The 57,671-nt window shown below is 37.8% G+C and carries 61 protein-coding genes, 1 rRNA gene and 2 riboswitches (1 of these 64 running past the window's edge); of the genes, 46 read left to right on the top strand and 16 right to left on the bottom strand.

Features of this window, described 5'->3' with window-relative positions; translation table 11 throughout:
- The 19 genes from BN986_RS23860 to BN986_RS23770 all read left to right on the top strand — a co-directional run.
- Positions 1–298, top strand: the final stretch of a protein-coding gene (locus BN986_RS23860; protein WP_040984977.1) for an L-fuculose-phosphate aldolase. The gene continues 356 nt to the left of window position 1, outside the view; only the last 298 of its 654 coding nucleotides appear in the window; its start codon lies off the left edge, out of view; it ends in the stop codon at positions 296–298.
- 308 nt (positions 299–606) lie between these two features.
- Positions 607–2,673 carry a bifunctional rhamnulose-1-phosphate aldolase/short-chain dehydrogenase gene (locus tag BN986_RS23855; RefSeq protein ID WP_040984976.1) on the top strand — a complete coding sequence of 689 codons (2,067 nt, stop codon included), beginning with the start codon at positions 607–609 and terminating at the stop codon, positions 2,671–2,673.
- Between the two features lie 88 nt (positions 2,674–2,761).
- Positions 2,762–3,535 carry a DeoR/GlpR family DNA-binding transcription regulator gene (locus BN986_RS23850; protein ID WP_040984973.1) on the top strand — a complete coding sequence of 258 codons (774 nt, stop codon included), beginning with the start codon at positions 2,762–2,764 and terminating at the stop codon, positions 3,533–3,535.
- Positions 3,536–4,423: 888 nt separating this feature from the next.
- Positions 4,424–4,993, top strand: a complete 570-nt coding sequence (locus BN986_RS23845) for a helix-turn-helix domain-containing protein (RefSeq protein ID WP_040984971.1) — start codon at positions 4,424–4,426, stop codon at positions 4,991–4,993.
- A gap of 493 nt (positions 4,994–5,486) precedes the next feature.
- The gene (locus BN986_RS23840; RefSeq protein WP_081922322.1) at positions 5,487–6,473 is read left to right on the top strand and encodes an ABC transporter substrate-binding protein; all 987 of its coding nucleotides are present in this window, start codon (positions 5,487–5,489) and stop codon (positions 6,471–6,473) included.
- Between the two features lies 1 nt (position 6,474).
- Positions 6,475–7,524, top strand: a complete 1,050-nt coding sequence (locus BN986_RS23835; RefSeq protein ID WP_040984969.1) for a FecCD family ABC transporter permease — start codon at positions 6,475–6,477, stop codon at positions 7,522–7,524.
- Complete coding sequence (locus tag BN986_RS23830) at positions 7,511–8,281, top strand: ABC transporter ATP-binding protein (RefSeq protein WP_040984967.1); 771 nt, start codon at positions 7,511–7,513, stop codon at positions 8,279–8,281. Before BN986_RS23835 ends, BN986_RS23830 begins: the two co-directional genes overlap by 14 nt.
- An 11-nt stretch (positions 8,282–8,292) precedes the next feature.
- Entirely contained in the window at positions 8,293–8,715 is a 423-nt protein-coding gene (locus BN986_RS23825) for a Tim44 domain-containing protein (protein WP_040984965.1), read from the top strand.
- The gene (locus BN986_RS23820; RefSeq protein ID WP_244445084.1) at positions 8,705–9,028 is read left to right on the top strand and encodes an antibiotic biosynthesis monooxygenase; all 324 of its coding nucleotides are present in this window, start codon (positions 8,705–8,707) and stop codon (positions 9,026–9,028) included. Before BN986_RS23825 ends, BN986_RS23820 begins: the two co-directional genes overlap by 11 nt.
- Before the next feature lie 336 nt (positions 9,029–9,364).
- A complete protein-coding gene (locus BN986_RS23815; protein ID WP_040984963.1) occupies positions 9,365–9,763 on the top strand; it encodes a hypothetical protein in 399 nt (132 codons plus the stop codon).
- Between the two features lie 158 nt (positions 9,764–9,921).
- A complete protein-coding gene (locus BN986_RS23810) occupies positions 9,922–11,007 on the top strand; it encodes a sensor histidine kinase (RefSeq protein ID WP_040984961.1) in 1,086 nt (361 codons plus the stop codon).
- Positions 11,008–11,694 carry a response regulator transcription factor gene (locus BN986_RS23805; RefSeq protein ID WP_040984959.1) on the top strand — a complete coding sequence of 229 codons (687 nt, stop codon included), beginning with the start codon at positions 11,008–11,010 and terminating at the stop codon, positions 11,692–11,694.
- A 283-nt stretch (positions 11,695–11,977) separates the two neighbouring features.
- Entirely contained in the window at positions 11,978–12,838 is an 861-nt protein-coding gene (locus BN986_RS23800; RefSeq protein ID WP_040984957.1) for a DMT family transporter, read from the top strand.
- Between the two features lie 152 nt (positions 12,839–12,990).
- Positions 12,991–13,608 carry a pyroglutamyl-peptidase I gene (locus BN986_RS23795; RefSeq protein WP_040984955.1) on the top strand — a complete coding sequence of 206 codons (618 nt, stop codon included), beginning with the start codon at positions 12,991–12,993 and terminating at the stop codon, positions 13,606–13,608.
- An 87-nt stretch (positions 13,609–13,695) separates the two neighbouring features.
- Complete coding sequence (locus BN986_RS23790; RefSeq protein ID WP_040984953.1) at positions 13,696–14,268, top strand: histidine phosphatase family protein; 573 nt, start codon at positions 13,696–13,698, stop codon at positions 14,266–14,268.
- 27 nt (positions 14,269–14,295) lie between these two features.
- Positions 14,296–14,802, top strand: coding sequence for an NUDIX domain-containing protein (locus tag BN986_RS23785; RefSeq protein WP_040984951.1), 507 nt, complete (start codon positions 14,296–14,298; stop codon positions 14,800–14,802).
- 92 nt (positions 14,803–14,894) lie between these two features.
- On the top strand, positions 14,895–15,458 hold the full coding sequence (locus tag BN986_RS23780; RefSeq protein ID WP_040984949.1) for a cysteine hydrolase family protein: 564 nt from the start codon (positions 14,895–14,897) through the stop codon (positions 15,456–15,458).
- 308 nt (positions 15,459–15,766) lie between these two features.
- Entirely contained in the window at positions 15,767–16,669 is a 903-nt protein-coding gene (locus BN986_RS23775) for a DUF6612 family protein (protein ID WP_040984947.1), read from the top strand.
- A complete protein-coding gene (locus tag BN986_RS23770) occupies positions 16,666–16,878 on the top strand; it encodes a hypothetical protein (protein ID WP_040984945.1) in 213 nt (70 codons plus the stop codon). Before BN986_RS23775 ends, BN986_RS23770 begins: the two co-directional genes overlap by 4 nt.
- On the opposite strand, the gene BN986_RS23765 is transcribed toward BN986_RS23770, so the two are convergent.
- Both BN986_RS23765 and BN986_RS23760 read right to left on the bottom strand, forming a co-directional pair.
- Positions 16,854–17,273, bottom strand: a complete 420-nt coding sequence (locus tag BN986_RS23765; protein ID WP_040984943.1) for a VOC family protein — start codon at positions 17,271–17,273, stop codon at positions 16,854–16,856. The genes BN986_RS23770 and BN986_RS23765 overlap by 25 nt on opposite strands.
- Before the next feature lie 74 nt (positions 17,274–17,347).
- Positions 17,348–17,773 carry a hypothetical protein gene (locus BN986_RS23760; RefSeq protein WP_040984941.1) on the bottom strand — a complete coding sequence of 142 codons (426 nt, stop codon included), beginning with the start codon at positions 17,771–17,773 and terminating at the stop codon, positions 17,348–17,350.
- 279 nt (positions 17,774–18,052) lie between these two features.
- Here BN986_RS23760 and BN986_RS23755 point away from each other — a divergent pair, with 279 nt between their 5' ends.
- The 3 genes from BN986_RS23755 to BN986_RS27965 all read left to right on the top strand — a co-directional run bounded on the left by BN986_RS23755 (position 18,053) and on the right by BN986_RS27965 (position 19,449).
- Positions 18,053–18,700 (top strand): DUF4352 domain-containing protein, encoded by a 648-nt coding sequence (locus tag BN986_RS23755; protein WP_040984939.1) that lies wholly within the window; start codon positions 18,053–18,055, stop codon positions 18,698–18,700.
- A 109-nt stretch (positions 18,701–18,809) separates the two neighbouring features.
- Positions 18,810–19,262 (top strand): MarR family winged helix-turn-helix transcriptional regulator, encoded by a 453-nt coding sequence (locus BN986_RS23750; protein ID WP_040984937.1) that lies wholly within the window; start codon positions 18,810–18,812, stop codon positions 19,260–19,262.
- A 55-nt stretch (positions 19,263–19,317) separates the two neighbouring features.
- Complete coding sequence (locus BN986_RS27965) at positions 19,318–19,449, top strand: hypothetical protein (protein WP_262362496.1); 132 nt, start codon at positions 19,318–19,320, stop codon at positions 19,447–19,449.
- 155 nt (positions 19,450–19,604) lie between these two features.
- Here the strand turns inward: BN986_RS27965 and BN986_RS23740 are convergent, their stop codons facing one another.
- The 7 genes from BN986_RS23740 to BN986_RS23710 all read right to left on the bottom strand — a co-directional run bounded on the left by BN986_RS23740 (position 19,605) and on the right by BN986_RS23710 (position 25,262).
- On the bottom strand, positions 19,605–20,390 hold the full coding sequence (locus BN986_RS23740) for a hypothetical protein (RefSeq protein ID WP_040984935.1): 786 nt from the start codon (positions 20,388–20,390) through the stop codon (positions 19,605–19,607).
- On the bottom strand, positions 20,380–20,718 hold the full coding sequence (locus tag BN986_RS23735) for a PadR family transcriptional regulator (RefSeq protein ID WP_040984933.1): 339 nt from the start codon (positions 20,716–20,718) through the stop codon (positions 20,380–20,382). Before BN986_RS23735 ends, BN986_RS23740 begins: the two co-directional genes overlap by 11 nt.
- Positions 20,719–20,966: 248 nt before the next feature.
- A complete protein-coding gene (locus BN986_RS23730) occupies positions 20,967–21,434 on the bottom strand; it encodes an S-ribosylhomocysteine lyase (RefSeq protein WP_040984931.1) in 468 nt (155 codons plus the stop codon).
- A 50-nt stretch (positions 21,435–21,484) separates the two neighbouring features.
- Complete coding sequence (locus BN986_RS23725) at positions 21,485–22,789, bottom strand: Na+/H+ antiporter NhaC family protein (protein ID WP_040984929.1); 1,305 nt, start codon at positions 22,787–22,789, stop codon at positions 21,485–21,487.
- A gap of 55 nt (positions 22,790–22,844) precedes the next feature.
- Complete coding sequence (locus tag BN986_RS23720; RefSeq protein ID WP_040984927.1) at positions 22,845–23,609, bottom strand: SDR family NAD(P)-dependent oxidoreductase; 765 nt, start codon at positions 23,607–23,609, stop codon at positions 22,845–22,847.
- A 99-nt stretch (positions 23,610–23,708) separates the two neighbouring features.
- Positions 23,709–23,810: riboswitch (SAM riboswitch) on the bottom strand.
- A gap of 260 nt (positions 23,811–24,070) precedes the next feature.
- Positions 24,071–24,538 carry a zinc ribbon domain-containing protein gene (locus tag BN986_RS23715; protein WP_040984925.1) on the bottom strand — a complete coding sequence of 156 codons (468 nt, stop codon included), beginning with the start codon at positions 24,536–24,538 and terminating at the stop codon, positions 24,071–24,073.
- A gap of 166 nt (positions 24,539–24,704) precedes the next feature.
- Positions 24,705–25,262 (bottom strand): TetR/AcrR family transcriptional regulator, encoded by a 558-nt coding sequence (locus BN986_RS23710; RefSeq protein ID WP_052401137.1) that lies wholly within the window; start codon positions 25,260–25,262, stop codon positions 24,705–24,707.
- Positions 25,263–25,593: 331 nt separating this feature from the next.
- Here BN986_RS23710 and BN986_RS23705 point away from each other — a divergent pair, with 331 nt between their 5' ends.
- The 8 genes from BN986_RS23705 (at position 25,594) to BN986_RS23670 (ending at position 32,778) form a co-directional block, all read left to right on the top strand.
- A complete protein-coding gene (locus BN986_RS23705) occupies positions 25,594–26,034 on the top strand; it encodes a carboxymuconolactone decarboxylase family protein (RefSeq protein ID WP_040985163.1) in 441 nt (146 codons plus the stop codon).
- Positions 26,035–26,290: 256 nt separating this feature from the next.
- A riboswitch (SAM riboswitch) is annotated at positions 26,291–26,402 on the top strand.
- Between the two features lie 296 nt (positions 26,403–26,698).
- Complete coding sequence (locus BN986_RS23700) at positions 26,699–27,505, top strand: VOC family protein (RefSeq protein ID WP_040984923.1); 807 nt, start codon at positions 26,699–26,701, stop codon at positions 27,503–27,505.
- Positions 27,506–27,610: 105 nt separating this feature from the next.
- The gene (locus BN986_RS23695; protein WP_040984921.1) at positions 27,611–28,390 is read left to right on the top strand and encodes an ABC transporter permease subunit; all 780 of its coding nucleotides are present in this window, start codon (positions 27,611–27,613) and stop codon (positions 28,388–28,390) included.
- A 27-nt stretch (positions 28,391–28,417) separates the two neighbouring features.
- Positions 28,418–29,113 carry an ABC transporter ATP-binding protein gene (locus BN986_RS23690; RefSeq protein ID WP_040984919.1) on the top strand — a complete coding sequence of 232 codons (696 nt, stop codon included), beginning with the start codon at positions 28,418–28,420 and terminating at the stop codon, positions 29,111–29,113.
- Positions 29,114–29,115: 2 nt separating this feature from the next.
- Entirely contained in the window at positions 29,116–30,117 is a 1,002-nt protein-coding gene (locus BN986_RS23685) for an aliphatic sulfonate ABC transporter substrate-binding protein (protein WP_052401136.1), read from the top strand.
- A 76-nt stretch (positions 30,118–30,193) separates the two neighbouring features.
- The gene (locus BN986_RS23680; protein WP_040984915.1) at positions 30,194–30,715 is read left to right on the top strand and encodes a thioredoxin domain-containing protein; all 522 of its coding nucleotides are present in this window, start codon (positions 30,194–30,196) and stop codon (positions 30,713–30,715) included.
- A 516-nt stretch (positions 30,716–31,231) separates the two neighbouring features.
- Positions 31,232–32,224: an aliphatic sulfonate ABC transporter substrate-binding protein gene (locus BN986_RS23675; protein ID WP_052401135.1), complete on the top strand. Its 993-nt coding sequence runs from the start codon at positions 31,232–31,234 to the stop codon at positions 32,222–32,224.
- Between the two features lie 170 nt (positions 32,225–32,394).
- Complete coding sequence (locus BN986_RS23670; RefSeq protein ID WP_040984913.1) at positions 32,395–32,778, top strand: hypothetical protein; 384 nt, start codon at positions 32,395–32,397, stop codon at positions 32,776–32,778.
- Between the two features lie 519 nt (positions 32,779–33,297).
- Here the strand turns inward: BN986_RS23670 and BN986_RS23665 are convergent.
- Complete coding sequence (locus BN986_RS23665) at positions 33,298–34,185, bottom strand: LysR family transcriptional regulator (RefSeq protein WP_040984911.1); 888 nt, start codon at positions 34,183–34,185, stop codon at positions 33,298–33,300.
- A gap of 152 nt (positions 34,186–34,337) precedes the next feature.
- Between BN986_RS23665 and BN986_RS23660 the strand changes: the two genes are divergently transcribed.
- Both BN986_RS23660 and BN986_RS23655 read left to right on the top strand, forming a co-directional pair.
- Positions 34,338–35,036 carry an L-2-amino-thiazoline-4-carboxylic acid hydrolase gene (locus BN986_RS23660; RefSeq protein WP_040984909.1) on the top strand — a complete coding sequence of 233 codons (699 nt, stop codon included), beginning with the start codon at positions 34,338–34,340 and terminating at the stop codon, positions 35,034–35,036.
- A 260-nt stretch (positions 35,037–35,296) separates the two neighbouring features.
- Positions 35,297–36,544, top strand: a complete 1,248-nt coding sequence (locus BN986_RS23655; protein WP_040984908.1) for a cytochrome P450 — start codon at positions 35,297–35,299, stop codon at positions 36,542–36,544.
- Positions 36,545–36,638: 94 nt separating this feature from the next.
- On the opposite strand, the gene BN986_RS23650 is transcribed toward BN986_RS23655, so the two are convergent.
- Positions 36,639–36,893 (bottom strand): DUF4282 domain-containing protein, encoded by a 255-nt coding sequence (locus BN986_RS23650; protein WP_040984906.1) that lies wholly within the window; start codon positions 36,891–36,893, stop codon positions 36,639–36,641.
- A gap of 494 nt (positions 36,894–37,387) precedes the next feature.
- Between BN986_RS23650 and BN986_RS23645 the strand changes: the two genes are divergently transcribed.
- Entirely contained in the window at positions 37,388–38,182 is a 795-nt protein-coding gene (locus BN986_RS23645; RefSeq protein WP_040984904.1) for a hypothetical protein, read from the top strand.
- Between the two features lie 75 nt (positions 38,183–38,257).
- Here BN986_RS23645 and BN986_RS23640 read toward each other — a convergent pair whose 3' ends face one another.
- The gene (locus BN986_RS23640) at positions 38,258–38,527 is read right to left on the bottom strand and encodes a hypothetical protein (protein WP_040984902.1); all 270 of its coding nucleotides are present in this window, start codon (positions 38,525–38,527) and stop codon (positions 38,258–38,260) included.
- Positions 38,528–38,861: 334 nt separating this feature from the next.
- Here BN986_RS23640 and BN986_RS23635 point away from each other — a divergent pair, with 334 nt between their 5' ends.
- The 6 genes from BN986_RS23635 (at position 38,862) to BN986_RS23610 (ending at position 46,636) form a co-directional block, all read left to right on the top strand.
- Positions 38,862–39,278 (top strand): CotD family spore coat protein, encoded by a 417-nt coding sequence (locus tag BN986_RS23635; protein WP_379555664.1) that lies wholly within the window; start codon positions 38,862–38,864, stop codon positions 39,276–39,278.
- A 228-nt stretch (positions 39,279–39,506) separates the two neighbouring features.
- Positions 39,507–40,913, top strand: coding sequence for an NADP-dependent phosphogluconate dehydrogenase (gndA, locus tag BN986_RS23630; protein WP_040984901.1), 1,407 nt, complete (start codon positions 39,507–39,509; stop codon positions 40,911–40,913).
- A gap of 329 nt (positions 40,914–41,242) precedes the next feature.
- Positions 41,243–42,892 (top strand): gamma-glutamyltransferase, encoded by a 1,650-nt coding sequence (ggt, locus tag BN986_RS23625; RefSeq protein WP_244445083.1) that lies wholly within the window; start codon positions 41,243–41,245, stop codon positions 42,890–42,892.
- 33 nt (positions 42,893–42,925) lie between these two features.
- The gene (locus BN986_RS23620) at positions 42,926–44,536 is read left to right on the top strand and encodes an L-lactate permease (protein WP_040984899.1); all 1,611 of its coding nucleotides are present in this window, start codon (positions 42,926–42,928) and stop codon (positions 44,534–44,536) included.
- Positions 44,537–44,777: 241 nt separating this feature from the next.
- On the top strand, positions 44,778–45,428 hold the full coding sequence (locus BN986_RS23615; protein ID WP_040984897.1) for a YdeI/OmpD-associated family protein: 651 nt from the start codon (positions 44,778–44,780) through the stop codon (positions 45,426–45,428).
- A gap of 32 nt (positions 45,429–45,460) precedes the next feature.
- Positions 45,461–46,636 (top strand): GNAT family N-acetyltransferase, encoded by a 1,176-nt coding sequence (locus tag BN986_RS23610; RefSeq protein WP_040984895.1) that lies wholly within the window; start codon positions 45,461–45,463, stop codon positions 46,634–46,636.
- 59 nt (positions 46,637–46,695) lie between these two features.
- Here the strand turns inward: BN986_RS23610 and BN986_RS23605 are convergent, their stop codons facing one another.
- Positions 46,696–47,556 (bottom strand): YihY/virulence factor BrkB family protein, encoded by an 861-nt coding sequence (locus BN986_RS23605; RefSeq protein WP_040984894.1) that lies wholly within the window; start codon positions 47,554–47,556, stop codon positions 46,696–46,698.
- 587 nt (positions 47,557–48,143) lie between these two features.
- Here BN986_RS23605 and BN986_RS23600 point away from each other — a divergent pair.
- The 3 genes from BN986_RS23600 to BN986_RS23590 are packed head-to-tail and all read left to right on the top strand — an operon-like array spanning position 48,144 to position 49,262.
- Positions 48,144–48,590, top strand: coding sequence for a DUF948 domain-containing protein (locus BN986_RS23600; protein WP_052401132.1), 447 nt, complete (start codon positions 48,144–48,146; stop codon positions 48,588–48,590).
- A complete protein-coding gene (locus BN986_RS23595; protein ID WP_040984892.1) occupies positions 48,587–49,039 on the top strand; it encodes a DUF948 domain-containing protein in 453 nt (150 codons plus the stop codon). The genes BN986_RS23600 and BN986_RS23595 overlap by 4 nt, the downstream gene beginning before the upstream one ends.
- Positions 49,029–49,262 carry a hypothetical protein gene (locus BN986_RS23590; RefSeq protein WP_040984890.1) on the top strand — a complete coding sequence of 78 codons (234 nt, stop codon included), beginning with the start codon at positions 49,029–49,031 and terminating at the stop codon, positions 49,260–49,262. The genes BN986_RS23595 and BN986_RS23590 overlap by 11 nt, the downstream gene beginning before the upstream one ends.
- A 45-nt stretch (positions 49,263–49,307) precedes the next feature.
- Here the strand turns inward: BN986_RS23590 and BN986_RS23585 are convergent, their stop codons facing one another.
- On the bottom strand, positions 49,308–49,739 hold the full coding sequence (locus BN986_RS23585) for a DUF948 domain-containing protein (RefSeq protein WP_040984888.1): 432 nt from the start codon (positions 49,737–49,739) through the stop codon (positions 49,308–49,310).
- A gap of 489 nt (positions 49,740–50,228) precedes the next feature.
- Between BN986_RS23585 and cwlD the strand changes: the two genes are divergently transcribed.
- Together cwlD and BN986_RS23575 are read left to right on the top strand one after the other, a co-directional pair.
- The gene (gene cwlD, locus BN986_RS23580; protein WP_040984886.1) at positions 50,229–50,957 is read left to right on the top strand and encodes an N-acetylmuramoyl-L-alanine amidase CwlD; all 729 of its coding nucleotides are present in this window, start codon (positions 50,229–50,231) and stop codon (positions 50,955–50,957) included.
- Between the two features lie 190 nt (positions 50,958–51,147).
- Positions 51,148–52,206, top strand: a complete 1,059-nt coding sequence (locus tag BN986_RS23575) for an Mrp/NBP35 family ATP-binding protein (RefSeq protein ID WP_040984884.1) — start codon at positions 51,148–51,150, stop codon at positions 52,204–52,206.
- An 80-nt stretch (positions 52,207–52,286) separates the two neighbouring features.
- Here the strand turns inward: BN986_RS23575 and gerD are convergent, their stop codons facing one another.
- Positions 52,287–52,910 carry a spore germination lipoprotein GerD gene (gerD, locus tag BN986_RS23570; protein ID WP_040984882.1) on the bottom strand — a complete coding sequence of 208 codons (624 nt, stop codon included), beginning with the start codon at positions 52,908–52,910 and terminating at the stop codon, positions 52,287–52,289.
- Positions 52,911–53,337: 427 nt separating this feature from the next.
- Between gerD and BN986_RS23565 the strand changes: the two genes are divergently transcribed.
- On the top strand, positions 53,338–53,991 hold the full coding sequence (locus BN986_RS23565) for a KinB-signaling pathway activation protein (protein WP_040985152.1): 654 nt from the start codon (positions 53,338–53,340) through the stop codon (positions 53,989–53,991).
- A gap of 702 nt (positions 53,992–54,693) precedes the next feature.
- Here the strand turns inward: BN986_RS23565 and pdaB are convergent.
- Complete coding sequence (gene pdaB / locus BN986_RS23555; RefSeq protein WP_040984878.1) at positions 54,694–55,449, bottom strand: polysaccharide deacetylase family sporulation protein PdaB; 756 nt, start codon at positions 55,447–55,449, stop codon at positions 54,694–54,696.
- A gap of 597 nt (positions 55,450–56,046) precedes the next feature.
- On the opposite strand from pdaB, the gene BN986_RS23550 reads away from it, so the two are divergent.
- A 16S ribosomal RNA gene (locus BN986_RS23550) occupies positions 56,047–57,608 on the top strand.
- The last annotated feature ends 63 nt before the right edge of the window (positions 57,609–57,671 follow it).

The raw sequence follows: 57,671 nt of genomic DNA, 5'->3' as shown, positions 1-57,671 counted from the left end.
AATTGCTGGAGGTCATAATGTTAGGTGTGCTAAATATGCATCTTTTGGAACTGTAGAACTAGCAGAAAATGCATTTGAAGCTATGAAAGAAAGATATGCTTGCTTTTTGGCTAATCATGGTTTGATAGCTGGATCAAAGGATGTAGCCAATGCATTTTCTGTTGCCGAGGAAATTGAACGATGTGCGGAATCGTATTATAGAGCAAAATCTATTGGAGAACCTGTTTTGCTTAGTGACGAGGAAATGTGTTTTATGTTAGAAAAATTTAAAACATATGGACAAGTAGATAGAGTGTAAAGAGAATATAAAATAAACGATGTTAATGATTTATAGGGTCTGGAAGGTTAGTTAAAAACGGTAATAATTTACTAAGCTATTAAATGAAGTAAATTATGAAGGTATTTATAACAGAGAATTTTGCACTTGTACCCTTGCTATAATATCTAATTGAATTTTCAATATAGAGCTAGGGTGCAGGTGCTTTTCCGCAATTATTCAACATTTATCAAGTGTTAACAAAATGTAAACAAACAAAAACAACATATTCAAAAACAAACAAAAAGATGATACACTTAATTTAAGGTGGACATACAGGAGGAATTAAATTGGTACAACATCGCTGGGATAAGAGAAAAGAGACATTTATATCAGATTTGGATGAATTAGTGTACCGTTCAAATTTATTAGGACAGGATCGATCAGTGGCAAATTGGGGAGGAGGAAATACCTCTACAAAAACAACAGAGATCGATTTTAAAGGTAACCAAATAGAAGTAATGTGGGTAAAGGGAAGTGGCTCTGATCTTGCGACAATGAAGGATAGAAATTTTACAGGATTAAAGCTGGATGATATTAAGCCACTTATAGAGAGAGAGAATATGTCTGATGAGGAAATGGTAGCGTATTTACAGCATTGCATGATTGATACGAAGCATCCTCGTTCTTCCATAGAAACATTATTGCATGCTTTTTTACCATTTAAGAACGTCGATCATACACATCCTGACGCTATTATTAGTATTGCTTGTGCAGATAATGGAGAAGACATTGCTAAAGAAATTTATGGTGAACGATTTGTTTGGGTACCCTATATTCGACCAGGATTCAAGCTTTCTAAAATGATTGCAGAGGGAGTGGAAAATAATCCAAACGCGGAACTAGTCATTATGGAAAAGCATGGATTAGTTACATGGGGATCTACATCTAAAGAGAGTTATGACAAAACGATTTCTGTTATTCAAGAGGCTGAAGATTATATTGAAACAAAAGCAAAAGGAAAAACGTTATTCAGTGGTCAGAAGTATGAATCACTTAATACAGAGGAAAGAGAAAAAATACTTGCACAAGTGCTACCAGTGATTAGAGGAGAAGTAAGCGAAGATAATAAAATGATTATCACGAATGATTCCAATGACTCTATTTTAGAATTTGTTAATAGTGAAGATGCAAAAGCATTATCTCAAATTGGTGCTGCCTGTCCAGATCATCTTGTTCACACGAAGCGTGTTCCATTATACGTAGATTGGGATCCAGCAACTAAAGATGTTAGCGGTTTAATAGAAAGTATTCATTCTGGCATTTCTAGGTTCAAGGAAAAATATATTGCTTATTTTGAAAGAAACAAATCAAAAGATGATGAAATCGTTGAGGCTGTCCCGCGTGTTTTGCTGATACCTGGAATTGGTATGGTGAATACAGGTAAGAGCTGGGCTGCTGCTAATGTAAGTAAATCACTTTATCATCGAGCTGTTTCTGTTATGAGAGGATCAACAATTCTAGGGAATTTTATCTCACTTAATGAAGCAGAATCTTTTGCTATTGAGTACTGGCCGTTAGAGCTTTATAAATTGAGTCTTGCCCCAAAAGAAGCTGAATTTTCACGGCAGGTAGCGTTTATCACTGGTGGTGCAGGTGGTATTGGAAGTGCAACATGTAAACGATTATTATCAGAAGGTGCACATATAGTTCTAGCAGACATTAATTTGGATGGGGCTCAAGAACTTGCTCAAGAAATTAATGAAAAGTACGGTGAAGATCGAGTTTTAGCAGTTAAGATGGATGTAACGAAGGAAGAAGAAGTAAAATCAGCGATTCAGTCAGCCATTTTGAAGTATGGTGGACTTGATATTATTGTTAATAATGCTGGATTGGCAAGTTCGAGTCCATTTGAAGAAACGACGCTCGATAAATGGGATTTGAATATAAAAGTATTAGTGACAGGATATTTCCTTGTAGCCAGAGAAGCATTTAAACTAATGAAAAATCAGAAAATCGGTGGTAGCATGGTTTTTGTAGGATCAAAAAATTCAATTTATGCGGGTAAAAATGCATCGGCATATAGCACTGCGAAGGCGGCTGAAGTACATCTTGCAAGAACGATTGCTGCTGATGGCGGACAATATGGAATTCGTGTAAACACCGTTTTGCCAGATGCAGTTATACGAGGATCTAAAATATGGGATTCTGATTGGAAAGAAGAACGGGCATCTTCCTATGGAATCGCAAAAGACGAGTTAGAGGAACACTACAAAAAGCGTACGATTTTAAATGTGAATATTTTGCCTAGTGATATCGCGGAATCCATCACATTTTTAGCTTCGTCAAAAGCAGCTAAAACCACAGGATGCATGGTAACTGTGGATGGTGGTGTAGCGGCAGCATTTACAAGATAAGTGTTATACAATAGATTCTATGTAATATTACATAGAATCTATTGTATAATCAAGTAAAATAATGTTATAGAGAAGGAAGGGAAAGCCAATGCTTGTGGAAGAAAGACAACAAAAGATAGTGACGTTAGTGAATGAACGAAAAAGTATTCGTGTAACAGAATTAAGTACCATTTTTTCTGTGACGGAAGAGACCATACGGAGAGATTTAGAAAAGCTTGAAAAGGAGAAGAAATTATTAAGAAGTCACGGCGGGGCTATAAGTATTACATCTTCTGATGGACTTGAAATTCCTTATTTTGAACGAGAAGTTACGAATGTAAATGAAAAGAAAGAAATTGCTGATGAAGCGGCTAACCAGGTAGTAGAAGGCGATAAGCTTATTTTGGATGCAAGTTCAACAGCATGGTACATGGCTAAAAATTTACCAGATATCCCATTAACCGTTTTAACAAATTCCATTAAGGTTGCAATTGAATTAAGTACAAAAAAACAAATTACAGTTATCTCAACAGGCGGAACCTTATTATCAAAATCTTTATCTTATGTTGGCCCTTTAGCAGAAGCATCTTTAGATTCTTATCATGTTACGAAAGCATTTATTTCATGCAAAGGATTTCACCTGGAAAATGGAATCAGCGAATCCAATGAACAGCAGGCTAGAGTAAAGAAAAAGATGATTGAACGAGCAGATACTACTTATTTAATGGTTGATCATAGTAAATTTGGAGTACAAGCTTTTTCCCCTATTAATAACTTGCAAGTGATTGATCATATTATTACTGATAGTAAAGTCAGCAAACAAATGGTAAAACAGTTAGAAGACCAATTGCTTCATTTAATTAAAGTGAAAAAATATTCATAACAAAATCAACACGATTAAAAAGTTATAGCTAGGTATCTTTGAAAGAAACTGTTGAAGGCAGATAATGATTAGGCGGTGAAGTTGCATTGGGAGCACAAACACATCTTGGTCAATAGATAGTTAACATTGGATGTATGTTAACTAATGTAGTTAATAAACGAAAATACATTGATATAATTTCATTAGAATATTCAACAATATATTCAGTTTTTTTCCTGCTTATACTAGAATTGGATGCAAAAGCTATTGTTCTATTTAGTGTGGAAGATATTTTAATACCCCCTTGATGATCTCTTGTTTGATCATTGGTCAAATTGCTTTTTACTAAGTATGTTGGTTGCTTCTATCAATACTAATAAACATCCTGAAGTAAAATTCTCCTACTAGAGAATAAATCATATAATGATTAGAATAAGTTAATTAGTAGGGGGTTTTATCTATTTAAATGAATTTGTAAATTATCACCTATATCAAAGAATATTCGTAATATTATGTTTTACCCTTTGGTAGCTTATTTTTTGGTGATATTTTTACATAAGAGAATGATTAATAATTTTTATATTAGCAATTATTTTAAAGTTTCTCCATCTCCCTTTCATTCCCCAACTGATTATGAAGTAAAAACTATTCCAGATTTACGTTCTTATAGAAATCATAACGGTTACAAATATATTTATGGTTTTTAGAACGTTTATCAATTCTACAATTCTCGTCATTATTTCCCTGGAAATATTCTTTAGTGATATATTTTTTAAAACAAATAACATAAAAAAAGCTGTGTATAATAGTTTTGTTATGAAAAATCAGGCTATTTATATCAAATGCACAATAGTTTTGGTGGTCAACGTATAGGCGTCTTGTTAGTTTACATATAGGAGGTACCGTTTCATGGAAATTGGCAAGCATATTCAATATTACAGAAAAAGAGAGGGGCTAACGCAAGAAGATCTAGCAGAAAAAATATTTGTAAGTCGTAATTCTGTGTCGAATTGGGAAAGGGGGAAGAATTATCCGGATATTGAAATTATATCGCGGATGAGTATCCTTTTCGATGTCACAATTGATCATTTGGTGAAAGGAGATTTAAAAGAAATGAAAGAAGAGATTTATTTAACACGATTTAATCAATGGAGCTCTGTAATGCTTATTTCTTTTGGTATACTGACGTTGTTAGTTATCCCAAGCTTCCATTATTTTAATATGTATGGTTTTCTTATTCTGCTGCCATTTGCAGCGATTGGTCTTTATGCTGGGTACCGAACAGAAATTCATAAAAAAAGGATTATAAAAAACAACAACTTAAAAACATATGAGCAGATTCTTAATTATGTAGAGAGTCGTGGACAAAATCAAGATGCAGAATATAATTACAATCGTCCCAAAAATATTGTGATAATTTCTGTATTTTCCATCGTGTATTTCTTGATACTTTTCTTATCTGTGCAGTTATTTTTATAGTGTAGAATACTGTTCTGTAATCTGTTGCATTTTGTAGAAGTATAGAAAAAAGGGCTATTTCCTGAACCATCCAGGAAATAGCCCTTTTTTCACACGATAGGAACTTCCTTTTTGGATCGTCTAGAGCATAAACCACCATTTAACATAAATATTTTGTTTACATTCTCAAAGTGTTATCTAGAATAGAAAGGTTAGGCAAGTTTAAATATGCTTGTTTTCATATAAAAAATGGATTTAAAGGAACTTCGACTAAAACATCCAAAATATTTGAGGAAACATCGAGATCAGCATAACCTTATGCTCGTAACGGATGACGAATGTCTGTGTTTTTCTAAGCAAATACAAAATTATAAAGTTTTTCTATTTGCACAAGATCTACAGTTTCTCAGTGTTGAGGCTAAAAATATGAAGGTATACTTTTAAAATATAATTGACAATGATAATCATTATCAATTATGATGTTAACATATCGAAATACAAGGAGGATAAAAGAATGAAGAATTTATATATACCTATTTTATTTTTGCTATTGCTGCTTGTGTTAGCTGCATGTGGTGACAGTAGCGATCCGAATGCAACGGATGGGGAAGCCGAGGGAAATGCAGAAGAAAGTGTGGAAGAGGAAAAAGGCGATGAAGCGAAAGGTCCAATTGAAATTACGGATGCTTCTGGAAACACGTTAACGTTTGATGAAGCACCAGAAACAATTGCTACATTGGATTCCGGTACGCTTGATATTTTACATGAGCTGGATGCGACGATTGTTGGTCGCCCTTCTACAAGTGAGGAAGTAGATCCTGCTTTAGAGGATGCTACAGAAATTGGGAATCCGCATGAACCCAACTTTGAAATGATTGCTCAGGCAAATCCGGACGTTTTAGTTGTGCCGATGAGTTTTAAGCGATATGAAGGAAACATAAATGACCAAGGAACGGAACTTATTTATACAGAAGCAAACTCCGTTGAAGACATCCAAGAATCTATACATACATTTGGTAGTTTGTTCCATAAAGAAGATGAGTCAGAGGAAATTAATCAAAATATCACAGACATCATCGAAGAATTTGAAAGTAATGATGCTCCTGCAACGAAAACCCTATTAGTATACGGAGCCCCGGGAACTTATCTTGCGGCACTCCCTAATTCTTTATCTGGAGACTTACTGGAGAAAGCTGGTGGTGAAAATATTGCTTCTGATTTCCCGGCAGAAGAAGATTATCCACAATATGCGAGTTTGAGTTCTGAAAAAATAATTGAAGAGAACCCAGAACGTATTATGTTAATTACACATGGAGATCCTGAGGGCGTAAAAGATGCGTTTGAAGAAGAGATGGGCCAAAATGCAACTTGGAAAAATTTAGATGCAGTCCAAAACGATCAGGTAGTTGTACTTCCATCCGACTTATTTGGCGCTAACCCTGGAACGAGAGTAACGGAAGCACTTGAAGTGATGCAAGAGAACTTAGCCGAGGAAGAGTAGTATGAAGACGGTTGGAATATCCGAAAAGGAAGAGAAGGTGGAAAGCAAAGTCCATCCATTAATGAGAAAACGGACACTTACCATCACAATGCTTGCTGCAGCTTTAATTATTTCTACATTTGGTAGTATGATGATTGGACAAGTATCTTTCAGTACACAAGAGATTTGGAATGGTATTTTTAATTCGGCAGATACGATGGAAAGGCGTATTGTCTGGGACCTGCGTCTACCTCGGGCGCTGATTGGTGTGATTGTCGGAATGTGCCTTGCAACTGCCGGAGCGATATTGCAAGGGGTGATGCGTAATTCGCTTGCAGACCCTGGTATTATTGGCGTAACTTCTGGTGCTGGATTAACAGCAACCATTATCATGATTATTTTTCCTACACTGATTGGATTAGTTCCTTTAGCTGCTTTTCTTGGAGCGCTTATTGCTGCGTTGACCATTTACCTCTTATCTTGGAAAGGCGGTACGTCGCCTGTAAGAATTATTTTAGTAGGAGTTGCGATTAACGCTGTTATTGGAGCATGCATGAGTGCGTTAATGTTACTCTACAGTGATCGTGTTCAGTCTGTGCTTCCCTGGCTTGCTGGAGGCATCCAGGGGGTTGGCTGGGTTCAATTTGAAATGATTATTTATTATGCTATTGCTGCGCTGGTTATGGCTATGTTTGGTATCCGACATATCAGAATTCTTCGGTTGGGTGACGAAATGGCGAAATTACTTGGCCATAACGTGGAACGAAGTCGATTTTTTCTAATTGTATTGAGTACATTGCTTGCAGGTATTTCGGTAAGTGTCGCTGGTTTAATCGGATTTGTCGGACTTGTTGTCCCGCATATTTTGCGTATTATGATTGGTGGCGATTACAGATACCTGCTTCCTGCTTCCGCTTTAGGCGGTGGCTTGTTAGTTATTCTTGCGGATACGGTTGCTCGAACCGCCTTTAATCCAATTGAATTACCTGTGGGCATTTTGCTAGCCTTTTTAGGCGGCCCATTCTTCTTATATTTAATTCAACGGAGGAGGGATACGTTTGCTTCTCACTAAGGATATATATTTTGAACAGTCGGAGTCTTTCCGAATAGATGATATTTCTTTAGATATTCCTAAAGGAGAGATTGTCAGTTTAGTTGGGCCAAATGGCTCTGGCAAATCTACGCTGCTTCGTCTGATCTCTCGATTGATAAAACCAGGTAAGGGAGAAATTGTCTTAGATGGACAAATGATTTCTGCAATGAAAAGCAAGGATATTGCCAAAAAATTGGCTATGCTACCGCAAGTTCAGGAAAAGCAATCGGATTTAACCGTTTATGAACTTATTGAATTTGGAAGATATCCGCATCAAAGATCACAAAGAAAGTTTACGAAAGAAGATGAAGATATTATTCAGTGGGCGATGGATGTAACCCATTTACATGCGTATCGAAACCGAATGCTTCATTCCCTGTCTGGTGGAGAAAGGCAACGTGCCTGGATTGCCTTAGCCCTTGCACAACGTCCTAAAATATTGCTTTTAGATGAACCGACGACTTTCTTAGATATTGCACATCAGCTTGATGTCATGGAACTCGTTCAAGAATTGAATAAGGAATTGAATATGACCGTGTTGATGGTGCTCCATGATATAAATCAAGCAGCTCGATATAGTAATCGCCTTATCGTGATGAAAGATGGAGGTATTTGTTATGACGGTACTCCCAGACAGGTGTTGACCCGAGATATGTTTCAATCTGTGTTCCATATTGATGCGAAAATTCATAAAGCAGATGATGCTGCGTATTATACACCGTTAAAACTTAGGTAAGGAGAGGTTGTATGAGTAAAGAGCCTTTGAATCCGGAACTTGTTAAAGCGTATGTTATTGCCGCTCATGGTAATTTGGAAGAAGTAAAAAGATTTCTTACAGAAGAGCCAGCATTGTTACATGCTGTGATTAATTGGAATAAAGATGATTGGGAAAGTGGTCTAGGCGCAGCTGCACATACCGGTAACCGTGAAATTGCAGCGTTTCTGCTTGAGAAAGGTGCAAGAATGGATATATTTACGGCTGCTATGCTTGGTGAACGAGCAATTGTTCAAAGTATTGTTGAAAGTCAGCCAAGTGCGCTTCATGAAAGGGGTCCACATGGCATTCCGCTCATTCGACATGCAGAAATAGGTGGAAAACAAGCAGAAGCGGTATTAGAATATATTCAAGGATTATTATCCAAATCAAAGGAGGCTGTGAATGATGATTAAAGTCGTTAACACATTACGTGTCAAAAAAGGAAAAGTAAATGAAGTCGCAGCGTTATTCAAACAAGCTAAATCAGTGCATACATTTAATGGATTTGTATTCATGGAGGTATTGATAAAAGAGAATACGGAAGAATACGACGAACTGCAGGTTTGCACAACATGGGAAGATTACGCTTCTTTTGAGGTTTGGAGAGAGAGCAGAGAAACAAGAAAAGCTCATGAATCACAGGGGAAACAAGAAAAAGAAGATAGTCCGATTCTTGGATCCGAATTGTCTACATTCGAAGTGTTTGTACAGCACCAACCAGCATAGTTTCTTTTAAATTACTTGAACGAATTTTGTCTTCCATTTGAAAATGATTATACAGCAACTATATTTGTAAAAACCCCGGCTTTCTTTCGAGAAAGCCGGGGTTTTTTTATGGCTAGCTTCTTTCCTTAACTCCCTAACAATTTAAGAAAAATTTAATAAATGCTTTAGAAATGGATAATAGATGGTATGTAATATCAAATCGTAGCAAGGTTAAACAATAAAGAAGAAAATAGGCAAGTAAATACAGATAAAATGCTATTCGATAAATTTCATCAAAATTCTCGACTTAATAGAAAAACAGTATTTTATTAAATTTTGGAAGGGAAATGATTTAAAATGACAAATAATCAAACAAAGCAACAAAATAAAACACTTATTTTAGGATTAGGTGCCTTAGCACTTGTCCGGCCATTGATGAAAATAACTGGATTCATTCATATCTTTGGCAATGAAGCCGTGGGAAGTATTGCGATGACTATATTGATTTCCATAGCCTGGATACTTATTGTCGTAAAGAAAGGAGTACAGAACCCCATACAAGTTCTTACTTTAGCAGGTGTGAGCTATGCAGCTTTTGCCATTATTCTAAGTGGTATCCTATCACCTATTCTTGATGGAGGGTTGCAGGGGCCATTAACAAACCCGATTGGATTCATTAGTGTTTTTATCACGAATATTCTATGGGGACTCGTGTTGGGAATTATTACCTTAGCAATACCTTATCAAAAAAGATAGGCTGATGGCTGCTTGAAAAGACGCTTTTCTAAATTGGTGAAATGTATCGCTGTGTAATTGTGGCTGTGAAACGCTCACATTTTTCTGTGCAGCTACTTATTGTTACAAGCATAGCTACATCGATTCTATTATAATGAAAGGGAAAGAAGGTGTTGCAAGTGTCTATCAGAAAACGGTTAATTTTATCCAATATAGCAATGATTCTTATTCCAGGCGCTTTACTATTGGTGGCGGAGATTGTTTTAGGGTATGTATTATTTGTTGTTTTTAATGGTAATCCGCAAGGCGATGATTTGAGAGTATTTGCCCAATTCCGGTTTATTGCGATTGCCCTTATTTTAATAGTAACCAATGGATTACTGACCTATTTTATGTCAAAAAGTATTATCAATCCCATTTCCAAATTATCTATGGGGGCGAAGGAAATTAGTGAGGGAAACCTGGAATACAGTGTCCAGTCAGATAAAAAAGACGAGTTAGGCGAGCTTGCGAATACATTTGAAACGATGCGTCTTAAATTAAAGGAAGCAGATAAAGAGCAGAAAAGGTATGAGCAGAATCGTCAAGAATTGATTGCCAGTATTTCTCATGATTTAAAAACGCCGCTAACCTCTATCAAAGGATATGTAAAAGGAATTCAGGATGGTGTGGCAAACACCACTGAGAAATTAGATCGGTATATGGATACAATTTATAGAACGGCAAATGATATGGACGGATTAATTGATGAATTGTTTCTATACTCCAAGCTCGACTTAAACAGGGAAACGTTCCAGTTTGAGAAAGTAGATGTATATGCCTTTTTTGCCGACTTTATTGATGAGCTGGCATTTAATTTGGAAAAGGAACAGGGAAAAGCTGTATTTTTAGCTGATCCAGAAGAAGCCTATATCGTGGAAGCAGACCGGGAAAAATTAAGAAGAGTAGTTATGAATATCATACAAAACAGTTTAAAATATATCGATAAACGTCCAAAGGAAATTCAGGTTAATTTAACAGCTGAAGCTAATAAAATCGTTGTGGAAATGAAGGATAATGGAAGCGGAATAAGTAAAGAAGATATTCCATATATTTTCGAAAGCTTTTACCGGACAGATACTTCGAGAAACTCTGCAACTGGAGGAAGTGGTCTTGGTTTATCCATTGTGAGGAAAATTATTCAAGAACATGGCGGAGAAATTTGGGCAGAGAGCGAGCCGGGTCAGGGAACGAGTATCTATTTCACGTTGAAGAAGGTGATGTAAATGCAAAACATATTAATTATTGAAGATGAAAAGGATATCGCTGAGTTGGAAAGAGACTATCTTGAGATAAATGGATTTCAAAGTGATATTGCTGCTACAGGAGAAGAAGGTCTAAGCTTGGCAGCAGCGAATTCCTATAGCCTGATTTTATTAGATTTAATGCTGCCGGGCATAGACGGTTTTGATTTATGTGAACAGCTCCGGGAGACCTTGGATGTGCCTATTCTAATGGTGACAGCCAGAAAAGAAGATATTGATAAAATTCGCGGCTTTGGCAGAGGAGCGGATGACTATATTGTGAAGCCGTTTAACCCGAATGAGCTGGTAGCAAGAGTGAAAGCACATATAACCAGGTATGATCGCTTAACAAAGCGGGATAAGAAATCGAATGAAATTCATATTAAGAGCCTGACAATTGACCATAGTTCACGCCGGGTTTTTATTGATGATGAAGAGAAAACATTTACCGCAAAAGAGTATGATTTATTATATTTTTTGGCGTCCAATCCAAACATTGTATTTACGAAAGAACATTTATTTGAAAAAATCTGGGGCTATGATGCGATTGGGGATAACACCACTGTGACGGTTCATATCCGAAAAATCCGTGAGAAGATAGAAGAGGATGCTTCCCTTCCGCAGTTTATAGAAACGATCTGGGGAGTCGGCTATCGTTTTCAAAAATAAAAGAGCAACGAAGCGGACAAGGGAAGAGAAAATAATCGAACATCCCTCAGGTTGACGGAAATGAGTTGTTCAAGGACAATGTTAGAAAATAATATATACAATGTAGGAGATAAGTAAGGAAATGATTAGGCAGAGAGATGTAACCAAGTCGTCTTTATAAAATTTTCAGAGTTGGATCTTTCGATATTTTTCCAATCAAGTGACCTATCTGATTAATGGTACGGCAGACGAATTTGTTCAATAAAATATAAACAGGGAAGTTTAGCTTGAAGGAGGCGATCAGATGACGGCATGGGCCCTCAGCCTCGTCGTGATTTCTGCTTTTATTCATGCAACATGGAACTTTTTAGCGAAAAAATCATCAGGAGGAACTGCTTTCGTATGGCTGTATATGCTGGTGAGCGCGGTGATTTACAGTCCGCTTATTGTAATCGTTATCCTATGGACGGATGTACGGCTTGGATGGTTAGAGCTTGGTCTTATTTTTGCAAGTGCTGTTTTACATATCCTTTATGCAGTCACTTTACAAAAGGGTTATCAGATCGGTGATTTTTCATTAATTTATCCGGTTGCCCGTGGAATCGGTCCGATGCTGATTGCAGTAACAGCTTTTTTCCTTTTGGGGGAAGAGCTGAGCCGGCTTGGTTGGATTGGTATTTTATTCATTGTGTTCAGTGTATTTATATTTACCGGCGGTTTACGTATTATACGGGAAAAAAATGTCCTTCCTGCGATTTTGTATGGTCTCTTGATTGGATGTATGATAGCGGGTTATTCTCTTTTAGATAAATATATTGTCAGCGTGACGATAATCCATCCAGTATTACTCAGTTATGACAGTATTGTCGGACAAGTGATTTTACTTACTCCATTTGCTAAAAAACACTGGCAGGAAGTCCGGCACGATTGGAAGCAGCTGAAGCTGGAGACGATTGGTGTGGGTATTTTAAATCCATTGGCTTACATATTAATTTTAATTGCGATGGTGACTACACCAGTGAGTTATGTGTCCCCGGTGAGAGAGCTGAGCATTTTAATCGGAGCAATACTTGGAGTCGTTTTCTTTAAAGAGAATTTTGGAAGACGGAGAATAATTGCTGCGGCGATTATGGTAATTGGGGTGATAGCTGTAGCCATTTCCTGAGCAAATACAGCTGGCGAATGAGTCTCACAAAGTATTTTGCTCTTTTTCGTGATAAATATAGGTGTCCAAGTTATAACATCCAGGTTGACATCATCGTCGTATGCTATACTTAAACGAAATACATATTTATAAAAAGGCAGGTGCAGCAACATATGACAAAAAAGTTATTGCTAACAGGGTTTGAACCTTTTCTTGATTTCACAATTAATCCAACGATGAAAATTGCAGAAGAATTAGATGGAACAACCATTGGAGATTATACAGTTTATTCACATATTTTATCTGTCGATTTCCACAAGGCTGGAAAACAGCTCCTGCAATTGATAGACGATACAAAACCGGATGCGGTTATTTCACTTGGACTTGCTGGCGGCAGATTTAAGATTAATCCAGAGCGGATCGCCATTAACGTAAATGATGGACCAAAAGATAATCAAGGTCATAAGCCGGAAAATGAAGTGATTTGGGAAGATGGAGCAGACGGTCTGTTTTCTACATTGCCAATCAGCAAGATGGTCAAGCAGCTAAAAGCCCGGGGACTTCCCGCTGAAATCTCCAACACGGCAGGAACCTACCTGTGTAATCATGTGATGTATCAAGCTCTGCATTACACGAAGACGAACAATAAGCCTTTTCCAGCTGGTTTTATTCATATCCCTGCATCGCATGAACTTGCGATTGAACACGGGAAAATACCAAGCTGGAGCCATGATGATTTAAAGCGGGCTGTTATGATTTGTATGGAAACTTTATCAGAAGCTAACGGCTAAGCCCCGTGTTATTTTATATACTAAAATTATATCAGCAAGGGCTATTACTCTTGCAGCATTTATATAAGGGGAAAGGAGGAAGAAATGATGAATACCGTAGTATATATGATTCGTCATGCAAGATCTCCTTTTAAATTTGGAGAAGAGAGAACAAGGAGATTATCTGAAGAAGGAGAAATCGAGGCAAAAAGAGCTTGTGATATTTTAATGGACAAGAAGGTTGATATGATCGTATCCAGCCCTTATACAAGAGCTGTTCAAACCGTGCAGCCGCTGGCGGAACACAAAGGCTTGATGATAAAACAATATGAAGAATTAAAGGAACGAGCTATTAAGGGATTAGACTATAAGTTACCTGAACAAGAACTTTTGAAAGCGATTAAAAGATCTTTTGAAGATAAAAATTACTGTCTGCCAGGAGGAGAATCCACCTCTCAAGCACAACATCGGTCTGTTCCAACCATTCAAAAAATATTACTAGATTATAAGGGAAAGCATATCGTTATTGGAACACATGGGAATATTATGACAATCATCATGAATTATTTCGACAAGGCTTATGGATATGATTTTTGGAAAAATACATCAAAGCCAGACGTTTATAAATTAGAGTTTGAAGATGAGAGTTTGAAAGCAGTTGAAAGGCTATGGCAATCGTAAACGGCTTAAAACAGGGAGAGGTTTATCATGAAGCTTCGGCAAATGGCAGTCGCTTTTTTATTCAATGATAAGCAGGAGGTCTTATTTCTTCAGAAAAAAACAGACAGCAGCTTTCTTGCCGGAAGGAAGGTTCCGATTGGCGGGCATATGGAAGAAGCGGAAATAAATTATCCATATCATGCATGTATAAGAGAAATTAAAGAAGAAACAGGTTTAGCAGAAGAGCAATTAAACCATTTGAGACTCCGCTATATTGTTCATAGAATTAGAAATAACAGTGAAATTAGAACGCAATATGTCTATTTTGGAAGTGTGTCGGATCATACCGGTCTACTTGAAAGTGATGAGGGAAAGCTATGCTGGGTAGCCGGGCAGGATATTGTTCATCAGGCTGTGACAGCTACAACGAAAGAAATAATGAAACACTATACTGAAATTGGTAAGTCAACCGATAAAGTATATACAGGTTCTATGAAATCGTTAAATGGAGCGCCGGCTATTACTTGGGCCGAATTAGAAGATTGGGAAAAGTAACCGGCGGAAGGTACAATATAGCATCTAGTCATTATTACTAGCTTTATCATTTTTAACACCGTAGAAAAGAATAAGAACTGGGGGAATTATTCATGAAAAAAGCATTGTTAAATATTGATTATACAGTAGACTTTGTGGCAGATGATGGCGCTTTAACATGCGGCAAACCTGGACAGGACTTGGAAAATACCATTGTTTCACTAACAGAGCAATTTATCAAGGATGGCAATTATACGGTCTTTGCTGTAGATGTTCATGATAAAGAAGATGTTTATCATCCAGAACAGGAGCTGTTTCCACCGCATAATATTCGTGGAACTGGCGGAAGGGACTTATATGGACGGCTGCAGGAAACATATGAAGTGAATCAGAATAAAGAAAATGTATATTATATGGATAAAACGAGATACTCTGCTTTTGCAGGCACGGATTTAGAAATAAAATTGCGGGAAAGAAATATTGAAGAAGTGCATCTGGTAGGGGTATGTACAGATATTTGTGTGCTGCATACGGCAGTTGATGCCTATAATAAAGGGTTTCGTATTGTTGTATATAAAGATGCCGTAGCTTCTTTTAACCAGCCTGGACATGATTGGGCGTTAGGGCATTTTGAAAATTCATTGGGAGCTGTCGTGAAGGAGTTTGGGAGTAACTAAAGAAAGCCATTATTTTCTTGGTTTTCATTTTTAGGACATTAACGTAATGAGAATCAAGAGAATTTTTAAAATGAGAGGGATAATTATAAAAAAATACACAAGTTTTGATCTAAAAGCACAGAGATACTTTTAGCCAATGTATCTCTGTGTTTTATATTGTTAAAATCCTATATTCATTATTTTCTTGAAATGAATAATTATTTTCAGGAAATCATTCTTTGTTATACCAAAATACCTATAATCGTTCTGCTGATGTGTTAAAATAAACAAGTAATACATCATAATTATTGGAGGGAGGTTATGAAACGATGAAGAAAATAGTTACGCTGCTTGTTATTTTTCTGCTTCTGTTGTTAGTGGCAGCTTGCTCACAAGGAGACAATGAGGAAGAAATTCTGGAAAATACGCTACAGTCTTCTCAGGATGTATATCAATATGCTGCTGATTTTGATATGAGAATATATGTAGAAACATCCGATCAATCACAGACCTCTAATAATTCCGCTCAAGCAGAAATTATACTATCCGAAGATCCTGTTGCTTCGTATCAACACCTGACTCAGGAGGAAGACGGTGCAGAGAAGACAACCACAGCTTATCGTATAGATAATGAAGCTTATGTTCAGGATGATGGTGGATCCTGGAGAAAAGTAGATGTAATGGAAGAAGAACCGATGTTTGAACCCTCTTATCCAGAAATTGTATCCATTTTGGAGGCGGTAGAGGATTATGCTGTGTTTGATTCGAGTGACAGTGCTTATACATATACTTATAGCGGATTTGACCGGGAAGTTTATGATGCTTTTGAAACACCGTTCAATGTAGAATTGACTGGCTTTGATATTGATGAAGATGTTTCTCTTGATTTTACAATGCATGTCAATGAAACGGAGCATTATATTGAAAACATGGAATACAATATTTACGCTGATAACAACATGGGCAACTTAGAAATGAATTTTCAGATAACCTACGAAGACATCAATGATATTGATCCGATTGAATTCCCGGAAGAGGCGATAGAAGAACCTGCCGGCAACGCTGTAGATTTGCCGGATATTAATCAATATGCAGTTGATTTCAAGATGCATGCGGATGTGGAAACCGAAGTAGAATCGGATCGTTCCATACTGGAAGGGGAAGCAATCGTATCAAATGAAGACCGCGCTGCCTACCAACTAACCCTACCGGCCAAAATGATGAAGAGATGACAAAGGAATTCTATCAGACTGGTGAAAAAGCTTATGCTCAAGATGAAAACGACAATTGGGTGGAAACAGATGTGGAAGAAAAAGATGCACTTTTCGAGCCTTCTTATCAAGAGGTGGCAGCAGCTGTAGAATCCGTTATTCCCTATGCTGAGAAAAAGGAGGAAACCGAATTCCAAATCTATTCTTATCTCTCTTTTTTCTGTGCATGACGGACATGATCTGAGTGAAAAGGAGAACTTTCCACCTCATTTACCACACTAAAGGGATTACCATCTAAATCAAAAAAATCAAAGCATTTCATACCGCTAAAATGATCTATTTCGGTTGTTGCTACATCATTGTTTTTAAAGTGTTGATGAGCTGCTTCGATGTCATCGACAACAAAATTATAATAAGAATTCTTTTGATTTCCCCTTTTGTTAAATTCTGTTGGCTGTGCCGTTTCGACTTTGATCAGGGTTAGTTGTGTTGAACCATTTGGTAAATAAAACCCGGATCCGCCCTCCCAGCTGTCAATTCTCTTTGCTCCAAGATAGGCCTCATACCAATCTCCCGACTTTTCAATATTGGTTACTGGAATAAAGATACTCCCGATTTTAAACATAAAAATCCCCCTCTAAATAAAGTAATTAAAGTGTAATCATTGAAAAAATACTAAGTGAGATTTTGTTTATGCATTTAGAAATCCTCTGCCTTTACTTCCTTAGTATCTTCTTTCTCTTCATGTGAATCTTCTTTATCTTCTTTAACAGATGCAATAATTCCTAAAATTGCTCCAATAAATACTAGCGGAGAACCAACGATATGTAATAAGAAGCCACATAAGATAAATGCGATAACGGAAAAAATGGGATGCGGTTTCCAAATGATGAGAAGTCCGAAAATAGCCGTAATAAAACCAGCAATAATTGGTATGAAAAAAACTGCGGAAACTCCCATCGCAATTGTAGAGATCAGGCGGACAAAGAAACTCCAATGATCCATACCGTTCTCCAATTCTGTAAATATCGTTATATAATAAAAAGAAGCAATTAAGCCTCCTGCTATGATAAATAAGCTGGATAAGCCTCTATATACGGAAATAAAAACCCCCTCCTTTACCACATAGTACCCTTTATTACTTCATTTTGAAACAATTTTATTCAATATTTAGTGAAATAAGGAAAATAATCTGATGAAGTAAAGTCTCTGTTTGTTAGGGTTATTGAGCAGTTCGTTATTTTATTAAACAGGTTGTGACTTTGGGATGTTGACGGCCCATAGCTTATTTTTTAAAGTTATACAATATTCCACCTGAAAATGTTTGAAAATTGTAACGAATTCCATTACGCTAAAATAGAAATGACAAAAAATTTAGATTTATGCAGCGGAGGGTGGGTGGCTATGAAAAAATATTACCTTACAGTCATGATGGGGCTGCTATGTATGTTTGCATTAGCAGCATGTAATGCAGATGAAGATACGGATAATGATGAACCGGCAGAGGAAGCCCAAAGTCAGGAATCAGAGGAAAATGAAACCGAAGCAGAAGAAACTGGAGACAATGCAGAAGAAACGGAAAGTGATTCTGATTTAATTACGGAGTCTGAGTTTGGAGATCAATTAGACTTGCAAATTGGAGATACAGGACAGGTACAGACGAATTTGGATGCATTTGAGGTAACACTTGAATCGGTAAGAAAAGAAACAGAGCTTGATGGAGAACCGGCTGAACTCGATTTTTTCCTTATTGCGGATATTACATTGACGAATATTAGTGATGACGTGATTGATGCTGATTCTGCGAAAGGAACATTAGAAATGACAGGTATGCTGGATGGATCCGGATTTTCTGACCTTTCTGAACATGGATATGAAGGGATTGAAGGAGTCGAAGGGGAATTGGCACCAGGTGAGTCTGCAGAGGGCCAATTTGTTGTGCAAATTATGGAGAGTGACGAATATTATATGCGTATTATTGGCGGATTGATCGCAGCTGGCGGCGTATTAAACGATGTCAGATGGACATTTACGGAAAATGAAATCGAATAAAAAAAGAAAGTAATGGACTTAGCGGGAAAAATCTGCTAAGTCTTTTTGTTGTATATACAACAAAAATAAATTAAAATGGATATATATCAAAACATGCTGGGGTGACGGAATGACTGACATACTGCGGGAAATTGGAATGATTGCGAGAGCACTTGACTCAATCAGCAATATCGAGTTTAAAGAATATGATCTTACAAAGGGCCAATATTTATATCTAGTCCGTATTTGTGAAAATCCAGGTATTATTCAAGAAAAACTGGCTGAAATGATTAAAGTAGACCGGACTACAGCAGCTCGTGCCATCAAAAAGCTGGAGGCAAAGGCTTTTATTCAAAAGACTGCTGATGCAGATAACAAAAAGATAAAAAAGCTCATGCCAACGGAAAAAGGGGAAAGTATTTATCCGATGATTAAAAAGGAAAATAATTATTCGAATCAGGTTGCTTTAGAAGGGCTATCCGAAAAAGAAGCTGAGACACTTGTTTATCTGCTTGAAAAGGTCCGCAAAAATATTGAAGTAGATTGGGAGTTTGTAAAGAAAGGGAATAAGCGCCCGTATTAAATGGAAGGACGATAAACAGATAGCCATAAAAATAAAAGCTTGCAGCCACGAGGATTTGAAAGCACTTCAAGAAATCAGTATCGAAACATTTACCGGTGCATTTAAAGATCAAAACACGCCTGAAAATATGGAAGCTTATCTAAGCAGTGCGTTTACATTGGATAAACTCCAAGGAAATGAAACATGATCACTCCGCTTTCTCACCTGACTGGATATATGAAAGTGAATATAGATGATGTTCAATCAGAAGAAGGTGGAGGAATAAGATATTTGTAGGAAAAAGCAGCATATTCTCTGTAATATAGTTAAGATGATATGCTGCTTTATGGTCCAATTCGTTTCTTAATGAGAGGCCTCTTTATCCTCTTTCTTTGATGTGTATGTTAACATTCCAATAACCGTAATATTAACAGCGATAAGAATAATGCCAGAGATAATTAAATAGATTTCATTATTTGCGCCGCTGCTGCTGTCCGTAGAAAATTCAGTAATAATATCAGGGACACTGGGCAGACACATTAAGAATATAAATATCGCTAAAAACCATTGCTTCATCATAAGGGTGACCATGATGAAAATAGCTAAAAGAATCGTTCCGATAATAAGATTCACCAAAAAATTGCTCTCAGCAAGAACGATTCCCGGATGATTTCGGATAACAAATTGTGCCCCTACCAAGGCAGCCATGTAAGGAAAATAAAAAAGTGTTACGCTAATATAGGTTTTTTTACTGTCTCCATATTTACGAACGATTTTTTTTAAAAGAATGATTGTACCTGCTGTCCCTATAACCAGTACGATAAGGTTATAAAGGATGACACTGGTGTTTAATTCAAAATCCCCGCTAATTAAATCAGGAATCATAAATACTCCTAACAAGTAGATAAGTAATAAAATGCTGTATTTCACAAATTTTTTATCGCGCGGCAGTTCAGCGGAAATAGAACGGATATACGCTTTAACAGAGCCTCCAGTAATACTTTCGACGCTTTGTCCATTTGCTTCAGCTTCCCTTAAATGATCCCTCAGTTCTTCTTCTATTTCTTGAATATCTTTATCTTTTTTTCCGCGGCTCATTAATTCCAGACGCAAATTCAATAAAAATTTCTCGGCTTCTTTACTCAGCATCCTCCACACTCCTCATCAAATTGTTCATTCCTTTGTTCAAATAGGCCCATTTATTACGAAACACAGCTAATTCTTCTAAGCCTTTATCAGTGATCGTGTAGTATTTTCGTTTTGGCCCGCCAGTATCGGATTTTTTAAGTTCGGTTTGAACATATCCTTTTTTACTTAAACGCAGAAGAACCGGATAGATACTTCCATCGCTAATCTCCGGAAAATCTTGTTCCTTTAATTTTTCAAGAATTTCATATCCATATGTTTCCCCTTGTGAAATCAATCCTAATATAGCACCGTCTAATAAACCCTTCATCATTTGATCAGATACCGACATGTCGTATCCTCCTTAACTATCTTGTAATATACTATAGTTGATTAAAAGGTAATTGTCAACTATCTTATATAAAAAGATAGTTAGGAAATCATTTTATTTTAAATAAATGGGCAATAAATACTGTAAAAAGATAACTGTGGTTACACGTGGAAGAAATGCATCCTTTTATTTGGGAAATAGGGGGATCAATTTAAATTAAAAAGAAACCTGAGCAGTTGCCCAGATTTCTTTTTAACTACTGTATTCATTTATTCTGCAAAAACCTTATGCCATTCTGCTTTATGCTCCAGTAATTCTTTTGCTAATTCTTGAGCCCCTTCTAAGCTGTGGCTTGCAGCCCAACCACACTGAACTTCATTACATGCAGGAACTTCTTCTGCTTTCAGTACATCCTCTAATGTTTTTTCTACTGTGTCCAGGATCTTATCATAGCTTTCATCATTTAAAATGGTTAAATAGAATCCTGTTTGGCAGCCCATTGGACTCAAATCAACTACTGTATCGTGATGGTTCCGAATTAATTCCGCCATTAAATGCTCCAGGGAATGAAGTGCCGGCATATCCATATGTCCTTGATTCGGTTGCTTCAAACGCAAGTCGTACTTATAGATAACATCTCCATTAGCACCTTTGGTTGTCCCCGCCAGGCGGATATAGGGTGCTTCTACCTTTGTATGATCAAGATTAAAACTTTCTACATTCATTGCTTTTACCATAATTGATACGCTCCTTCTTTTTTCTTTAGTTTAACATGTTCTAGCTTATTTTATTGGTTTCTGCCTTTTTTAAATTTGGGAAAGCCAATTAAAATAGCGATGATACCACAAATTCCAAGCATTATTGGGTAAAAAGAATATGGCATAATACTGACTGGTGAAATAGCTGCAAGACTGGCAGCTGCAAGCATTTGACCGCCATAAGGAACAAGTCCTTGCCAGCAGCCGGAAAAAATGTCCAGCAGACTGGCGGATTTTCGTGGATCAACGTTATACTCATCGGCAATATTTTTTGCCAACGGACCAGTCATAATAATCGAAATCGTATTGTTTGCTGTTGAGATGTCAGCGGCACTTACTAACCCGGCAATACCAAATTCTGCTCCTTTTTTCGTTCTTATCTTGCTGGTGATGGCATTGAGTAACCACTGAATTCCACCATTATATTGGATAATACCAATCATTCCGCCAATGAAAATAGCGACTAATGCAATATCCTGCATGTTTAAAATACCTTGGGAGGCAGCTTGGATAAGTGTTGTTCCGGTGAAAGAACCGTTGAACAAGCCGATAACACCTGCCATAAGGGTGCCTCCGAGAAGAACAATAAGCACATTGACCCCGGCAAGAGCACAAACTAAAACGACGATATAAGGCAGTACTTGAATGAATTCATAAGAATATTCACCAGTCAATTCAATAGAATTTCCACGGGTGATAAACCAGAGAATAATCGATGTTACAAGTGCACCTGGTAAAACAATAAAAAAGTTTGTCTTAAATTTATCGCTCATTTTTGTATGTTGTGTTCGAACTGCGGCTATCGTTGTATCTGAAATGATAGATAAATTGTCCCCGAACATTGCCCCACTGATTACTGTTCCCATCGCTAATGCCAAAGGAATTCCTGTTTGGTCAGCAATACCTATTCCGATAGGAGCCAGCGCGGCTACCGTCCCCATAGATGTTCCCATGGAAAGAGAGATAAAACAACCAACAATAAACAATCCGACCATCAAATAATTACTTGGAATAAATGACAGCCCCATATTAACTGTCGACTCAACTGCTCCCATTTCTGAAGCAGTCTGAGAAAATGCTCCTGCCAAAATAAAGATAACCACCATTAACATAATGTTTGGATGACCTGCGCCCTTGGTGAAAATCTCTAACTTTGCATTAAGTTTTTCTTTTCGGTTCATTGCTAGAGCTACAGCTGATGCAATAATGATGGCAACATTAATTGGCATATTGGAAAAGTCTCCTGTAATTAATCCTGTGCCAATAAATAAAAGTACAAAAATAAGTAATGGTAAAAGCGCCAATAAGCTTCCTTTATTTTCTTGATTCGCCATTAGAATCCTCCTGATCTTTTTCTTTGTTTGTGATAACGAAATATTGGAAAAACCATTAGTTCATTGTCATGCCGCCGGTAACATTCATCCCTTGTCCTGTCATATAATCTGAATAGGTAGAAGCTAGAAAGACAACCGCATTTGCAACGTCTTGTGGTACGCCGGTTCTACCTAAAGGAACTTGGGCGTTATCTTCGAGTTCAATTGCTTCTGCATTAACTTTTCGAAGCTCACCACCAATTGTTCTTTCTGTTCGTTTCATATCTGTTTCAATGATACCTGGACAGACGGCATTCACATTGATTTTATCTTTTGCTAATTCCAGCGCTGCAACCTTTGTCATTCCAAGAACAGCATGTTTCGAAGCAACATAGCTTCCCATGAGTTGATAACCATTTTTACCAGCTTGAGAAGAAATATTAATAATTTTCCCACCTTCTCCTTGCTGTTTAAGAACATTAGCTACAGCCTGTGTACAAAGATAAACACCTTTTGCATTCACATCCATGGTTTTATCCCAGTCATTTTCCTTTATATCGATAAAGTAGTCCATAGTAGAAATGCCAGCGTTATTTACTAAGATATCTAATCTGCCAAAATGATCTGTTACCTGTTTGACCATTTTATCTACTTGTTCTTTTTTCGATACATCTGTGGAAATATATAAAACCTTATCTTGTGAATTTATTGGAATGTCTGTTTTGTCAGCTATAGCAACTTTTGCCCCGCAATCCAGGAGCGCTTTAACAATTGCTTTACCAATCCCGTTAGCTCCACCGGTTACAATAGCAACCTTGCCTGTTAAATCAATTGTATACATCGCTAAACTTCCTTTCTGTAGTCCAAAAATTAAAGAAATGCAAAAAACCTCTCCTTAAATAAAAAGAAGAGGTTAAAATGAAATACATTATTTTTTCTCTTCTTATCTCTAAGCTTTCATGCTACTGGAATTGGCACAGTACTAATATAGTCCGCTGCCGAGGCTTCAAAGGGCCAGTCCCTCCGCCTCTCTAGATAAGAAATAATATACATATAGAATATATCCAAAATGAGTAAAGAAGATTTACCATCTTTTAACTTACTCATCTTACATATAAATAGATAAAGTCAATAATAATAAGATACAAGAAATAATTTTGAAAGTCAATGAAAAATAGACACGTTAAAAGAAGAGCTTTTTAAAACATTATTGAAAGGAAACGGAAGGAGGGGGAGAATGATGGATGAAGTTACTGGAAATTTGAATACTTTCTACAAAGAAAATACCCACAGAGAATGACTCTATGGGACACGCTTTTGTTGCCAATAGTTAAGTTTAGGGAGGTTTTCCTGCAGCATCATTCGTACTTGTTTTTCCTGATATTCAGGATTCATTTGAAGCATATTTTTCACACATTCATCCATAAGCTCATCAAAATTAGCTTCATCGTATTGATGCGTTCCTTCCGTAAAACACCATTTACAAAAATCTTCATTGAAATGACCGTTCTCATCTTTACCAATGTCCGCATCTTCCTTCAGAGGGATCCCGCAGACTTGGCAGATGAGTGCTCTAGGTGAACCTAAAAGCGTATTAATGGATACATTAAACGTCTTTGAAATCAGTTTCAGCGTTTCAATATTCGGTTCTGTTTCTCCATTTTCCCACCTGCTGACTGCTTGCCTCGTGATCATTAATTTTTGAGCCATATCTTCCTGGGTCAAATTTTGAGAAACTCGTAAATCCTTTAGCATTTTGTTCATTTTCATAGTCAGCGCCTCCTTTTATTTAAGTATACGCTCTCTACAGATAAATAAAAGCAACTGGCAGTGGCATTTAAGAAAGTTTGGCGGTGGGAAGTGAACAGCTCTTATACAGAACGTCACCACTTTTTATTTTGTCTGAGGATTTCGGTATCCTCCATTTTAGATAAACCTACCTGAAATAATTAAAACGGCTGATTTCTTCAAAAGCTTTAAGTAAATCCTCATAAGAATATGTAAAGTCACTATCTACCCATTTCATCAGGATGTTCCACATTCCACCCGCATTAAAAGCTAAAGCAAATTCCATATTATCTTCACTGATAGAGTAGGTAAACTTATCTTTGGTCAAGCGATGGATGGAAGGTAAATGCTTGTTAAATGTTTTTAATAGCAAGCTGTCTAAATCATTTTTTCGGATCATGCGGATAAAGTCCATATGCTCTATCGAAAATGCGATGAAGATTTTGGCTACTTTCCCCATATCCATATTTTCTCCAGCATCAAGCCTCCTCAAATATTCCTGTGACAGCTGATCGAGATATCGTTCCAGCACAGCTTCTTTTGAGTGGAAATGCCGGTAAAAGGTACTGCGGTCCAAATCAGCTTTTTCTGCAATTTCTGTGATGGTTATATTAGCGTAAGGCTTTTCTTTCAAGAGCGATAATAATGCCTCCATCATCCATTCTTGGGATCTGACGGCAGAAGGGTTGTTTCTTTTACGCGTCATCTTTTCACTCCTTTTAGCAAGTTATTAAATTACTTGATTTTAACAAATGCATTATTTTGAAACAGGTAAAATGATTAAGAGTATCGTATAAATGCTACATCCAACAGGGTTTTGTAGGACTTATTCATATTGTATTGCTAATTCATTATTGCTAGTATACGATAGTTTTATAAATGCAACAATTGTTGCATTTATATCGGTGTAATACCAAAAGTTTTCATGGAAGCAGCAGGATTTTACAAGTAGTGAGCAGGCTAAATCTATGAAGAGGAGAATGGATATGGCGAAACTGGTCAATAAAGGAATTGTAAAAGCAGCGGGAATGATGAAGATGGATAATCGAATAAACTATTTTAAAGTAGCCCCAGATGCATTGGAGATCATTATGGAAGCGGAGAAATATGTCCGGAAAACTTCGATTGATAAGAGGTTAAAGGAGCTTATTAAAATTAGAGTATCACAAATTAATGGATGTTCTTATTGCTTGGATATGCATACGAAGGCGGCGAAGAAATTAAAGGTGTCTGACGAAAAAATAGATGGATTAAAGAAATGGGAAGAAGGCGATATATTTTCAGAGGAAGAGCGGGCAGCGTTTGCGTTGGCAGAGGATATGACCCTTATTTCGGAAAAAGGTGTTAGTGATGTATTGTATGAACAGGTTAGAAAATATTTCGGTGAAAAAGAGTATGTTGAATTAGTAATGGTGATTAATCAAATAAACACATGGAACCGACTGTCTATTGCGATGGGGAATCATGCTGAAGTATAGCCGGGAAATGTAGAATATAACGCAGGGAGAGCCTGTTTAAATGTAAGAAAACGATTGATTTGCTAAAGGAAAAGCGGATCAATCGTTTTTTAAAACGTAAAGAATACCATTCATCAAATTAATGCATTATGAGATGTTCTACATTTGTATTATACCTTGAAAGAAGTACAAAAAATAACCATATGAAATCTAAAAACTTAGTTGACAAATAGGAATTGATGAATTAATATTACTCTTAATTACTGAAAATAGAAAACTCTTATAATGAGAAGTGGAGGGTACTGGCCTTATGAAGCTTCGGCAACCATTGGATTGATTTCAAACGGTGCCAAATCCAGCAGATGTATTTATAGTCTGGGCTATAAGGGGGAATCGTAGGAAGAAAACGAAACGGCCTCTTATTTTAGTGAAGTAAGCAGGGCGTCTATTTTTTATGGTTTAGAAATGGAACCAAATAAACTTGGGAAGCATAGGAATAAGACAGATGTGCTTTTCTTTTAAAAATTTTTATTTTTAAAACCAAGTTAAATGATGAGGATACATTGTTTTGGGGCAGTGGACATTTGAAGGGTAAGAGATGAAATATGCTGTGACATAACGTTATGAATCTCGGAAATTTCTAATAAAAAATCAGTCTATCAAAAATAGGAAAGGGAGGATACATATGCGTTTTAATTTTGATCATCTTGTCCATTTTACAGGCAGTCCAGAGGAAGCCAAGGATGCATTAAGCGAGCTGGGCCTTCATGTGGTTGACGGGGGAAAGCATGAAAATGGTGGTACATATAATACACTTAGTTATTTTGATTTAAGCTATATTGAGCTTATTGGATTATTCGACAGAAGTTTAGCGGAGACACCGGCTGAAAAATATAGTTTAAGAGATACGTTCCAAAAAGATCATTTTGCAAATGGTTTATCACGCATTGCATTAAGATCCCAAAATTTAGAAGAAGAAGCAAAGCGCTTTAAATCTCTTGGTTTAGAAGTTTATGGACCAACTCCATTAAGCAGAAAGCGGCCGGATGGAAGTGTCGTGAGTTGGAAATTATTATTTGCAGGCAATGCAGATGATGAGTTGGAGCTCCCGTTCTTTATCCAATGGGATGAATCGGATGAAGAGCGTCGGAAAGACTTAAAAGCCCAGCAGACGATTGCAGAACATCAGCGCGGGTATCTTACCTTGGCAGCTGTAGGGTTTGCTGTAGAAAATGCAGAAAAAACTGTTGAAAAGTGGGCTGCTTATTTAGATTTAGAAAAGGGAGAAAGCTTTACCGATGAGTCTCTAAATGCTACAGGTTATGAGTTAAAGCTGGCAGGAGGAGACCTTGTATTTTACAGTCCAAATGGAGAAGGAATTGTTTCGGAAACGTTAGCAAAACGTGGAGAAAAACCTTTTATTGTTGATTTTTCGGGAGGAAATCAAAAAGAACAATTTGAAGTAAAAAATGCTATTTACCGATTTGTTTAAAGAATGGCTTAGCTGTTCAACGTCAAAACAATGCTACAAATCAGGTAAAGGTTAGTTATATGAATACAAAACGGAGCTTTATGGTTTAGAAAGTAGGATGACAAATTGAAAAAGAAAAAATGGTACAATAATCAACTATTTCCTTGGGTACTTCCAGTGCTGATTATTGTTTTATGGGAGCTATTTGGGAGACTAAACCTGATTACGTCGACAATGCTGCCTACACCTTGGGAAGTTATTCAAGCAGGTTGGCGTTTATTCGAAACAGGTGAATTACAAGAGCATGTTTTCATTAGTACGGAACGTGCATTAATTGGATTTGTAATTGGCGGAGTCATTGGCTTTGCATTAGGACTATTTAATGGAACTATTTTATTTTTGGAAAGACTCGTCGATACAACGATTCAGATGGTGCGTACTATTCCGCACTTGGCGCTTATTCCTCTGGTAATTTTATGGTTTGGTATAGGAGAAAGCGCCAAAATATTTCTTGTGGCGGTTGGAGTAATGTTCCCAATCTATATTAATACCTTTAATGGTATTAAAAATGTAGATAGGAAATTAATCGAAATGGGCAAAATTTATGGTTTATCAAAATGGAAGCTTTTCACAAACATCATTCTTCCGGGAGCGATGCCTTCTATCCTGGTAGGGATTCGATATGCGCTTGGAGTAACATGGATTTCCTTAATTGTTGCAGAAACCATTGGAGCAGATGCAGGGATAGGCTATATGGCGACAACAGCCCGTGAATTTATGCAGATGGATGTCGTTGTTCTAACCATTGTTCTCTATGCAATTTTAGGTAAATTATCCGATTTTATTGCAAAAGTATTTGAACAACGATTATTAAAGTGGAATCCAGCATACAACAACAAGGAGTAAATGGCAGAGATAGCAAGGGGGAATTAGATGTTTGATATTCGTTTGGAAAATGTAGGGAAAAGCTTTGGCGATAATGAAGTATTACGACATATTGATTTATCGATTGAGCAAGGAAGTTTTACAGCAATTGTAGGGAAAAGCGGCTGTGGCAAAAGTACACTTTTACGCGTTATTGCAGGGTTAGAAGGGGTGACGAGTGGATCCTTATCTTTTTCTGGAGAAGAAGGAAGCGATCCTAAGATCCGTATGATGTTCCAGGATGATCGACTGATTCCCTGGAAAAACATTATAAAAAATATAGCAATTGGAACAAACAAGAAAGACGCTGCCTTAGAAGCACTGGGAAATGTTGGTTTAATCGATAAAAAAGGAGATTGGCCGGATGCTTTATCTGGTGGACAAAAACAAAGGATTGCGCTTGCTCGTGCTTTAGCGACAAGTCCAGATATTTTATTATTTGATGAACCTTTGGGAGCTTTAGATGCGCTTACACGGATGGAAATGCAAGATTTAATTGAAGGACTATGGAAAAAACAGAAATTTACTGCTCTTTTAGTAACGCATGATGTAACGGAAGCTGTGCATTTAGCGGATCGTGTCATCGTTCTGGATGGTGGTGGTGTTCAACTGGATCAAGAGATTGACTTGCCAAGACCTCGTGAACGGGATGAGCAATTTACGAACTATGAAAAGAAAATATTAGATGAGATATTGGGAGGATGAAAATGAAAAGAAGACTATTGACTCTAGCTGCATTTCTTTTAGTAATATTGCTGGCAGCTTGCGGTAATAATGATTCCAATGCAGAATCAGCAGATGGCGGCAACGATAATAACAATGAAGTAATTACGGTTGGTTATCAAAAAGGGAATACGATTAATATTTTGAAAGAACGTGGCAATTTAGATGAAGCTTTGGAAGAGGCCGGCTATTCGATTGATTGGAGGGAATTTCCAACTGGATCGGTATTACTAGAAGCTCTAAATACAAACAATATTGACTTTGGCCATGCGTCTGATGGGAATGGTGTCTTTATGCAGTCAGGTGGCCATGATATCAACTATGTTGCTTCGGAAGCTCCATATCCAGAAGGAGTGGCACTTGTCGCGAAGGCTGAATCCGATATTGAAAGTGTAGAAGATTTAGAAGGAAAAACTATCGGTGTTACGAAAGGCGGCAATCAGCATTACCTGTTATTAGAAGCACTGGAGGAAGCGGGAGTCTCTCTGGATGATGTAGAAATCAGGTATTATAAAGATGCTTCGGAAGGTTTGATTGCATTTACACAGGATGAGTTCGATGTATATGGATCGTGGGATCCTTATTTAGCCATTGTTGAAAGCCAAATTGATACACGTACGATTGTAAATGGTACAGATTTTAGTGAAAATCGCACATTCTATTTTGCAACTGACGAATTGGTGAATGATAACCCGGAAGTTGTTTCGATTATTTTAGAAGAGCTGCAAAATGTAGATCAATGGTCTAATGAAAATAAAGAAGAAGTAGCGGAAATATTAGCGGAACAGCTGGGCTTAGACGGAGAACCGCTGGAATTAGCTAATAACCGCCGTACTTTTGGTGTGGAAAGTATGAAGGAAGAGATTATTGACAGCCAACAACGGTTAGCAGACGTTTTTTATGAATCAGGTTTATTAGAGAATGATATTCAGGTAGAAGATGCTGTAAATGTAGAGGATATCGATCTTCCTGAAAATGTAGACTGACATTTTTCATAATAATAGCTTGCATATTTTTGAGTAAAAGAGAATGTTCAAAAAGGTAAAATTGGAGGATCAAAGAATGGCGAAAACAATTGAAAATGCATTTTTAAGTTATGGTGAAAAAGATGCGGCAGTGCAGGTGGAGGTTTTTCTAAACTTAGCTTGCCCATACTGTGCAACATGGTTCGAAATAGCAGATCAACAACTGACGCCATATATTGAGGAAGGAAAGGTTCGTTATGTTATCAAGCATTATGACAAACCTCGGGAGATGCTCTTGTATGGAACATTGGTAAATCTACATTTAGATTATAATGAACCAGATCGTATCTATGAAATCATGAAGGAATTATTTGCAAAGCAATCCGAGTGGAGTGAGTCAGACAGTGATTCCATTAAACAGCTGCTCATAGAAAAATATGGTTTGAAAGAAGAACCTGCTACTATTGATTTAAGCTTGAAAATTACGGATGAAGCAATAAAAAGGCAGGTAAAGATGGTCCCTACAGTTTATATTAATGAAAAAGAATTTCAATTTCCTATTGAATTAAATGCCGATCAGCTGAAAGAGGAAGTTGAAAAAGAATTGACTTATGTATAGAAGCTCTTTGAGGGGCTTCTTTTTTTACATTAAGAAAACAAAACGCACTTAAAGCTCCCTTTAACGTATATTGATTTTTTAAATTTGATTTCCTATGTATTCCCTGCGATTAAATATATAACTAGTCTTTTTGATTCTTTGAAAAAAGACTGTTATATATTTTTTTAGCGTTTTATCATCAAAAATATGATACAGTTATATAGACTGGAATAATATTGCTGATTGAAGTTTACAATCCTGATTAGAAAGGTTATAATTGATGCGTTATTCAATATACATAAGGAATTAATAGTCTTAGAGCGATTTACTTATGGAGGAGATATGAGTTAGTTCATTTAAATGTGGATGAATTTAAATGATCTGTTTACATTTTTTGATAAGTGTAATTGAAACAGAATGATATGTACGATGACGGGACTCAACGGGATCAAGTAACTGATTTGCATTGGCCGCGTGAACGAAAAAAGAAGACAAGTTTATGAAAGAATAATAGATAAAATCGTAGGAGGATAAAAGATGAGAAAATTACTCTATGCACTGATGACATTTAGTTTTGTAGCAATACTGGCAGCTTGCGGAGCTGATTCAACTTCAAATGCTTCTGAAGATGGTGAGACAATTCGCTTGGGCTATCAAAAAGGCAACACCATGAACCTATTAAAAGCGCATGGTACGTTAGATGAAGCATTAAATGAAGCCGGCTATAATGTAGAATGGAAAGAGTTTGCTATGGGTGCACCATTAATTGAAGCGTTAAATACAGATAATATTGATTTTGGTCATTCATCGGATGTACATAGTGTTTTGATGCAGTCTGGAGGGCATAATGTTAATTATGTAGCTTCGGAGTCCCCATATCCAGAAGGCGTTGCATTACTGGCAAGAGAAGGTTCGGGTATTGAAACATTAGAAGATTTAAAAGGAAAAGTAGTGGGTGTAACCAATGGCGGAAATCAGCACTATCTTTTATTGGAATCTTTAAAGCAGGCTGGTATCGACTGGGATGAAGTAGAGATGAAGTTTTATAAGGATGCGTCAGAAGGATTAATGGCTTTTTCTAATGATGAATTTGACGTGTTCGGAACGTGGGACCCATTTTATGCGATTGTGGAAGATCAAAATGATACACACATGATTCTCGATGGAACAGATCTCATCGAAAATCGTACGTTCTATTTAGCAAGAGATGGTTTTGCAGATGAGCAACCGGAAGCACTCACCATCATTTTAGAGGAATTGGAAAATATGGATCAGTGGGCAAATGAGGAAAAAAGAGAAGCTGCTGAAATACTGGCGGAGGAATTAGGATTAGAACCAGAACCGCTGGAAGTTGCAAATGAGCGACGTCAATTTGGCGTTCAAAGAATGACAGAAGAAGTAATTGCGAATCAACAGCAATTAGCAGATACCTTCTATGAAGCAGGGCTCATAGAGAATGAAATTAGTGTTCAAGAAGCAGTAGACGTGTATGATTTAGATGAATCTGTTTTTCCGGATAATATTGAATAGACGAAAGAATAGAGGAATAGCGGAGGAACGGATAGAAGAAAGATTTTTAATTCGTAACAGCCAAGATATCATAGTGATGTTTGTTTTGATAGGTTATTTAGCTGGAACAAAAGGGAATAGATAGTTAATGAAAAAGCTACTTCTAAATGATAGATTTAGGAGGTTATCCAATGCGCTATGTATTGCTTGTTCTTTTATTTTCTTTCGTTATCTTCACGTTGCCAGCGTGTAGTCAAAACGGGTTATTTGATGATACTATCTCAACCATTGAAGTGCAAGATGAGGAGACTGGAGAAACCATAGAAAGGATCGGGGATGAAGCTTTTATCAATGACCTTACAATGGAATTAGAAAACGCCAATACGACATCGATAGCTAATATTGATCTCCCTCACCCGGATTACAGGGTCATCTTTTTAAATGAAGATAACCCTATACTAGAGCTAGGGTATTATCTTGAAGACAAAAACTTTAGCGGTATCTCTGGAAGGTTTGTAGATATGAATGAGGGTCTGCATTATGGAGTGGATATGGAGTTGCCTATACAGGAATAAACGTGCAGAGCTCTATAACTACTTTGGTTTTGAGATAGCAACATAAGAATAAAGAAACAGCTCATTCGCCGCTTAGAATGAGCTGTTTCTTTATGTTTTTCATTGCATAGGAAATTATAGAATTATTGCCTTGTGGATAACTATTTATAGTAAAACAGGCACGTCCAGCTCCGAGCGCCAAAAACTAGGAGATTTCACGTCGCGCCCTACGATAAGTCAACATCGGTTCGTCACCTCACCGTGTTTCCTTTATCTCAGTTGCGCCGCTCCAATCTCTACGTTTTTAAACAGGCGCTCTGCGCTTTTGTTCTTTTAAACCGTGGTTTTTGCTCCACACGATAAGACAGAAAAAATGATTGATTCGTTCAAGAACGGGCGGATACGGGTTCTTCTAGAATAAAGAAAAAGCAAGTACCCAGCCGGGAACTGTATTGCCTTCGAGAAAATAATTGTTATGTGGTAAGTCTTTTTTGTTAGACTGATTTCCTGATCAAATAGGAAGTTGTTTTGAAAGATTGATTAATTATTAATTGGAAAATTCTCTGCTAACTTTTCACATGTTTCAACGAATTTCATTGCTGCTGGAGATGGGTACGTATTTCGTTTATGTGCAATACCAACCGTTCGCGCATAGTGTTCAGTAAAGTTCTTTTGAATAAGGTCTGCAGGTGCATGATGCAAAATAGATTTTGGAACAATCGAAACACCTAAATTCTCCGTTACCATCGTTAAAATAGCCTGATCAACCGATAATTCGTATACGATATTTGGGATGATTTTATGCTTAGATAAGATACGTAATACATCACGATCGATGTTTTGTTTTGGCATAATCCAGCGTTCATCCTGTAACTGATTCAGTGTCAGATGTTCTTCGGAAGCAAGGGGATGATCTTTTGCCATGATGCATAGAAGTTGATCCTCAAAAATAAAGTCAAATATGAGATTTTCAGATACAGGCTTAGCAAGAAATCCAATATCGACGACACCGTGCTGCAGCCAATTTTCAATTTGGTCATAATCTCCTTCCTTCAGTTGGATAGTGACATCCGGATAATGCTGTTCGAAATAGGATAAAACCTTTGGCAGCAATACGAGTGAAACACTTGGAAGCACACCGACGGTAATGGTTCCGCTAATCAATTTTTTTAAATTGGCAACGGTATTATCGAGTTTTTGCTGTTCTTGCAGGATTTTCGAAACATGATCATATACCATTTTTCCATTGCTTGTTAAAATAACATTATTCCTATTACGGATGATGAGAGAAAGATCCAGCTCTTTTTCTAAATTATTCATCGCATGTGTAATGGAAGATTGGGTTAGATTGAGCTTTAGACCGGTTTCTGTAAAGTTTCCCGTTTCAATTAACGTGTGCAGAGCAATATATTGAGCTAATGTAGGCATATAATAAACTCCTTTTTAACGTGTTTTTTATATCTGACTATGAATTTTTCTCATAGTTAGATATAAAAATATTCATTCGATTTATATTTGATTTTATTTTATAATAGATTCAAACCCAAGTAAAATAATAAGGATTTAAGGAGATAGATAAGATGAGTGAAGAAAAGCTAATGATGAAAGCCTTGTCTATGGACATTATTACAGCGAAAATGTTTACGGAACTCCATCTCTCCATTACAGAAGCATATGGTGAAGAAGAAGGCCAGAAACTTGTCCAGAAAGGTTTGGAAGCATTCGGTCTAAAAGATGCAGAAACAATGGCACAAAAGGCAACAGCAGAAGGACAAAACCATGCTTTTTATGAATATTTACCACAAGCTGTAAAGGAAGAAGAAAAATACGCAGCATTAACAACTTTTGCGCGTTTTTCCAAAATGTTTGCTCAAATTGCGAAGCAGGTAGTAGATAAATATGAGGAAGAAGGCGAGGATGTCATTAGACGTGCTGTAGAAAGATATGGAAGAAAGCGCGGGGAAGGGATTGCTCAGCGTGCACGTGCCAATGGATTAGAAAATAACGCTGATAATTATTTAAAAAACTATGATATGGCCCGCAGTGAATTATTTGAAGTGGAAACCGTGCATAAAGAAAATGAGGTGGAACAAACCTTTACGTATTGTCCATTTGGCCAACAATGGGCGGATGATGATATGGGCAAATACGGTATTCTGTATTGCCAAGTGATCGATCCTTCTGTTGCGAAGGGTTATAATAAGAATTTTGAAGTTGTGCATGACCAGTATGTATTGCGGGAAGGACAATGTCACTTCCAGTTTCAGATGAAGGAATAAGTACTGTGATAAATGCGAATCGATTATTTTAATAACTTCATGACTTAAGCTAAATTGTCCAAAAGGGCATCAACCGATTTTCTATTATGAATGAAAAACAACTGGCGATTAACTTTGTTATAGAATATGTGAAGGAAGCAAGTGTACAGGTAAGGATAGTGATTTTTCACCATTGGGTGGGAATCACTATTTTTTGTTTAAATTAGAAATAAAAAAGGAACCATAAAATAAAGTACATTATTTATGGAGGGTGAACCAAAATGACAGAGACAAACATGCCAAAAGACAAAGGTTTGGATCACACGCTGAAGCTTTTAGATGAAGGATACCGTTTTGTAACCAATCGTTCGGATAAGTTTGAATCACGTGTATTTGAAACAAGACTGTTAGGTGAGAAAACCATTTGTATGGTAGGTGAGAAAGAAGCAGAACTTTTTTATGATAATGCAAAATTCTCCCGAAAAGATGCTTCTCCCGGAAGGATTCAGAAGACGCTGTTTGGTGAGGGAGGCGTTCAGGGACTGGATGGAGCAGACCATCATCACCGGAAAGCAATGTTTATGTCTCTGATGACAGAAGAAAAGTTAAAAGAGATGTCCGCTATCATTCGAGAAGAATGGGAGCAAGAAATGGAGAACCGTTCTAAGGAAGAAATACAAGTTTATCAAGCAGCAAAATATGTGTTAACGAAATCTGCCTTACGATGGACAGGAGTCCCTTATGAACAAGAGGATATCCCCGAATGGGCAGACCAGCTAAGCGACATGTTTGAAGATGCCGGTGCAGTTGGGTTCAGTCATTGGCAGGCAAGGCAATCCAGATCTAAGGCGGAAGAACGAATAACAGGATTGGTGGAGAGAGTACGCAGCAACAAGGCAGAAGAGGTTAGTAAGGATAGCGCCGTATACCATTTTGCGATGCATCGTGATTTAAACGAGGAATTACTGGATGCTTCCATTGTTGCTGTTGAAATATTGAATCTGCTGCGTCCCATTGTCGCCATTGCGGTTTATATAGATTTTGTTTTGCTGGCTGTTCACGATTACCCGGAAGAAGCAGGGAAATTGGAGTCAGAGGAGGACTTGCATCACTTTATTCAGGAAGTAAGACGCTTCTATCCATTCTTCCCGGTTGCTCCTGCACGGGTCATAGAGGATTTTACCTGGGGCGATTATACCTTTAAAGAAGGTACATTAACTTTATTGGATTTATATGGTACAAACCATGACCCGGCTATTTGGAAGCAGCCGGATCTGTTTCAGCCGGGACGATTTCAAGGGTGGAAGGAATCTCCATTTAATTTCATTCCGCAAGGCGGAGGAGAATTCGATATTGGTCACCGTTGTGCCGGTGAATGGATGACAATGGATGTCTTAAAAACAACGCTGAACTTTTTTGTAAACCATCTTTCTTTTGAATTCGCAGAACAGGATTTGGGTTATGAGATGAACGATATTCCGCCAATTCCAGAGAGCGGAGTAATTATTAAAGGAATACAGTTAAAATAATGGAAGGAAGAAATTCCTGTCTGTACGTTTCAAAGGGTGTTCTGTATCGTTTTTCCATACAGAACACCCTTTGAATTTTTCACGGTTTGATCCATTATTTATCTCTAATTTGTTTTAATGTTTCATAAATTTTGAACATGATGATTAGTAATTCACAATAAACTCGTACTAAGAGGCTTCCAATAACAATAGTAATAAGTCCTGAGAACATAAGTAAAAACTCTTGTTCAATAATTCCAGTAAAAATAGTAATAAGACCGAATATAACCGCTGCAACAAGCCCTATCCAAAATAACACTTTAATAATGACAGGTGTAATCATTTCTTCAAAACTAAAAAATTTATTCATAACATTCCCTCCTTTTTTTCTTTTTTAACAGTATATATTAAAAACGGCAGATTTTACAATAATACATTAGCCTGGTAATCAATACCTATTGATATACGAAAACGCAAGCATTCTCTCTTCCTTTACTTGCGCAAGGATGTGCTGACTTTGGCTTTCCTGTAAATGTTTCTGAGGAGGTAAGTAAGTTCCACCCTGATTGCAGCCCCAACGAAGACATTCATGAAAGGTTTGCACGCAAGAGTATAAGGAATACGAAGTTTATTTAGGTAATTAGTTTAGTGTCTGTTTATTTGTTTTGGGAATTAAGACCTTTTGTTTCAAAATCCAAAACTTCCTTCCTGTTTTTTGTCATATAGCTTCTTTTTTCGATTTTCGAGTTTGCACTTGAATCATTTATGCTAATGTTATTTTATATACTGTAATAACAAGGGTTTTGAGATTAGAAACACCTTGTTTGAAGTAGTATCACTTAAAATAAAATAAGGGGTGACAGGATGGAGAAAGATGATAAACAGCAAGAAGAGAATGTCGAGGAGGAATACTCTAAATCAGCATCGGAAGGAGGAGAAACGGTAGAACCGGGCGCAGAGGAGGGAACGCAGCAGCCAGGGTCAGAAACAAATGAAGTAAATACGCCTCCACAGCAACAAACAGAGGGATTAAATGAAACAAATCAGGAGGAAAAAACGAAAAATTCGCAATTTGATTTTCGAGAAAGCTTTAATGAAATCAAAGGGATTGCGCTGGATGCCGTATTAAGACCAAATACGCTCATTCATTCCAGCCGGGCGGTTAAAGTGGAAACCAGTCTTATTATTTTCGCTTTGCTAGCCGTGCTTGTCAGTGTTTGCCATTATTTATTTTATCGATATGGATTTGATGGGCTGTTCTACTTTTTGGGGGATATTAATTTTACCTTTGTTTTAAAGACGTTTGTTTCCTGGCTTATTACATTTGCTATCGGCTATTTTTCACTTTATATTTTACTCAAACAGTTTGGAAACAAAACAATGGAACATAAGGATTTATTGACGAAGTATGTGATCGTTAATATTCCATTTGTACTTGTATTTTGCTTGGTAACCTTATTTTTTGGTTTTGTACTTATTGATTTATTTATTGTGACCTACGTATTTTCATTACTGCTTTTTGGATTTATCCATATTTATTTATTCTTAGCACTGATGGAAAAATCCCGTTATGATGTCTTCTGGACATTAACCGTGTATCAGCTGGTGCTTATTATAGCATCGTATTTCTTAGTCGGTGTAGACTTTGGAGCATTTTAATTCTAATAGATTTTCACAATAAGAGGCTGTCTCCAATTGTATAATGCGGAGACAGCCTCTTATCGTAAATACATTTTATTTATTATTTGGATGTGTACGAAACCAGGAAATAGCAACCATTATTATTAGAACAACTACGGAGCTGATAAAAGCAGCCAGACTTATATATCCAATAAGAGACTCCTCTCTTCCCTCGAAGAAATAACTGATAAATATACTAATAAGGCTGAGTGAGCTGACAACCATCGGGGGAACAACTCTTTTTTCTTTTAAAAATATACTTATTAGAAATAGAATCACACCAATACCAAGCATTATTGGTAAGTATCCTGTTAAGAAATTCATTTTACCACTCCACTAACTGATTAAATTTTAAACTTCCTTGTATATAGTTTCCCAAGTGTGGGCGTAATTAATCTGCCACTTTTGTTTTAATTCCTCATTCCCCCTCATTTTAAAAAATGATGAGGAGAAGTACGTTTACACAGAAATTCCCCTTCTATTAGTTATGGCTTTTAAACATCTTCTATAATGAACTTGTCTACCTGCAGCAGAAATTACTTTTAGGTCTTTATCCAAGAGAAATTCCTGAAAAATAGGTTTTTATATCAAACCGAGTACGTGGGGTGCACATAGTCTATAGAGAAAGATTAAAGAAATGGAAAGGAGGTCCTTTACGGTGAGAGGTAGTAATAAACATCATCAAGGACAATTTAATCAAGGCTGGGGGAACCAACAGGTACAAGGAGCTTCTATGAATGGAAATTGCAATGGCAATGGAATGCCACAACAGATGCCGATGCAGCAAAAGCCACAACAACAAATGCAGCCAGAATTCTGTGCGCCACAAGTATCACCTACACAACAAGGCCCGACACAAGTCTCTCCAACAAAGCAATACGTAAAAACAAACGTTTCAAATACAGAAGTAAAGCATATCCATCCTAGTCACACAACAAATGTTAATAAGCATATGACAACACACAAACACTATTTCCCTCATACAGAATCCGTTGTAAATGATATTAAAGAACAGCATGTTATGTGCGGGAAGCCGCATCATCCTTGCCCACCACAAGGCCCTTGTGGATGCTAAAGGATTGTATGTAAATAAAAAACATCAATTTGCAGTTATGTGATGCTGCGGATTGATGTTTTTTTACATGTTTGGCATACCCTAATGATAATAAAAGAACCGCTGCATTCGTCTGACTTATCATAGTATTTAGAAAAAATAGCGTGGGACTTGGTTTATTGGAAAGAAATCCGTTATAATAAAAAAAGATTCATTTTAAATTTTTTAGGCAGAGAGGATCGAGTATATATGAAGCAAGAAATTGGTGTTATTGGTTTAGCCGTTATGGGAAAAAATATCGCGTTAAATATAGAAAGCCGAGGCTTTGCGGTATCTGTTTTCAACCGTACGTATGAGAAAACAGAAAACTTTATGGCAAACGAAGCAAAAGGAAAAAACTTCTACGGTGCAAAAACGATTGAGGAATTTGTACAATCCCTGGAGAAACCACGTAGAATTATGCTTATGGTTCAAGCAGGACCTGCAACAGATGCAACGATTGCATCTTTACATCCATACTTAGAGGACGGCGATGTTTTAATCGATGGAGGAAACACACTCTATGAAGATACGATGCGTCGTAATGAAGAATTAGATAAGACAGGTATTCATTTCATCGGAACGGGTGTATCTGGTGGAGAAGAAGGAGCATTAAAAGGGCCTTCTATGATGCCTGGTGGACAAAAAGAAGCTTATGATCTTGTTGCTCCAATTTTTGAAGCTATTTCTGCTAAAGTTGATGGCGATCCATGTGTTACTTACATTGGGCCAAACGGTGCAGGCCATTTTGTGAAAATGGTTCATAATGGAATTGAATATGGAGATATGCAGTTAATTGCAGAAGCATATGATCTAATGAAAAACGTAGCCGGTTTAGATGCTGAAGAACTCCATGAAGTATTTAAAGAATGGAATAAAGGAGAGCTTGATAGCTTCTTAATTGAAATTACAGCAGATATTTTCACAAAAACAGATGACGACACCGGGAAGCCGTTAGTTGAAGTGATTCTTGATAAAGCCGGTCAAAAGGGTACTGGAAAATGGACAAGTAAAAATGCATTAGATTTGGGTGTACCGCTTCCGTTAATTACAGAGTCTGTCTTTGCACGCTTTATTTCTTCTTTGAAAGACGAGCGCGTAAAAGCAAGCAAAGTATTAACTGGACCTGCCAAAACAGACATATCAGAAAGCAAAGAAGATCTCATTGAAGCAATTCGTCAAGCTCTTTATATGAGTAAAATTGTTTCTTATGCACAAGGATTTGCCCAAATGCGTGCAGCATCTCAAGAAAATAATTGGGACTTGAAATATGGGGATATTGCCATGATTTGGCGTGGTGGATGCATTATCCGTGCGAATTTCTTGCAAAAAATTAAAGAAGCGTATGATCGTGATGCGGATTTACCAAACCTTATGCTGGACCCTTATTTCAAAGAAATTGTAGAAGGTTATCAAGCATCGCTTCGTAAGGTTGTTTCTTTAGCAGTACAACATGGTGTTGCGGTGCCAACATTCGCTAGTGCAATTGCTTATTATGACAGCTATCGTTCAGAGGATTTGCCAGCTAACTTAATCCAGGCGCAGCGTGATTATTTTGGTGCGCATACGTATGAGCGTAAAGATAAAGATGGTGTCTTCCATTCTCAATGGTTTTAATGGCTTGGTAAGAAATGAATAATAACAAAAATCCCCGGAGTCAACTTGTTTTGATTCCGGGGATTTTTGTTTGGAGATCGCTTTATAATTCTTTCAACATAGCTGACAAAAGCTGTTCATATTTCGAAAAATATACTCTTACGCAGCCAGCTCCTCCTGATATTTTCCAGAATTTTCTTGAAACAGTATGGTGTACATATCGAGATGAGAAATAAAGGAATGCTTTACATGAATAAAGTCAAAATTTCCTCAAAAATCAATGTTTTTATGATAATAGATTAAGGGAAAAGGGACAGGGAATGGTTATTAATGAAAGAGGAGGTATTATTTTGAAACTTGGAAACGGCAAAAATTATTCTTATTTGGAGACTGGAAGACCAGTAGCTGAAGGAAGAAATGGAGCTGTTACGTCGCCGCACTATTTAGCTACACAAACAGGAAAAAGAATCTTGGACCAAGGAGGACATGCAGTAGAAGCGGCAATTGCAGTAAATGCTGTACTCTGTGTCGTAATCCCGCATATGGCAGGGCTGGGAGGAGATTTATTCGCTTTAGTTTGGGATGAGAAGGAAAAAGAAGTTAAATCTCTAAATGGAAGCGGTAAATCTGGAAATCAAGTAACCCGGGAAGTTTATAAACAGCAGGAATTGAAGGAGATTCCGGAACGTGGACCATTAGCCGCCAATACCATTCCGGGAACAGTAGATGGCTGGTGGGAACTGCACCAGCAATATGGAAAGTTGAAATGGGGAGCTTTGTTTGAAGATGCAATTCATTATGCGGAAAATGGTTTTCCGATAACAGACAGGGTAAGCAGTTATATTCAAGAAAAAGCTGATTTATTAAGTGAATATTCGACAACTAAAAAGATATTCTTTAAAAATGATCGTCCCATTTTAACAGGAGAGTTACTCGTGCAGACTGATTTGGCATGGGCTTTCAAACAACTGTCTAAATCGGGAAGAGATGCTTTTTATGATGGGGAAATTACAGACAAAATTATTGCTGCGATGGAGAAGCATGGAGGTCTTTTAGTAAAAGAAGATTTTAGAAACCACACTGTTGAATGGGATCGTCCCTTATCCAGCTCTTACAGAGGTTATGACATCTATCAGGTGAAACCGAACACACAAGGAATTGCTGTGCTAATGATGCTGAATATGTTAGAGAAAAATGATTTGGTCTCCATTGGGGATGGTACGCCGGACTATTATCACCTGATGGCAGAAACAGCCAAACTTAAATTTCGTTTCAGAGATGAGTGGGTTACCGATCTGGAATCGATTGATCTCCCTTATGACAAACTCTTATCTAAATCTTTATCGGAAGAGGTTTATGGTCATTTCTCCTGGGAAGAAGTAAACCGGCTGGAAAATCTGGAAGAACTTCCTGAGGTTGATCATGGCAGAGACACAGCCTATCTTAGTGTCGTGGATAAAGAAGGGAATAGTATTTCCCTTATACAAAGTATCTTTCATGAATTTGGTTCTGGATTTATGCCGGAGAGCTGCGGTTTCTTCCTTCAGAATCGGGGATCCCATTTTAGTCTGGATGAAAATCACCCAAATACGTTAGAACCAAATAAGCGCACATTCCATACGATTATTCCCGGAATGGCATTAAAGAATGGCAAGCCATTTATGCTTTTTGGAGCAATGGGCGGTGAAGGGCAGCCGCAAACCCAGTGTGCCATGCTTACGAAAGTGATTGATTTTGGCTATAACATGCAGCAAACGATTGAAGCACCACGCTGGCTGTATGGGAAAAAATGGGGTGAAGACAGTTCTACACTTAAGTTAGAAGGAAGAGTATCTGATGAAATCTTTAAAGATTTAAGAAGGCGCGGCCATGAAGTTGAAATCGTAGAGGACTATTCTGAGACAATGGGCCATGCACAAGGGATCGTGATTGATCATGAAAGAGGGGTATATAGTGCTGGAGCAGATCCGCGCGGGGATGGAATTGCCTTATGCTGGTAGGCTTTAAGAACAATTACTTTGGAGGAATGGATAATGGAAAATAATTTACCGGTTGATTTATTGCATTGGTTATTAGCTATTGCACCATTAGTTCTGCTGCTTCTAATGTTAGTTGTTTTTAAATGGTCTGGCGGAACTTCGGGATGGATTGCAATGGGCTTGGCGACATTACTAGGTTACTTTATGTTTGAAGCCCCTTTCGAAACGCTGGCTGTTGGATTTGGAAAAGGCGTTTGGGAAGCATTCTTTATCTTGTTGGTTGTATGGTTTGCTTTAATGCTATACCATGTTACAGATGAATCTGGTTCGTTTAAAGTTATCCGGGAAAAGATACAAAACCATAGTGGAAATTACTTGTTTCTTGTCCTTGGATTTGGTTGGGTATTTGCCTCTTTTCTTCAGGGTGTAGCTGGATTTGGGGTACCAATTGCTGTTGTCGCACCGTTACTAGTTGGATTAGGTGTGAAACCTGTAGCTGCAATTGTTATTCCGTTAATAGGGCATTCATGGGCGAACATGTTTGGAACGCTCGGTGTTGGCTGGATTGCTACTATAAATGCAGTGCAAATTGAAGATACAACATTAACACTCCTCTATACCGGAATTCTATTATGGCTCCCCAATATAATAGCTGGTATGATGATTTGCTGGATTTATGCTAAATGGAAAGGAATAAAAGAAGGTTTTCTGGCTGTTATCATTATTTCGCTGATTCACGGCGGAGGACAGCTTGCTATGGTAAGCTTTAACGCAGAGCTAAGTACGTTTATCCCGACGATTTTAGCTTTTGGCGCTTTATTTATGCTTTCCAAAAGGAAGAAGTATAGTGAAAAATCAGAGTTAGACGAATTAACGAACATTCTGGAAGAGACTGATTCAGAAACTGGAGAGAAGCCGGATATATCATTGCATCAGGCTTTTATGCCGTATTACGTTTTGTCGGTAATCAGTATTATATTTCTTGGAATCGGGCCGATTCAAAGCTTTCTGGAACAGTTTGAATTCGGATTTTCCTTCCCGGCAGTTGAAACAGGATACGGCTTTGAAATGGAAGCTGAAGAAGCATATTCCCCTATAGCTCCATTGACACATCCAGGATTCTATTTACTTGTATCGGTTATCTTTGCTTACTTCTGGTACAAGCGTTTAGGATTACACCATAAAAACACTACTAAAAATGTATTTTCTGGCTTGAAGAATAATGCATTAGGAGCATCACTGGCAATCACAGGATTTTTAACAATGACAATGATTATGGAAAACTCAGGACAAACAAACGTACTTGCGCTAGGCATTGCAGAAGTTTCTACGCCGGGTATTTATGCTGGTTTAGCAAATATAATCGGGATTATCGGGGCATTTATGACCTCATCAAATACGTCATCCAATGTTCTGTTCTCACCGTTACATGGTTCTGTCGTCGATTCGATGGAAGGTTTATCACTACCTCTTGTAATTGCTGCACAGTCAACAGGTGGAGCGATTGGTAATGTCATTTCACCAGCCAATATTATATTAGGAACAAGTACAACGAATGCACAAGGAAGAGAGTCGGAAGTATATAAAATTACGCTTATCTACACATTGATTGCAGGAGTTGGTGTTTCAGCTGTGTCTATACTATTGCACCTTATCGGAGGATAAAACAGGAAATCATCGATGAAGCACAAGGCTTCGTCGATGATTTTTAATCTTAAGAAACGGATAAATTTAAAAATAAAATCGTTACAACTGTAGCACTTTGAGAATTTTTTAAAGAAGATTTGGTATAATGAAGATACCAATCTACATCCACTGAAAAGATGTATTGTTTGCACCTCATCGTTTCATCTTGGTAAAAAGTGAAGTGCAATGATATATTTACATAACGTAGGGAGTGAATATTATGTCAATTATAGATAAATTAAAGCTAGATAAATACAAAAGCTTGGCTATAATCAACAAACCAGCTGATTATCATATGTTCACAGAGCAGAACCAAGCATTGCAACAAGAGCATGATGCTATTTTTATTTTTGTAGAAACGTTGGATGAAATGATTACATATACAAATCAAATTTTAGAGAAAAAATTATTACTGCCAAAAGGGTATTTATTTTTTGCTTACCCTAAAAAGGGAAATAAACGCTATAACACCTCTATCCATAGGGATGAGATTTTCCCTGCTATGAAGGTGGACGAAGAAGGTTATGTGCCGGAAAGTGATTTGAAATTTGCTCGAATGGTGCGAATGGATGATGTGTTTACTGTAATTGGCTTAAAACGCGAAGAACGAAAAGAGAAGAAACCTACCTCATCGAGCCAGCGCGTAGCAGATTATGCTGAGAAGGTGAAAGATGTAGAAGCGTTATTAGTAGAATTTCCGGAGGTGCTTTCGTTTTACCGGAGTTTGACACCAGGCTATCAAAAAGACTGGGCACGTTATCTTTTTTCTGCGAAACAAGAAAAGACACGTGATAAGCGCAAACAGCAAATGCTTGATATTTTGTCCCAAGGGTATAAATCGATTGATTTGTACCGGCAGCAGAAGAAATAAATCGGCTTTATTTGTCAAAGAGGAGGGCTGTTATGATTAAACAAATTCCAGTAACAAATGATGAAATTTATGAGTTGTCTGCCTTTGCCTTTCAAGTTACGCTTGTACCAGAAGAGATAGAAAAGAAAAAGAAAGCAAAAAAGAATGAAACGGTTTGGGGCTGGATGGAAGGAGAAAATCTTGCTGCAAAGGTGCATTTGATTCCGCTGGAAACAAGCATTCATGGCAAGGTTATGAAAACAGGGGGAATTGCCTCGGTTGCAACTTGGCCGGAGTATCGGAGGAAAGGAGCTGTTCGGCAGTTGCTTATCCACACTTTAAGTGAAATGAAGAAAGCAGGTTACCTTGTTTCTTATCTGGCGCCATTCAGTGTTCCATTTTACCGGAAATTCGGTTGGGAAATGACGATCAATGAAATGCAGTTTACGATTCCGATGGAGCACGTTCCTAAATTTAAGGGTATAACAGGTTATGTGCGTCGGATGAAAAAGCATGAAGAAATCATTTTAAAAAAGGTCTATCAGGCTTATACCGAACTGTATACAGGGATGCTTATCCGTGATGATCATTGGTGGGAACACAGGATTTTCAGCAAAGAAGAATTAATCACAGCGATAAGTTATGATGATGCAGGAAAGGCAGATGGATATATACGTTATCAGGTAAAGAATAGTAAGCTGGACATCGATGAATGGGTTGCTGTTACCCCGGATAGTAAAAAGCGGCTGCTGCAGTTTATTGCCAATCATGATTCGATGGCAAAGGAAGTACATTTGACACTGCCGGATGATGGTTTACTTCCGCTTTTTCTGGAAGAACCGAGGGCAAAGCAAGAACAAAAGCCATATTTTATGACAAGAATTGTTGATGTAGAAGCCTTTCTAAAGGTATATCCATTCTTGACGCCGGCAGAAAAGGAAGAAAGCTATCGATTGAAAGTGGAAGATGACGTTTTGGAAGAAAACAGCGGCATTTATCATATTTATTTTCAAAATGGATCACATTATGCAGAAAAAACAGAGGACACGGCAGGAGAGAATGTGACAGCATCGGTGACAATTCAACAATTAACGATGATTTTGTTAGGAAAACAAACCTTGGAGCAGCTTTACCAGCAGGCGTTTATCTCTGGTGAATTAGAAAATATGGTAAAGCTGGATGCGTATCTTCCTAAGAAAAAACATCCATATCTTGCAGATTTTTTCTAAATAATAATAAAAATCAAAGCCTGTCTCTATGTTAAGAAGACAGGCTTTGATTTCTAATATTAGACTTCCTTGCTGCTCGCCGTTTCTTTTTTGGCTGCTGTGGAGTCATCTACTTTTTTCTGGTGGTACATACTGTTTAGCAGCGCTCCTACCAAGAGGATAATTCCTGTTAAGAAAAACCAGATCATCAGGATGATAATCCCCCCAAGGCTTCCATACGTCGCAGAGTAATTGCCAAAGTTAGATACATAAATAGAAAAAGCAAAAGAGCTTACCAGCCATAAAATACTTGCTGTCAAGGTTCCAGGTAGAATATGGCGGAAAGGAAGCCGTTTATTTGGTGCAAAACGATACAGACCAAGTAAAATAACGGTAACAATAACAATGACCATCACTAAACGTGATATTTGTAGGATAAGTTCTGTACCTTCACTGATACCAATAAAGGAAATCAAGAAATTGATAATAGCGTCTCCAAACACCAAAAGAATAATAGATGAAATAGCCGCTAACAGTATTCCGATAGTCAACAGAATGGCTATTCCGCGAGCTTTGATAAATGATCTGGTTTCTTCCACTTCAAACGCTTGATTTGATACCTTAATGAAAGCATTGATCCCGTTGGATGCAGACCAAATGGTACCCAAAATCCCGACAGTCAATAGTCCGCCGCGGGGTGTTTCTACCAAGCTGATGATATTTTCTTCAAAAGTTGCTGCAAGTTCTTGCGGTAAGATGGAGCCGATAAACCCGACAGCATCATCAGGACTTATGTTAAAATAAGGGATAATTGCAAAACCAACGATAAGAAGTGGGAAGACGGCTAAAAGAAAATAATAAGCAAGCGCAGCTGCAAGTAATGTCGTATTATTTTCGGTAAAACGTTTCATAAAATCTTTGCCGAATTGTTTAATATCCATAGTCGCCTCCAATAAAAATTTTTACATACCTTTCCATTTTAGAGGGAGACCCTGAAAAATGGAATAAATATATCCATAATGTTTAGGGAAAGATTAAGGTATATGAACTCTATACCCAAAAATGAAGAGATATAATCTTGGTAAGTAGGAAATAAGATAACTTTTCTATCCTATGTATGATGGACGATATATTTAAATATTAGCGTCTTCCATCATTATTAATAGCGCAGTAAAACTATCTGGAAAGGCTTTTATTCCGAGAAAGGGTTGTATGTCAGCATTGTATAGAAGATTTTAAGAAAACACCATATGCTTTTATGCCTCCCTTTAACGAATATCAGGTTTTCTGATATTATAAAGAAGAAACGTTTTATTTATTTTTGCAGGTGGTATAATATTGTTTATAGAGACTATTTAAAAGTCTGATTGAAAAAATGGGAAAATACGGGCAGCTATCTGAAGGAATCACAAGTCCATTTTATTCTTTTGAACAAGGCAGGAGCTGGATGCAGTTATTCTTAGATGAGAACAATTAAAGCCCACATGTATACGCGTTTATATTTTGAAGAAGGAGGAGTTTTTTACATATGCCTATTATTTCCGTAGGGATTCTACTTGTTGCTATCGCGTTTGCGGTCGTATGTTGTTATATAGCCTTTATGTTAAATCGGCTTACCTATAATATTCGTTCGCTCGGCAGTTCCGTCGTAAAAATGGAAGAAGAAATGAGCCATATCACACCTGAAATTTCGACATCCTTAAAAGAGGTGAACCATTTAATTGATGATACGCATGAGAAACTGCAGGCAACAGACAGTGCCTTTGGTTCTTTAGAAGATGTGGGTGCATCTGTCCAGAGTTTAAACGAAGCTTATAAAGTGAAGCGTCAGGCGCTGGATGATGTAAAATTGGAAGAAAAATTAAATCTTGCAATGAAAGGTATCACTTGGAGTGAAGCAGCGATACAAATTTATAAAAGTTATCAGGCAAGTAAAACAAATAAAGTCAACCAGAAGAGGGAGGAAGTAAAATGACATTAATTGGAGTTGGCGTCATTATCATTGGAGTCGCAAGTGTTATTTTAGCTATTTTTATCGGTCATTTATTAAATAACTTAGCAAGTGTATTAAGCGGCGTTGATAAGACGGTGCAGCAATTACCAGAACAATTGGATGGTATTTTAAAAGAAACAACAAGTATTATGCATGAAAGTAATCAAGCATTAGCAGATATAAACAACAAAATGGAGCAATTAAGCCCGTTGTTTTATATTGTTGGTGATGTAGGAAATGCAACAAGGAAGCTTTCTTCTTCTTTAGTGGACGTTACGGATTCTGTGAAAACAAAAACAGAAGTGGGACAAGAGGTTTCAGGTAAAAATAACTTAGGCGGCGTATACGGTGGAGTTGCCCTTGGTTATTATTGGTTAAAGAAAAAACGGGATTTAAAACGTGAGAAACGGGCATATACACATGAACAATAAAGGATATAAAGCAGGGATCGTTGTTAGTTCGGTTGTAGGTGCTGCATTAGGATGGGTGGCAAGCTCTTATGTGGATAAAAAACGAAATTTAGAAGAGAATCCATCTCTATTAACTCGTCTACGTGATTTTGAACAACGTCTTTATCACGATGGCTTTCAAAAATCGACAGAGCTTCATGAAATACGACAGGAAGTTGAAAATAAAATTGCAGAAGAGAAATAAAAAATCGCTTGGAATGAAGGTTCCAAGCGATTTTTTAGATTGCGATTATTTTTTATTCTGTTTCACTAGAAAATAACCTATGGTTGCTAAGCCATAAATGCCCTGCAAATTTTTATTTGCTATCGTCATATTTGCCTCTTCGGTTGTCTCTTGTAATTGATTTGCTGTTTTAAGTACAGATGATGACATGTTATGCGTAGCTCGTCCTGCATCTCCAATTAAATAGAACAATGGAGATAATTCTTTGATTTGCTGGTTTACTTGCTGTAACGTTTCATTACCTGTTTTAAGAATATCCGTTATTTGTGAAGTAATTCCTTCTACTTGCTCAGGCAGTTGATCTGTGGTTTTTTGAGCACTTGCAATGAGCTTTCCGGCTCCCCCTAGTTTTAGAAAGAGAAATGCAGCCACTCCTAATAAACCGACTCCAATCAGAACAGCTCCAATACCTAATACAATTAATATCCAATCAGCCATAATCATACCTCCGAATTAATATTCCTAAATATACAATATCACATGAAGAATGGTTTCAAACATTTATTTTTATTTTAGCATACTACAAAAGATAAGTCATAAACCGAGGGGCTGGCCCATAAATTTTTAGTAAAGGCTTTTGCTGTTTATATTTTTTTGAGTTTGTACATGCTGTAAGAAACAGCTTTGCAATAAACAGTACGCTTTGAGGACCAGTTTGAATTGTAATAACCATTATAAAAAGGAGATGTTGCGTTTTCGTATAGCTTCTTCCTTTGAACGGCAGTTATTCACCTTACTGAAAAGGTTCACTAAATTTTATCGTAGTCAGTACAACTTACTGTAAGACTCTCACTTTAAGAATAGAAAAAACATGGAATTATTAATGGGGCGGGATACGCCGCCCTCCACTGAATAAAATTTCGTTATATATCTTTCTATAATGCAAAAATACACCTCTAAAGATGGGGATGAAAGGAACGAAGTAATATGTCAAAAAAGAAGAAGCTGGCCTTTTGGTTTCTCGGTTTATTCATACTTATTTTCTTATTACAGTATCCCACGAAGGAAGCAATTAATTCTTCTAATTCAACTTGGTCTCTTCCATTAAATGGAAAAGTGATTGTGATTGACCCGGGCCATGGCGGACCGGATGGTGGAGCAGTGGGGGCAGATGGCACAGTAGAAAAAGACATTGCGCTGTCCGTATCAAAGGTGATTCAATCATATTTGATGCAGCACGGGGCGATTGTTCATTTAACACGTGACGAGGATGTTGATTTAGCGTCAGAAGGGACAAGCGGTCTGGCAAATCGCAAATCAGAGGATATACGAAATCGATTAGCGTTTATTCATGAGAAAGAGCCGGATTTCTTTATTTCTATCCATTTAAATGCATTACCTGATTCGCAGTGGCATGGAGCTCAGACCTTCTATTATCCAAGGTTTGAGGAAGGAGAGCATCTGGCAACGATGATTCAGGAAGAAATTATTCGTAATTTAGAAAACACGAATAGACAACCTCTTGCGATTGATCAAATGTATTTGTTAAAGCATGCAGAAGTCCCTGGGGCATTAGTAGAAATCGGCTTTTTATCGAATGAGACGGAGCGGGAGCTACTGAAGGATGATGCGTATCAAAGGCAAATGGCAGCTAGCATTTATGAAGGAATTTTGCGTTATGTTACAGAAGATCCTCAGGGTGAGGAAGGGGAATGAGCAGTAACTTATAAGAAAAAGGTTTGGCAGAGGCTAAGCCTTTTTTACATGACATAAAAGCACAGCGGACACGATACCATCTGATTAACTTAAGACGTCACTCAATTGGTTACAAAGCAAACCAACTGAATGAAGTTTTGTTTTATGTTATACTAACATTTAGACAGATTCATAAAAGGATGGTGAAAATATGTTAACACAAGAAGAGGTTATAGAGTTACTCAGCTCTGTAAAGGATCCTTTTTTACATAGAAGCTTGAAGGAATTAGATGCGATTACTTCCGTTACCATTAAGGAAGAGAAAAAGCATGTTAGTGTGAAGGTTGGAATTTCCAAAATGAACACTGGCGAACAGATGCAAATGCAGCAAGAGATTGTTGGTATTTTAAAACGTAATGGTGCGAATACAGTAGGGTTGCGATTTGAACAGCTACCAGAGGAAACGGTGCAGAAGTATCAGTCTGAAGCAGAAAAAGCAAAAGAAGAAACGTTAATAAGCGGAGCCACCAATACAGAATTTATTGCCGTAGCCAGCGGAAAAGGCGGTGTTGGTAAGTCAACTGTAACCGTTAACTTAGCGGTTTCCTTGATGCGTTTAGGGAAAAAAGTTGGAATTATCGATGCGGATATTTATGGATTTAGTGTGCCGGATATGATGGGTATTGAAGAAAGACCAGTTGTACGGGGAGAGAAGATCATTCCTGTTGAACGTTTTGGTGTTAAAGTTGTTTCCATGGGATTCTTTGTGGAAGATAATTCACCGATTATCTGGCGCGGACCAATGCTTGGTAAAATGTTAAACAGCTTTTTCACAGAAGTAGAGTGGGGAGAATTAGATTATCTATTGCTTGATTTACCGCCTGGAACAGGAGACATTGCAATGGATGTCCATGAACTCTTACCGTCTTGTAAGGAGCTGATTGTTACCACACCTCATCCAACAGCTGCTTTTGTAGCAGCGCGTGCTGGACAAATGGCTCTAAAAACAGATCATGAGATTCTTGGTGTGGTGGAGAACATGGCTTATTTTGAGAGTAAGAAGACCGGGGAGAAGGAATATGTTTTTGGAAAAGGCGGCGGTAAGAAGCTGGCGGATGTTTTAAAAACAAAAGTTCTTGGTCAATTGTCACTCCAACAGCCGTATGAAGAAGAGGACGAATTTGCTCCATCTGTTTATCAGGAGGACCATCCAAATGGAAAAGAGTACCACAAGGTAGCTGCAAAAATAGTTGCAAAATTAGAAGGATAGGTTTGGTAGAAAAATGGGGTGTCTGTTTAGTGGAACAGCACCCTATTTGTTTTTAGAAAAAATACATATGCAAGGATTACCTATTCGGATGAAGGATCTTCGCCATTTTCATTTTCATTATTACTCTGGGAATTTTCATTATTTTCACCACTATTTCCGGATGAATTCTGATTGGCTGCTTCTTTAAGTGCTTGCTCTATTTTTTCCTGGAATAACGGAGATTGAAGGGTCTCTTGGATTGTTTTTTCTAGATGGGCACGAAATGCTTGGCTTGTCATAACAGAAAGCATCTGTTCATCTACCTCAGGGTTCCTTAATATTTCAATCATTTGCTCTTGAAATTGGCTATCATGCATAAGATCTTTCATCAAATTCTTTTGCTCTGCAGAAATCGATTTTGCATAGGTTTGTACGAATTCAGGATCTTGGAACATTTTCTTCCAATTCTCTTTGCTATCATCGGAGGATAAAGCTTTGGTGACTGCTCCTTTTACTTCATCAGACTCGATAACGATGCTTTCCTGTAGTTCGTCATCGTTTAGTATATCCTTTAATGCCGCTTTACCTTCCTCTGTCTGCAAGATATCAACAACCATCTTTTTCGTGGTTTCATACTCTGTTTCACGGGATTCTTCATTGTTTCCGCAAGCAGCGGCAAGGGATAGGAATAGAACTAAAAATAAAATGGACAGGTGACGTTTCATACATACGCTCCTTTCTTAATGGAATCAGAAAGTAAAATTTTGTCATACGTTTATTCTTCGTATAGAGATTTCGCTTTATAGGTCAAAAAACACAATTTCTGCATACCTCCCTTCCTAAATAAAAGGGAGGTTCAGGTTTTTCTTTGTTTTTCAGCAAAATGGTATGATATTTTTATTTTCAATAAACGCAATAAAGGCGTTATTTAGCTAAAGGTTTGCACTTCCGAATATAAGGGTTCTCAGAAACCATCAGCCGTTTTTCCAGTTTCCTTTAATGAATATCAGGATTTCTAATATTTTTCTGTGATAAGAAGATAACGATATCCTTAATATGTTTGATAATTTAACAAAATATACACAAGCAATGAAGAAAAATAAGAAACTTCATGATAAAATACGAGTGGTTACTTCTTTAGGGGGTGAAGAATTGAACACAAGAATATTGGTTAATTTCTTTTGGAAAACATTCTGGCTAGGAGGGCTTGCTGGATTGATTGCGAGCTTTTTTATACGGCCGGAGGAATATCTTACATATATGTCTCCGTTTGATGTAATGGAGTTATTCGGGGTATTTGTTTTCTTTTTAGGTCTTGGACTGACATTTGCAGCAGTAAGTATGACCGGATTCTTTGCATATTTATTTGTGAACCGAATGGGCTTAAACGTATTTAAAGGATATTGGCCAACAGTGCAGGTTGGTTTGATTGTCTTTGTTTTATTTGATCTTATCTATTTCCCATATCGTGCGACAGGGGGAGATGTAGCGATATACTGGTTTATATTGATTGCTGCTATAATGCTTTTAATTGGTTGGACTGTAGCAAAGATAAAAACAAAAGGAACAAAATCGACAGCCTTTATTCCAGCACTTTTTTTTATGGTCGTTTTTACAACTGTCGAATGGGTTCCAGGATTAATGGTAGATGGAACAGATTATGCTTGGTTAATGGTTATACCACTATTGGTATGTAACACATATCAAATTCTAACACTTCATAAATTGCCTTTTGTGGAAAAAAAACCAGATAGAGAACAGAAAACTGCACAGAAATCAAAAAAAGCACAAACGAAGAAAGCATAAATCAATTATAATAGGTGCCTCTCCGACCCCTTCCTTACATGGAAGTGCTCTGCGGTCGGATTTGAGCACCATTTTATTTTAATGTTTGGAATATAAGAAAAACAATGGATTTAAAGGAACGTTGACTTAGCTTTCTGTGTCCCTGTGGGAACGGAAACGTCCGAATCTAACTTGATTAGGCGAGAGGACTCTCAACCTCAAGACAGGCTAACGTTGCAACGTCCTGGGGTTGGGGCTGGGGCGGGTAACCGCATCCCCAGTCCCAGCCAGTTACACTGCGACAAATGTGTGAACCTCATATAGGCTGAAAAAGTAGTCTTGGGAGGTAGGACCAACAGAATAGCGGAGTTGGTTGTTTTTTGCACACCGATGTGTCAGCTCCACTGGCGGTTATTCGTCATCTTGAAAGTCGACATCCCAGAAACCCACACTTCCAATTTCTTTAGAAATGAAGTGGCGGGAGTATTCATACATCCTGATGCTGGTAAAGGAGAACCGAATACTTACGTTCTGCTAAATGTAAGACACGGCATTTTGGTTATTTATAAGGATAAACAGAAACAGGCAGCACCCTTTTATATTAAGGAAGTGCTGCCTGTTTCTGTTCACACGCTAATCTATATTCAAAAGACAGACTCAAGATCTAAGTCTATACTTGTTAAAAAAGTATACTTAAAAGGGGATTTCAGGAAATGAAAAAAATCAATCAATCAGTTCAGTCTCTGCTTTTGCCTGATTTACCATTTCTGATATCGTAATCAAACCGTATCCTTTATTTTTTAAGCCGGGCAGGATCGTCTCTAAAGCTTCGGCAGTCTGCTTGGCACTATCAGAAGCGTGCAGCAGAATAATATCACCATTTTCTGTTTGCTCCATGACATCATCAACGATAGATTCTACTCCAGGGTTTTCCCAATCATCGGGGTTGACATTCCAATGAACAACTTGAAATTGCATGTTTTCTGCCAGCTCAATAATTTCTTCGTTTAAATGACCGTGTGGTGTACGAAGAAGCTGAATATCTTCATATCCAAGTTTGTCCATAACCTCTTGTGCTTTTAGTAAATCTTGTCTTATCTGTTCGGGCTCTTGATCTAAATAACTTTTATAACGGTAGCCGAGTAGTCCGATCTCGTGCGTTCCTTCAGAAATTGCTTCCAATAAATCCGGGTGACGTTCAGCCCACTCCCCGCTGACAAAAAATGTAGCTTGGACATCTTCTTTTTCTAATACATCAAGAATACTTTCTACTTTTTCCTCTCCCCAACTAATATTGAAGGTGACGGCAACATCTTCTAAATCTTCATTTCCTTTGGAGAGAGCAGCAGGTTCATCCTTCGTGAACATAGTTATAATAGAAGGAGTCTGCGTCCAAATTAAAATTACGGCTGTTAAGATGATAGCTGCTGTTAATATAATTTTCTTTTGGTTCAAACGAATTGTGTAGAAGTGATTCAATTTTGTTCCTCCTTTTTGATGTAGTGAAATACATGGCAATCATTTTTGGCAGTGCGAAATAATTCGTTCTAGTATATATATATGTTGTGATTTTGGAGATATGTACAAGCTTGTATTATTCTATGAAAAAATTGATAATCAGAGAAAGACAATTTAATGTATAGAGCATATTTTATAGATGAAATGTTAAAACTAATAGAATATGGATACCGGTAATAGCTAGAAGATAGAGATTGTAAAAGTTGTCATATGGAGAAGTTATTATATTTTTTTGAGTGAAAGACAAAAAAGTGATTTAATTTAGTAACTTTTTTTATGAAAAAGTATTGCCCTTCTCAGTTTTGTATGGTATATTAATTTTTGTTGTCGGAAGAAAACGAAATAAAGCGAAATTACTTCGACAAAACACTTTCAAAAAAGTGTTGACAACAAAATTGAAACATGATAAATTATATCTTGTCGCTAAAAACGACAGATTAACAAATTGCTCTTTGAAAACTGAACAAAACAACCAGTACGAAAGAAGAAAAACAACCTCGTTTTTCTTAAAGAATTAAGTCAGAAGTAGACTTCTGAAAGCTAAAGTATTCAAACACTTTTATGGAGAGTTTGATCTTGGCTCAGGACGAACGCTGGCGGCGTGCCTAATACATGCAAGTCGAGCGCGGGAAGCGAACAGAACTCTTCGGAGGGACGTTCGTGGAACGAGCGGCGGACGGGTGAGTAACACGTAGGCAACCTGCCTGTAAGACTGGGATAACTCGCGGAAACGCGAGCTAATACCTGATAATACTTAGCATCACCTGATGATAAGTTAAAAGGCGGCTTTTGCTGTCACTTACAGATGGGCCTGCGGCGCATTAGCTAGTTGGTGGGGTAAGGGCTCACCAAGGCGACGATGCGTAGCCGACCTGAGAGGGTGATCGGCCACACTGGGACTGAGACACGGCCCAGACTCCTACGGGAGGCAGCAGTAGGGAATCTTCCGCAATGGACGAAAGTCTGACGGAGCAACGCCGCGTGAGTGATGAAGGTTTTCGGATCGTAAAACTCTGTTGTCGGGGAAGAACAAGTACGATAGTAACTGATCGTACCTTGACGGTACCCGACCAGAAAGCCACGGCTAACTACGTGCCAGCAGCCGCGGTAATACGTAGGTGGCAAGCGTTGTCCGGAATTATTGGGCGTAAAGCGCTCGCAGGCGGTTCTTTAAGTCTGATGTGAAATCTTGCAGCTCAACTGCAAACGTGCATTGGAAACTGGAGGACTTGAGTGCAGAAGAGGAGAGTGGAATTCCACGTGTAGCGGTGAAATGCGTAGAGATGTGGAGGAACACCAGTGGCGAAGGCGACTCTCTGGTCTGTAACTGACGCTGAGGAGCGAAAGCGTGGGGAGCGAACAGGATTAGATACCCTGGTAGTCCACGCCGTAAACGATGAGTGCTAGGTGTTAGGGGGTTTCCGCCCCTTAGTGCTGAAGTTAACGCATTAAGCACTCCGCCTGGGGAGTACGGCCGCAAGGCTGAAACTCAAAAGAATTGACGGGGACCCGCACAAGCGGTGGAGCATGTGGTTTAATTCGAAGCAACGCGAAGAACCTTACCAGGTCTTGACATCCTTTGACCGCTCTAGAGATAGAGTTTTCCCTTCGGGGACAAAGTGACAGGTGGTGCATGGTTGTCGTCAGCTCGTGTCGTGAGATGTTGGGTTAAGTCCCGCAACGAGCGCAACCCTTAATCTTAGTTGCCAGCATTTAGTTGGGCACTCTAAGGTGACTGCCGGTGACAAACCGGAGGAAGGTGGGGATGACGTCAAATCATCATGCCCCTTATGACCTGGGCTACACACGTGCTACAATGGACGGAACAAAGGGAAGCGAATCCGCGAGGTGAAGCAAATCCCATAAAACCGTTCTCAGTTCGGATTGTAGGCTGCAACTCGCCTACATGAAGCCGGAATCGCTAGTAATCGCGGATCAGCATGCCGCGGTGAATACGTTCCCGGGTCTTGTACACACCGCCCGTCACACCACGAGAGTTCGTAACACCCGAAGTCGGTGAGGTAACCTTTTGGAGCCAGCCGCCGAAGGTGGGACGAATGATTGGGGTGAAGTCGTAACAAGGTAGCCGTATCGGAAGGTGCGGCTGGATCACCTCCTTTCTAAGGATAATTAACGGAATTTGTACTGGTTTGTTTGGTTCAGTTTTGAGAGAGTAATTCTCT

The organism is Oceanobacillus jeddahensis, from assembly GCF_000750635.1.
GTDB classification, from domain to species: domain Bacteria; phylum Bacillota; class Bacilli; order Bacillales; family Amphibacillaceae; genus Oceanobacillus; species Oceanobacillus jeddahense.
Note: the sequence above shows the minus strand (reverse complement) of the source record. Positions and strands in the feature narration are given on the sequence as shown.

Bases quoted from the DNA above. Each gene is read 5' to 3' on its own strand.
- BN986_RS23705 (WP_040985163.1), top strand. From the start codon at position 25,594: ATGGATAATCGAATAAACTATTTTAAAGTAGCCCCAGATGCATTGGAG.
- BN986_RS23645 (WP_040984904.1), top strand. From the start codon at position 37,388: ATGGAGAAAGATGATAAACAGCAAGAAGAGAATGTCGAGGAGGAATAC.
- BN986_RS23590 (WP_040984890.1), top strand. From the start codon at position 49,029: ATGAACAATAAAGGATATAAAGCAGGGATCGTTGTTAGTTCGGTTGTA.
- cwlD (WP_040984886.1), top strand. From the start codon at position 50,229: ATGTCAAAAAAGAAGAAGCTGGCCTTTTGGTTTCTCGGTTTATTCATA.
- BN986_RS23605 (WP_040984894.1), bottom strand. From the start codon at position 47,556: ATGGATATTAAACAATTCGGCAAAGATTTTATGAAACGTTTTACCGAA.
- BN986_RS23775 (WP_040984947.1), top strand. From the start codon at position 15,767: ATGAAGAAAATAGTTACGCTGCTTGTTATTTTTCTGCTTCTGTTGTTA.
- BN986_RS23690 (WP_040984919.1), top strand. From the start codon at position 28,418: ATGTTTGATATTCGTTTGGAAAATGTAGGGAAAAGCTTTGGCGATAAT.
- BN986_RS23755 (WP_040984939.1), top strand. From the start codon at position 18,053: ATGAAAAAATATTACCTTACAGTCATGATGGGGCTGCTATGTATGTTT.
- BN986_RS23845 (WP_040984971.1), top strand. From the start codon at position 4,424: ATGGAAATTGGCAAGCATATTCAATATTACAGAAAAAGAGAGGGGCTA.
- BN986_RS23615 (WP_040984897.1), top strand. From the start codon at position 44,778: ATGTCAATTATAGATAAATTAAAGCTAGATAAATACAAAAGCTTGGCT.
- BN986_RS23585 (WP_040984888.1), bottom strand. From the start codon at position 49,739: ATGGCTGATTGGATATTAATTGTATTAGGTATTGGAGCTGTTCTGATT.
- BN986_RS23795 (WP_040984955.1), top strand. From the start codon at position 12,991: ATGACAAAAAAGTTATTGCTAACAGGGTTTGAACCTTTTCTTGATTTC.
- gndA (WP_040984901.1), top strand. From the start codon at position 39,507: ATGAAGCAAGAAATTGGTGTTATTGGTTTAGCCGTTATGGGAAAAAAT.
- gerD (WP_040984882.1), bottom strand. From the start codon at position 52,910: ATGAAACGTCACCTGTCCATTTTATTTTTAGTTCTATTCCTATCCCTT.
- BN986_RS23710 (WP_052401137.1), bottom strand. From the start codon at position 25,262: ATGACGCGTAAAAGAAACAACCCTTCTGCCGTCAGATCCCAAGAATGG.
- BN986_RS23610 (WP_040984895.1), top strand. From the start codon at position 45,461: ATGATTAAACAAATTCCAGTAACAAATGATGAAATTTATGAGTTGTCT.
- BN986_RS23670 (WP_040984913.1), top strand. From the start codon at position 32,395: ATGCGCTATGTATTGCTTGTTCTTTTATTTTCTTTCGTTATCTTCACG.
- BN986_RS23825 (WP_040984965.1), top strand. From the start codon at position 8,293: ATGAGTAAAGAGCCTTTGAATCCGGAACTTGTTAAAGCGTATGTTATT.
- BN986_RS23640 (WP_040984902.1), bottom strand. From the start codon at position 38,527: ATGAATTTCTTAACAGGATACTTACCAATAATGCTTGGTATTGGTGTG.
- BN986_RS23740 (WP_040984935.1), bottom strand. From the start codon at position 20,390: ATGCTGAGTAAAGAAGCCGAGAAATTTTTATTGAATTTGCGTCTGGAA.
- BN986_RS23790 (WP_040984953.1), top strand. From the start codon at position 13,696: ATGAATACCGTAGTATATATGATTCGTCATGCAAGATCTCCTTTTAAA.
- BN986_RS23750 (WP_040984937.1), top strand. From the start codon at position 18,810: ATGACTGACATACTGCGGGAAATTGGAATGATTGCGAGAGCACTTGAC.
- BN986_RS23675 (WP_052401135.1), top strand. From the start codon at position 31,232: ATGAGAAAATTACTCTATGCACTGATGACATTTAGTTTTGTAGCAATA.
- BN986_RS23735 (WP_040984933.1), bottom strand. From the start codon at position 20,718: ATGTCGGTATCTGATCAAATGATGAAGGGTTTATTAGACGGTGCTATA.
- BN986_RS23650 (WP_040984906.1), bottom strand. From the start codon at position 36,893: ATGAATAAATTTTTTAGTTTTGAAGAAATGATTACACCTGTCATTATT.
- BN986_RS23800 (WP_040984957.1), top strand. From the start codon at position 11,978: ATGACGGCATGGGCCCTCAGCCTCGTCGTGATTTCTGCTTTTATTCAT.
- BN986_RS23850 (WP_040984973.1), top strand. From the start codon at position 2,762: ATGCTTGTGGAAGAAAGACAACAAAAGATAGTGACGTTAGTGAATGAA.
- BN986_RS23680 (WP_040984915.1), top strand. From the start codon at position 30,194: ATGGCGAAAACAATTGAAAATGCATTTTTAAGTTATGGTGAAAAAGAT.
- BN986_RS23685 (WP_052401136.1), top strand. From the start codon at position 29,116: ATGAAAAGAAGACTATTGACTCTAGCTGCATTTCTTTTAGTAATATTG.
- BN986_RS23600 (WP_052401132.1), top strand. From the start codon at position 48,144: ATGCCTATTATTTCCGTAGGGATTCTACTTGTTGCTATCGCGTTTGCG.
- BN986_RS23665 (WP_040984911.1), bottom strand. From the start codon at position 34,185: ATGCCTACATTAGCTCAATATATTGCTCTGCACACGTTAATTGAAACG.
- BN986_RS23765 (WP_040984943.1), bottom strand. From the start codon at position 17,273: ATGTTTAAAATCGGGAGTATCTTTATTCCAGTAACCAATATTGAAAAG.
- BN986_RS23820 (WP_244445084.1), top strand. From the start codon at position 8,705: ATGATGATTAAAGTCGTTAACACATTACGTGTCAAAAAAGGAAAAGTA.
- BN986_RS23595 (WP_040984892.1), top strand. From the start codon at position 48,587: ATGACATTAATTGGAGTTGGCGTCATTATCATTGGAGTCGCAAGTGTT.
- BN986_RS23575 (WP_040984884.1), top strand. From the start codon at position 51,148: ATGTTAACACAAGAAGAGGTTATAGAGTTACTCAGCTCTGTAAAGGAT.
- BN986_RS23720 (WP_040984927.1), bottom strand. From the start codon at position 23,609: ATGTATACAATTGATTTAACAGGCAAGGTTGCTATTGTAACCGGTGGA.
- BN986_RS23840 (WP_081922322.1), top strand. From the start codon at position 5,487: ATGAAGAATTTATATATACCTATTTTATTTTTGCTATTGCTGCTTGTG.
- BN986_RS23715 (WP_040984925.1), bottom strand. From the start codon at position 24,538: ATGAAAATGAACAAAATGCTAAAGGATTTACGAGTTTCTCAAAATTTG.
- BN986_RS23730 (WP_040984931.1), bottom strand. From the start codon at position 21,434: ATGGTAAAAGCAATGAATGTAGAAAGTTTTAATCTTGATCATACAAAG.
- BN986_RS23655 (WP_040984908.1), top strand. From the start codon at position 35,297: ATGACAGAGACAAACATGCCAAAAGACAAAGGTTTGGATCACACGCTG.
- BN986_RS23805 (WP_040984959.1), top strand. From the start codon at position 11,008: ATGCAAAACATATTAATTATTGAAGATGAAAAGGATATCGCTGAGTTG.
- BN986_RS23770 (WP_040984945.1), top strand. From the start codon at position 16,666: ATGACAAAGGAATTCTATCAGACTGGTGAAAAAGCTTATGCTCAAGAT.
- BN986_RS23620 (WP_040984899.1), top strand. From the start codon at position 42,926: ATGGAAAATAATTTACCGGTTGATTTATTGCATTGGTTATTAGCTATT.
- BN986_RS23700 (WP_040984923.1), top strand. From the start codon at position 26,699: ATGCGTTTTAATTTTGATCATCTTGTCCATTTTACAGGCAGTCCAGAG.
- BN986_RS23815 (WP_040984963.1), top strand. From the start codon at position 9,365: ATGACAAATAATCAAACAAAGCAACAAAATAAAACACTTATTTTAGGA.
- BN986_RS23780 (WP_040984949.1), top strand. From the start codon at position 14,895: ATGAAAAAAGCATTGTTAAATATTGATTATACAGTAGACTTTGTGGCA.
- BN986_RS23785 (WP_040984951.1), top strand. From the start codon at position 14,296: ATGAAGCTTCGGCAAATGGCAGTCGCTTTTTTATTCAATGATAAGCAG.
- BN986_RS23835 (WP_040984969.1), top strand. From the start codon at position 6,475: ATGAAGACGGTTGGAATATCCGAAAAGGAAGAGAAGGTGGAAAGCAAA.
- BN986_RS23725 (WP_040984929.1), bottom strand. From the start codon at position 22,789: ATGGCGAATCAAGAAAATAAAGGAAGCTTATTGGCGCTTTTACCATTA.
- BN986_RS23660 (WP_040984909.1), top strand. From the start codon at position 34,338: ATGAGTGAAGAAAAGCTAATGATGAAAGCCTTGTCTATGGACATTATT.